The sequence below is a fragment of the Rhodococcus sp. T9N genome, from assembly GCF_024436645.1.
In the GTDB taxonomy this organism is placed as follows: domain Bacteria; phylum Actinomycetota; class Actinomycetes; order Mycobacteriales; family Mycobacteriaceae; genus Rhodococcus_F; species Rhodococcus_F qingshengii.
In genome coordinates, this window is sequence record NZ_JAMSKS010000004.1 from 311,232 (window position 1) to 364,752 (window position 53,521).

Below are 53,521 nucleotides of genomic sequence, written 5' to 3' on the forward strand. Positions count from 1 at the left end.
GGCGGCACTGATCCCCACAACTACGGCCCCCCCCTTTCGGGGGGGGCCACTTCGTTGTCGAGATCAGTCCGGCAAGCGCAGATCAGTCAGGAAGGCGCAGATCCGGCTTGTCCAGCTCTTCGATGTTGACGTCCTTGAAGGTCACGACGCGTACGTATTTCACGAATCGCGCCGGGCGGTACATGTCCCACACCCAGGCGTCGGACATCCGCAGCTCGAAGTAGATCTCCCCGTCTGAATTGTGGGGCAGCAACTCGACCGTGTTGGCCAGGTAGAAACGTCGTTCGGTCTCCACGACGTAGGAGAACTGTCCGACGATGTCCCGGTATTCACGGTAGAGCGACAGCTCCATCTCGGTTTCGTACTTCTCGAGATCCTCGGCACTCATCGGTTTAGCCAGTCCTCCCAGTTCGTCTGAACGTCCATCATCCCGTACGGCCCGCGCGTTGTTCCAACCGGACTCCCGCAGCCACCACGTTGGCATAGGTCATGCGGTGCTCAGGGCACGGCCCCAGCTCGTCGAGTGCGTCCATGTGCAGTGGCGTGCTGTATCCCTTGTGAATCGCGAAGCCGTATCCCGGATGAGTGTCGTCCATCTCGGTCATCACACGATCTCGGGTCACCTTCGCGAGAACGCTCGCCGCGGCGATGCATGCAGCGGCGCCGTCACCGCCGATGACCGGTAGCGACGGAGCCGTCAGACCCGGAACCCGGAATCCGTCGGTGAGAACGTAGCCCGGTTCGAGGTCGAGGCCCGCAACTGCTCGTCGCATCCCCTCGATGTTGGCGACGTGGATGCCGATCTGATCGACTTCCGCAGCGGGAACAGAGATGACACTCCACGCCAAAGCCAAGCGCTTGATCGCCGGGAAAAGCTCCTCGCGCGCACGTTCGGTCAGCTTCTTCGAATCGTCGAGCCGCGCGAGGGCTGCTTGCGGTTTCGGCGCCAGGACACACGCTGCAATGACAAGTGGACCAGCGCACGCTCCGCGCCCGGCCTCGTCGACGCCGGCCACCGGACCGAGTCCGGTTCGCGCCAACGCAGACTCCATCGTCCGCAGACCTGCCGATCTGCGAATGACAACGCGAGGGGGCCAACTACTCACTGTCTCTGCCTACTCGGAACTACGCGAATCCATGTGTGCGGTCCGACAACTCAGTTGCCCTGAATATCAGGCGCATCGATGCCGCCCATTCGCGACGGGGGAAGAACGATGAAACGAGCTTGACCGATGATGTTGTCGATCGGGACGGTTCCCTGGAACTCGTCGTCGACGTGGTAGCGCGAGTCGGCGGAATTGCTGCGGTTGTCACCCATGACCCACACGTGGCCCTCGGGAACGGTGATCGGTCCGAAGCAGCGGCCCGACTTCAATTCGGTGTCACACGTTTGCGTTCCCGGAGTGAACGGGAAATCCATCTTGATGTACGGCTCGTCGAGCGGCTTGCCGTCGACCAGGACTCGGCCCTGCTCGTCGCAGCATTCGACGGTCTGGCCGCCGGTAGCGATCACTCGCTTGACCAAGTCGTTCTCGTCCGGCGGAACGAGGCCGACCCACGAACCGACCTCTTGAATGCCGCGGACGACAACGTTGTCGGACCGATTGGACACATATTTCGTGTTCCACGAATCGGGTCCCTTGAAGACGACGACGTCGCCGGGTTCCGGATCGCCGAAGCGGTATCCGATCTTCTCCACCACGATGCGGTCACCGGTACATCCCGCACAGCCGTGCAGTGTCGGTTCCATCGACTCGGATGGGATGAGAAAAACTCTGAAGACAAATGCCTGAAGGACGATGCTGAGTACCAGCGCTACGCCGATCAGAACAGGGAGTTCTCGCAGAAACGATCGCTGTTTCTTCTGCGGCCGATGTGAGGTCGGTTCCGCGGAACCGCTTGATCCCTCGTGATTCTCGGGTCCGGACGACAATGCCTGCTCCTTCGAAGAATCTGCCACAGAAACCAGATTAGCCCGACACCGCGCGTACGCGGTGCCGGGCTCATCGGAAAGATCAGCGCTTTTCCTTGATCTTCGCCTTCTTGCCACGAAGCTCACGGAGGTAGTACAGCTTGGCGCGACGGACGTCACCGCGGGTCAGAACCTCGATGGAGGCCAGCGTGGGGCTGTGAACCGGGAAGGTGCGCTCGACGCCGACGCCGAAGGAGACCTTACGGACGGTGAAGGTCTCGCGAACGCCGCCGCCCTGGCGACGAATAACGACGCCCTTGAAGACCTGCACGCGCTCCTTGGAGCCTTCGATAACCTTGACGTTCACGTTGAGCGTGTCGCCGGGACGGAACTCGGGGATGTCGTCGCGGAGCGACTTTTTGTCCAGGAAGTCCAGGGTGTTCATATGTCATCCTTGTATTTCGCAGGAGCAGAGGAACCGAGCGGCACGCGTTTCGGTCTCCCGAAACGGCGCTCGTCTGGTTCGTGCCCAGATCAAGTGCTGCTGCCTGGTCCAGGCAACCCGTCCATTGTGCCAGACGCGGATACCAGCGGGGAAATCGGTGGCGGCGGAGCTGCGTGGATGGTGTGGTCCAGTTCCTGCTCGGCCGCGGTCATCGCATGTTCGACGCTCGGCGATCCGGCTATCAGATCCTGGACGTAGATCTTGGCCCGGATGACGGGCCGACGCCATTTCCGTTCGCGTTCGAGCGCGCGGTTCATCCGTTTCGGCTTGCGCGTGTACCGCCAGCGAGCCCACGGTGCACCCGGCCGGCTCAGGCGAACCGCTCCGATTACCAGCAACGGGAAAACGAACAGACCGACGAGCCCCGTCCAGATCTTCCCCTTGAGAATCACGATGGCGGCCAAGGCGAAGTTGATCAACGCGACGAAAACGAAGACCAACTTGATCCACGGATCGCGTTCTTCACGGAATCCGGCGACGTCGAGAAGTTCGAGCGGGCGGAAACCCAGCAGCACCAGACCGGTCACGGCGATCGCGACGAAGACCGCATCCACCGAGGTCCGACCTTGTTCGGACCAGTACACATCCTTCAGATAGAAGATCAGTGCGAACTCGTCGAGCACCAACGCCGCACCCATACCGAAGATCGCCGCCAGGACGGCACCGGTGGTCTGCGAACCATCGACGTAGACCGCGATCAACGCACCACCGGAGATCATCATGGCGATCACACCGAACACGACGTGATGCACATGCTGGCCTCCGGGCGCGATGTTGCCCGGCCACCATTTCACTTGCGCGCGAATCATCCGGACGCTGAGGCGGATGAAAAGGAAGGCGGACAGGAACCCGAGCAGGAAGAACAGCAACGGCAATCGGCCATGGGCGATGATCTCGCGCTCGAGCCACTCCCGCATCACTGTCCTCCCTTCACCGAATTCATGATCCGACCCTGATCGGATTCATACCCCCAACCGACTCGATTGTGACGATACGGACTTCGAAAACCCGGCGGACGGATTTACTTGCCGAAGCCCGCCTTGCGCAGAGCGTCGGCCATCGACCCGGCAGCAGGCGCGCGGTTGTCCGGTCGCTGCTCGCGTCCGCCCTGGCGTCCGCCATTTCCTCGTTGCTGACCCTGCCCTTGACGCTGGCCCTGCGGCTGGCCCTGCCGCTGAGGTTGCCCACCTCGCTGGCCTTCGGACTTGCGGGGCGCTCCCACCTCGTCGTCGAGACGAAGCGTCAGCCCGATGCGTTGGCGTGCCTCGTCCACTTCGAGGACCTTCACCTTGACGACGTCACCTGACTTGACGACCTCGCGTGGGTCCTTGACGAAGTTGTGTGACATCGCCGAGACGTGAACCAGACCGTCCTGATGAACTCCGATGTCGACGAAGGCGCCGAAGGCTGCGACGTTGGTGACCACGCCTTCGAGAGTCATGCCTGGCTTGAGATGCGCGACCTTCTCGATACCTGCGGCAAAGGTTGCGGTCTTGAATTCGGGTCGTGGATCTCGTCCCGGCTTCTCCAACTCGGAGATGATGTCGGTGACGGTCGGTAGACCGAATCGCTCGTCGACGTAGTCGGACGCCTTGACCGATCGAAGTGCCTGCGAGTTTCCGATCACGGTGCGCACGTCCCCGCCTGCACTCGCAACGATCTTGCGAACCACCGGATATGCCTCCGGGTGGACGCTCGACGCGTCGAGAGGGTCGTCGCCGTCGGTGATCCGCAGGAAGCCTGCGCACTGCTCGAATGCCTTGGGTCCCAGGCGGGAGACATCCTTGAGACCCTTGCGGGATTTGAACGGACCGTTCTGGTCCCGATGCGCGACGATGCTCTCTGCAAGGGATCCTGCAATTCCGGACACCCGAGCAAGCAGCGGCACGGACGCGGTGTTGACGTCGACGCCGACCGAGTTGACGGCATCCTCGACGACGGCGTCGAGGGAACGCGAGAGCAGCGATTCGGTGATGTCGTGCTGGTACTGACCGACGCCGATGGACTTGGGATCGATCTTGACCAACTCCGCCAACGGATCCTGCAGGCGACGCGCAATGGACACCGCACCGCGAATCGAGACGTCGAGGTCGGGAAGTTCCTGCGACGCGTAGGCCGAAGCCGAGTACACCGATGCGCCTGCCTCGGAGACGACGATCTTGGTCAGGTTGGGCGCGCCGGTCTTCTTGATCAGTTCGGTAGCGAGCGTGTCGGTCTCGCGTGAGGCCGTGCCGTTGCCGATGGCGATCAGTTCGACGCCGTGTTCGGCGACCAGTCCGGCAAGCGTCGCGAGAGCCGCGTCCCACTTGTTCTGCGGCTGGTGCGGGTAAATCGTCTCGTAGGCAACAACTTTGCCGGTTCCGTCGACGACGGCAACCTTCGTTCCGGTGCGGAATCCGGGGTCGAGTCCCATGGTGGGTCGGGCGCCGGCGGGAGCTGCGAGGAGTAGATCCTTGAGGTTGGTGGCGAAGACGTCGACGGCGTCCTTTTCGGCCGACTGCCGCAGACGCATCCGAGTGTCGATACCGAGCGTGACGGCGAACTTCGTCTTCCACGCCCACTTGACGGTGTCGAGAAGCCACCCGTCGGCGGCCCGACCACGGTCGGCGATCTCGAACCGCGACGCGATGCGGCCTTCGTAGACCGTGCGCTCCCCCGGCGCGAGTTCTTCGGTGTCTGCCGCCATGTTGAGCGACAGCACTTCTTCCTTCTCGCCGCGCAGGACGGCGAGGATGCGGTGAGAGGGCAATTTGGAGAACGGTTCCGAGAACTCGAAGTAGTCAGCAAACTTCGAGCCATCGGTTTCCTTGCCCTTGCGGACCGAGGAGACGACCTGGCCGCGATTCCACATCAGCTCACGCAATTCACCGACCAGATCGGCGTCCTCGGCGAAGCGCTCGACGAGGATCGACCGGGCACCGTCGAGCTGCTCGTCCGAATACTTCGCGGGATCGGTGGTGGGATCTCCGATGAGAGCATCGGCGACGGGCTCGTGGCCGGCCTCGCGGGCGATCTGCGCCTTGGTGCGCCGCTTCGGCTTGAAGGGGAGGTAGATGTCCTCCAGCCGCGCTTTCGTCTCGGCCAGCATGATCTGACCGCGCAGTTGATCGTCGAGTTTGCCCTGAGAGTCGATCTCCGTGAGCACGGCGTCACGACGGTCGTCGAGCTCGCGGAGATACCGCAGCCGCTCGTCCAGGAGTCGCAGCTGGGCGTCGTCGAGCGTGCCGGTGACTTCCTTGCGGTACCGGGCGATGAAGGGCACCGTGGCTCCGCCGTCGAGAAGGTCGACTGCTGCTGCAACCTGGCCTTCGCGGACGTCGAGTTCCTCGGCAATGCGCTGGTTCACGGTCTTGAGAATCACGAGATCCGACCCTACCGCTATCCTGAGACAAGAAGATCGGCAACAGTGCCGTGTCAGGGCTACCGGGGGAAACAAATGAGTACGCGGTACGTCCGGATTGCCGCAATGGTGGCCGCAGTTACTTTTGCGGCTTCGTGCAGCGGTGGGCAGAACCCGGATGATCCGATGCAGACCCCCGCCTTTCCCGACACCAATGTTCCGGTAGCCGAGACCCTCGACGGCCGTCTGGGACAGGCTCAGGTAGCTGCGCTCGGGCGTGGTGCGGACGTCTCCATCGCCATCCTCGACCGCTCCTCGGACAAGTACCTCGACGTCGCCGGTGACCAGCAGATCGAAACAGCCTCGGTGGCAAAACTTTTCATCGCCGAGGATCTACTTCATCAGGATGCGCGCGGTGAGCGACCCATCACGGACGACGATCGCACCCTCATGGCGGCGATGCTCGAATCCTCCGACGACACCGCAGCCAACCTCCTGTGGGACGAGGTCGGCGGCCAAGAGGTGATCACCCGCGTCGCCGAGCGTTACGCACTGACCGCGACGACGCCGCCCTGGGACGGAATGTGGTGGAACACCGAGACCACGACACGTGACCTGGTCACCTTCTACAGCGGTGTCCTCGACGACTCCGATCAACTCGGACCTGAACGGGTCGAGCAGTTCGTCGAGTACCTGCGGCAATCCACTCCCGAAGGAACCGACGGTTACGACCAGAGATTCGGCCTGCCCGAGGCCTTGTTCGGCGAGCCCGTCATAGGAGTCAAACAGGGCTGGATGTGCTGTGTCGAGGACAAGTGGATCCATCTGTCCACCGGCATCGTCGGTGACGACAACCGATACATCATCGCGATCGGTTCGCGAGAAGACGTCCAGTACACGGATGAGGACAGCTTCTATCCCGACACCTCGTTCACCGATGCCGTCGACGACGAAAGTGCATTGCACGCTCGCGACACGGTCACCGGCGTCACGCAGATTCTCTTCCCGAGCGGAAGCATCGACGACTGGGCAGCGGCATCCACGACCGCGGATTCGGCGATGCCCGAAGCTTCCGGGCCCTGATTCGATCCACGCGGTCGTGTTCGTCCTCAAGCCTGCTTGTACTCGAGCACCGAACCGATGACACGGTCCTGTTGTTCGAACGTGAGCATGGGCCACAGCGGCAGTCGAAGGATCGACGCGGAGAACTCGGCACTACGCACGCACGGCTGCGGTGTTCGTCCGTAGCGCACACCGGCCGCACTCGTATCGAGCGGAACGTAGTGGAACGGCGCCACGATTCCGTCACCGGCAAGGTGCCGAATCAAGCCGTCACGGCTCTCTTCGGTCGGCATCTTGAGATAGAACAGGTGCGCAGTGTGCTCGCGATCATCGGGCACCGCCATGGGCACGACACCGTTCGCGGCCGCCCACTCGCCCAGACTCACGCTGTAGGCATCCCAGACGCGATGCCTGGCCGCCTGAATCGCGTCGAACTCGGAGAGTTGTGCGTCGAGGACGGCGGCATTGAGTTCACTGGGCAGATAACTCGACCCGATGTCCTGCCACGAATACTTGTCGACCTGCCCGCGCAGGAAACGCGCACGGTCGGTCCCCTTCTCACGGATGATTTCGGCGCGAGTCATCAACTGATCGTCGGAGAGCAACAGCGCGCCGCCCTCACCGCAGTGAACGTTCTTGGTGTCGTGAAAACTCTGCGTTCCGATAGTTCCGATGGTGCCGAGCGAGCGCCCGCGCCACTTTCCGCCGAGTCCGTGAGCGTTGTCTTCGATCAACGCAACGCCGTGGAGTTCCGCGAGGTCGAGGAGAGGTTCCATGTCCGCGGCGACTCCGCCGTAATGCATGACCAGTACAGCTTTGGTGCGTTCGGTGATCGCCGCCGCGACGCACGCCGGGTCGATGTTGCCGGTACTCGGATCGATGTCGACGAAAACAACAGTGGCCCCGCGCAACGCGACGGCGGTCGCCGCCGAACTGAACGCGAAGCTCGGAACTATTACCTCGTCGCCCGGGCCCAATTCGAGCAGCAGCGCACCCAATTCGAGTGCATGCGTGCACGAGGTGGTCAGCAGAGCATGCGTGGATCCGGTGATCGCCTTGAGCGCTGCAGTCGCGGACTTGGTGAAACGTCCGTCACCGTGAATGTGGTCGGACTCCAGAACCGTTGCCAGATTCGACAATTCGTTCGATGCCCGATAGGGGCGGGAGAAGATGATGCGATCAGTGCTCACGACTACGCCGATCGATCGAGGTTCCGGGCCGCGGGGAGTCGACAGTCAGATACAGCGGCTTTCCGACAAGGACGTGCAGTGCCACACCGAGATATTCGGCAATGAGCCCGAGCGAGAACAGAATCGCACCCGAACAGACCAGCAGCGCCATGATGATCGACGCCCATCCTTCGGGATCATTGTTGTCGCCGGTCATGGCCCCGATGAAGATCACCGCGGCCATGATCACGCCGGCCGACGCCAGGGTGACTCCGAGCAGGCTGACCAGCCGCAGACCGCGTGTTCCGCTACACAACACCATCTTCCAGAACAACGAGAACAAACGGCGGTAGTTGTACCCGGATTCTTCGCGGCCTTCGGCTCGAAGTGTCACCGGCGCCGTGGCCGTGTTACCGACAACCCACGTCAGCGCAACGTCCAGATACACGCCGTTGGCCGCGACGCCGGCCAACTGTCGGCCGATGTCACCGCGGATCAGGCGATAACTTTCGAATCTCGTCGAATCAGGGAACGCGAATACCGTCGCCAAGACGATCTTTGCGCCGCGCGAGGTCAGGTTCCGCAAGAATCCGTGCGGGCGTGTGTTCGTGGGTTTGGAATACACGAGATCGGATCGCTCCGTCAGCGCGGTGTCGAGGAAAGCCCCGATGTGCACCGGGTCGTGCTGGCCGTCCTCGTCCATCGTCACGATCCACTGTCCAGTTGCAGCGGCCATGCCGGCGATGGTCGCCGCGTCCTGGCCGTAGTTGCGGCTGAGCCACACGACACGCACCTGCTCGAAACGGCGCTCCAATTCGAGTAACACGACGTCGGAGCGGTCCGGGCCGTTGTCGTGAACCAGCACGATCTCGTCGACGGAGAACTGCGCACCACCGGGCGTCGCACTCGGTGTGCCCAGGCCGTCCAACTCCTCGACGAGCGCCGTGATCGTCTTTTCGCCCTGATAAACGGGCACTACGACGGAAATCGAGTGCACTCGCTTCCACTCCCTTCAGGGGGCTCGACTGGCGCCGAGAGACAGGCACGATCGGGCCCACACCGTCGCGAACTTTAACACGCAGAGATGTCTTGACTTCGGATGCCGGCGGCGCGTGACGCGCTCGCGTCTCCGTACGCCCCACCTGCCCTGTTAAGGTCTGGAACTCGTGGTGGAAACTCGCACTCTCGCCCGGGCAGACGTGTACAAGTGGGGCGCCGTCACGGCGATCGGTGTCATCGCCGGTTATCTGGCCGTGGTGCTCGCGAATGCTCGTCACTTCTACACCGACGACACCGAGTCCCAATACGCGCCGCTGTGGGTCATGCTCGGCCGCAGTCTGCGAGAAGGACACCTCCCGGTGCTCGTCCCCGAGAACTGGATGGCGGGCAACTACGCGATCGAGGAAGCAGGCCTTCTCAATCCACCGCAACTCCTGATCGACCTGATCGCACCGTCCTTCGACAACCTGGCGTTGTACGCGACGATCGTGAAGTTGATCTTCGCGATCATCCTTGCACTCGGCGTCTATCGGATCTGCCTCGAGTACGGCTCGAAGCCCACGTGGGCTGCCGTCGCCGGCGTCTCGATTCCGTTCACCGGTTTCCTGCTGTTCTTCGACTCGGCCAGTTGGATGACTGCCTTCACCGGCACTGCCTGGATGGTTCAGGCGTGGGCGTCGGCAATCCGCTACGCCCGAGGTAAGAGCGGTCCGATCCCGACCTTCGTGTTCTTGTATCTCGCGATGTCGGTCCAATATGTTTTCCCCGCAGTCGAATCCGGCTTGATGATCGGCGCGGTCGCAATCGGCGAAGTTGTCTATCAGCGGCGTTGGCTGCCGTCACTGCGGCTTCTGGCGGTGTCCGCGTGTGCCGCTCTGGCCGGTCTCGCGACGTATCTGCCGAGCCTGCTCACCGCGGACGTCACCTGGCGCGGTGCATCCGAAGTCAAGAACGATGCATTCCTCGCCGTCCCGTGGTCGGAATCGCTGAACGCGAGCCTGCCGAGCACGATGCCCGCGTTCACCTCGTGGTGGGGATACATCCAGACCATGCCCATGGTCTACATCGCCTGGTTCCTCATACCCGCCCTGGCATTCATCGACTGGGGCAAGGCACGCGCCGCGGCACGCGAATTGACCGCCGTCGGGATCTTCACGGTCGCCGTCCTCATGTGGACTGCCGGGCCGAGCACGATCGGCCCACTGCGGTGGCCCGCGCGCGTACTTCCGATGGTGGCCATCGGACTCCTGCTTCTGGTGTGCATCCTGCTCGGGCGTTACGCCACGACCGACAAGTTGCGCGGGCGCTGCGTTGCAGCGGGAATCCTCGTGGGCCTGCTTCTGATTCGGTCAGCCTCGGCAGCTCCCGGGCTCGCGAAATGGCATGTGATCTCGGCCCTGCTCGTTGCCGCACTCGGCGCCGCGATGGTCTGGCTCGGCCGTACCAAGGGCACTGCTTTCGCATGCCTCGTAGCGATCGTCGCGGTCTCCCCCATCGCGTACGCCCAGGTTCGGGCCGCGCAACCAACCCCGATGAGCTGGAACCTGCCCGAATCCCGCTCGGAGATGAAAGACGCCTTCCCCGACTTCGAAGGCACGACACTGCAACTGGGCGACCGTGCGCTCATCGCCCCCGGGGACAAGACCCTCGACGGAGCGTACGGTTCCCTGGCTTTCGGCAACTACCCCAAAGACCTCGAACTGACCTACACCAGCGGCTACACCCCCAACGGGCACTTCTACTTCGGTGATCTGCTCTGCATGCGCTGGGACATGAGTGTCTGCCCCGACGCCTTCCGACGCGCATTCACCGTCGAACCCACCACCGGCCGCACCATCGTCGACCTGATGAACGTGGACCGCGTCGTACTTCAGAACGCTCTCTACCCCGATGCACGCAAGAACCCGGCTCCCGACGGATGGAAATGGGTCGACTACCCCGGACACGAGAACTACATCTCGGTACTCGAACGCGTCGACGGCCCCGTCTCGACACGCAACGGACGCATCGCCGACGCCCACGGCGTCGAGGCTACGTCGATCGCGGAATCGAACATGTCGAGCACCCTTCGTGTCAGTTCGGAGACCGGCGGCAAGGTTGTGTTCGCACGGCTCGGCTGGCCCGGATATCGGGCGAGCATCGACGGTCAGCCTGTCCCGATCGACGTCGTCGCGAAGTCCTTTGTCACCGTGGACGTTCCAGCCGGTACGAAAGACGCGGAACTTGTCCTGACGTGGCGTCCCCCGGGATGGAAGGTCGGCGGCGCTTCGATGGTCGCCGGAGTCCTCGGACTCAGCGTGCTCGAGTGGATGTATCTGCGGAACCGACGCAAGGACGGGATCAACACCGTGAAAACCGAGTCTTCATGACCGAAGACATCGCATCACCCGAGAACCCCGGCCCACTGCTTCGGGTGGTCAAGCATCAGCCCATCGCATTTGCCATTGTCGGAGTGGCTAATACGGCGATCGGATACGCGCTCTTCGTGGTCTGGTCACTGATCCTCGACAACAAGGATCTGTATCAAGTGGCTGTGATCGGCGCGTACTCCATCAGCGTCCTCATCGCTTTCGTTCTGCATCGGACTCTCGTTTTCCGCGTCCGCGGACATGTGGCACGCGACCTGGGAGCGTTCATCGTCGTCAATTCCGGTGGCCTGGTGCTGAATCTGATACTCGGAACAATCGCGGTGTCGATTCTGCATGCCCCGCCGCTTCCCGCCCAGGCGGTTGTCATGTTGATCGTTGCCGGTGTGAGCTTCTTCGGTCATCGATACTTCTCGTTCCGCCGCAAACCTGCCGAACGGCACTGACCTTCTACGATTCGCGGGGTAGCGCTCGATCCACTGCCGCCTCGACGATCGTCCGAATATCTTCCTCTCCGAACAGGTTCGGCAATGTGAGTCGATCCAGTGCGAGCCAGTTCAGCGACAAATAGAGCAGGCGAACGGTCATCGCATCACCCGGCACGCCCGACGCCAGATGATTGGCTACGTTCAGATCGAAGTCTTCTCGGATGCGGACGGTCAGTACCGCACGCAGGTCCGGTCGACGCGTCGCCTCCAGTCGCAACTCCATGAGCGCGAGGAAACCCGTTCCGAACGAGGTGACGCGCTCGACCACGTCGAGCATGAGCGTCACCAGGCGCTCACGATCGGTGCCGTTGACGGGATCGATCATCCCTTCGAGGTCCTCCGGAATCAGTCGCTCGTAGATCCGGCCACCCGCTTGAGTGAGCAGGTCGTCGCGATTGGAGAAGTAGTTCGACGCTGTCCCGTTCGGCACTGCTGCCTGGGCGTCAACGGCTCGAAACGTCAAGCCTCGAGCACCCTCTCGGGCCAACACCTCGATTGCCGCGTCGATCAGGGCAAGCCGGCGTTCCGGGTTCTTTCGCACTTGACATCACTCCTGACACGACCCTAAGTTAAACCACTACAAACATAGTACTACGAACGGAGCGTTATATGCGAAAGCTTGTGTACTACGTGGGAGCTTCCCTCGACGGATACATCGCGGGGCCTGGTGGCGAATTCGATTTCCTCCCGGTCTCCGAACAGATCACGGCCTGGATATGCGATCGATATCCTGAAACCGTGCCAACGCATGTGCGGCCCGCTCTCGGAATCGAGGACGCGCCCAACAAGACCTTCGACACGGTCGTCATGGGCCGCGGCTCCTACGAGCCCGGGCTGGCCGCCGGAGTGAAAAGCCCCTTCGCGCACCTGCGTCAGTTCGTCGTCTCCACAACCATCCCTGACGCCGAGGATCCCCCCGTCACCATCGTTCGCGCCCATCCGCTTGGGGTAGTCAGATCTCTCAAAGAGGAAGAAGGACAAGATATCTGGCTGTGTGGCGGCGGAACTCTCGCCGGCGAACTACTACCGGAGATCGACGAGTTGATCATCAAGAGGTATCCGGTAGTCGCCGGCGCAGGCATACCGATGATCAGAGGTAACTTCGAGCCGACACCGTTCACACCGACTGCAACCGAATCGCTCGACGACGGCGCAAGCATCACCTGGTTGAAGCGAAATACCTAAGGAAGAAGATCCGGTCGACGCTCGGCCGTGCGCTGCAGCGACTGCTCATGGCGCCACGCTTTGATCTTCGCGTGATCACCGGAGAGAAGCACCGGCGGAACTTCGAGGTCGCGCCACACAGCCGGGCGAGTGTAGCTAGGCCCTTCGAGAAGGCCGTCGGAAAACGAATCCTCTTGGTGTGAAAGCTGATTGCCGAGAACGCCGGGCATCAGTCGCACGACAGCCTCGACCATCACCAGCACGGCTGCTTCGCCGCCGATCAGGACGTAATCGCCGATGCTGACTTCTTCGACTCTGACCCGCTTGGCGGCGTCGTCGAAAACCCGTTGATCGATACCTTCGTATCGGCCGCAGGCAAACACAAGGTGCTTGGCGTTGGACCAGCGGTGCGCGGCCTCCTGGGTGAACGGAACGCCGGCGGGAGTGGGCACCACCAGAATGGTCTCGGCATCATCGGGGCCGGAAGAATCGGAGCGCCCGATCACGTCGTCCAGTGCCGGGCCCCAGACGGTGGGTTTCATGACCATGCCGGGTCCGCCGCCATACGGAGAATCGTCGACGGCTTTGTGCACGTCATGGGTCCACGACCGAAGATCGTGGACGTCGACCGAGATCAAGCCACGTTCGATTGCCTTGCCCAGCAAGGCAGCACGAAGCGGTTCGAGATACTCGGGAAAGATGGTGACGACGTCGAGACGCATAACAAACGATCAGTCGTTGTCTGAGTTCGATTTGTCGCTGTTCGACTTGTCGCCGAAGTCCGGGTCGAGCAGTCCCTCGGGAGGCTCGATCACCACGACACCGTCGGCGATCGACACCGAGGTGACGATGGCGGCGACAAACGGGATCAGCAATTCGCCGGATGCCTCACCGGTACGGCGAATCGAAAGCAATTCGCCTGCGGCGGAATGCAATACCTCGATGACCGAACCGACCTCGGCACCGTCCGTGAGGACGACCTTCAGTCCTTCGAGTTCGTGATCGTAGAACTCGTCCGGATCATCCGAAGGCTCGAGTTCGGAACTGTCGATGACGAACAGTGTGCCGCGCAACGCATCTGCGTCGCCACGGTCACTGACGCCTTCGAGGCGCAGCAGAAGCCGCCCGGAATGATCCCGGGCGGCTTCCACTGTGTACGACTTCAGTGTGGACTCGCGCGGCTTGCGCCCACGCAGCACGGAACCTACGGCAAAACGATCTTCGGGCTCGTCTGTACGAACCTCGACTACCAATTCACCTTTGATGCCATGCGACTTCGCGACACGACCGACTACGAGTTCCACCTGTTTACTGCCGTCTACTGATCGGTGTCGACGACATCAACACGGATACCGCGGCCACCGATGCCGGAGACCAAGGTCCGCAGAGCGGTCGCAGTGCGACCACCCCGACCGATGACCTTGCCGAGATCGTCTGGGTGCACGTGCACCTCGACGGTCCGTCCCCGACGTCCGGTGATCAGCTCGACGCGCACATCGTCGGGATTGGCGACGATGCCACGCACGAGATGCTCTACCGCATCAGCGACGACGGCACTCACTTGTCAGCAGCCTCGGCGTCTGCAGCGGGAGCCTCGGCGTCAGCCGCGGTGTCTTCTGCCTTGGCCTCGTCAGCCTTTGCAGCCTTCTTCTTCTTGGGGGTGATTGCTTCTGCAACCGGCTCGTTCTCGGCCTGCGCGAGCGCAGCCTGGAAGAGCTCGAGCTTGGTGGGCTTGGCTTCCTTGACGCGCAGGGTGCCTTCGGTGCCCGGCAGGCCCTTGAACTTCTGCCAGTCACCGGTGATCTTGAGGAGTGCCTCGACGGGCTCGGTGGGCTGTGCGCCCACGGACAGCCAGTACTGAGCGCGCTCGGAATCGATGTCGATCAGCGAGGGCTCTTCCTTGGGGTGGTACTTGCCGATGGTCTCGATCGCACGGCCGTCACGACGGGTGCGCGAGTCGGCGATGACAACGCGGTACTGAGCGTTGCGGATCTTGCCGAGGCGGGTGAGCTTGATTTTGACAGCCACAGCTGCAGTTCTCCTTCAGCGCGCACAACAGTGCTGCGCATGTCACGTGCAATTCAGCGACCCACACGATTTGTGAGCCCGGTTTTGCCTCTATCCTGTGACCGTCGCAGCGGTACGTAACCGGTTGCGACGAACAATGGTCCATTGTGCCAGATGGGTGGGCTCGTTCGGAAACCACCCTGTGCGCGCTTCGAGAGTGCGGGGACTCCCTAACCACTCACGGGGGTTCCGCGGAGGATCACACGCATCGGCTTCGCGAGCACATCGGGGTTTCCGCGCGGATCTTCAGAGTAAACCACCAGGTCGGCGGGCGCTCCTTCTGCGATCCCCTGCGCACCCAACCAACTCCGCGCGTCCCAGCAGGCTGCGCCCAGCGCCTGATGCGCCGTCAAACCGGCAACTTCGAGTTCGGCGATCTCGTCGGCGATCCGCCCGTGCCTGATCGATCCGCCGGCATCCGTTCCGGCATAGATCGGAATCCCGGCCTCGTGAGCGGCACCGATCGTCCGATGTCGACGAGCGTGCAGATCCCGCATGTGCGCCGCGTAGATCGGATACCGGGTGGCAGAGTCCGCGATCTCGGGGAAAGTTGCGATGTTGATCAGCGTCGGAACCAAGGCGGTGCCGTGAGCGACCATCAACTCGATGGTCGCGTCCGTCAATCCGGTGCCGTGCTCGATGCAGTCGATGCCGGCGTTGATCAGGCCGGGCAGAGCATCCTCGGCAAAGACGTGAGCGGTGACCCTTGCGCCTTCGGCATGGGCGGCAGCGATGGCCTCGACCAGAATCTCGTCGCTCCACAACGGGGCGAGGTCACCGATGGAACGATCGATCCAGTCCCCGACGAGCTTGACCCAACCGTCACCGGCGCGTGCCTGACGCACCACCTCGGCCGGCAACTGAGATTCGTCGTCCAGGTCGACCGGCAGGCCCGCGATGTACCGCTTCGGTGCTGCGATGTGCTGACCTGCGCGAATGATCCGCGGCAGATCGAGGCGCTCGTCGATGAACCTGGTGTCGACCGGCGATCCGGCGTCACGAAGCAACAGCACGCCCGCGTCACGTTCGGTCTTCGCCTGCCCCAGCAAGCCGTCGACGGTTTCGCCGCCGCCACCGCCGTAGCGGATACCGACGTGACAGTGCGCATCCACGAGACCCGGTGTGATCCAACCCGATTCGACGATCGTCTCCGCACCGGACACCGGCTCGAAGGAAATCAGCCCGTCGACGATCCACAATTCGATCGGCTCGGCATCGGGCAGACCGATACCCCGCAGATGAAGCGCAGCCACCGACTACTTCTTGGGCAGCTTGAGCTGGGAGAGATCGATGCCTTCCAGTCCGGGCGGCAACTGATCGAGACCCTTGGGCATGTTCGACAGGTCGGGCATGCCGGCCGGCATTCCGCCGGGCATACCCGGGAATCCGCCCATGCCGGGGAATCCTCCGCGCATCTTGGGCTGCGTCGGGCCCTTGCCGCCCTTCTTGCCCTTCTTGCCCTTCTTGCTGCGAACCTGCTTACGCGCGCCGGGCATGCCCATACGGCCGGCCATGGCAGCCATCATCTTGCGGGCTTCGAAGAAACGATCCACCAACTGGTTGACGTCGGAAACCTTGACGCCCGAACCGTTCGCGATGCGCAGTCGGCGTGAGGCGTTGATGATCTTCGGATCGTCGCGCTCGGCCGGCGTCATACCGCGGATGATGGCCTGAATGCGATCGAGTTGCTTCTCGTCGACGTTGGCCAGCGCGTCCTTCATGCCGCCGGCACCCGGCAACATACCGAGGAGGTTGCCGATCGGGCCCATCTTGCGGACGGCCATCATCTGATCGAGGAAGTCTTCGAGGGTGAGCTGACCGGAACCGATCTTCGCTGCGGTCGCTTCGGCCTGATCGGCGTCGAACACCTGCTCGGCCTGCTCGATGAGGCTCAGGACATCGCCCATGCCGAGGATCCGGCTGGCCATGCGATCGGGATGGAAGACGTCGAAGTCTTCGAGCTTCTCGCCGGTGGACGCGAAGAGGATCGGCTGGCCGGTGACCTCGCGGACGCTCAGCGCGGCACCACCGCGGGCGTCGCCGTCGAGCTTGGTGAGGACGACACCGGTGATGCCGACTCCCTCACGGAAAGCGTCGGCCGTGCTGACCGCGTCCTGACCGATCATGGCGTCGAGGACGAAGATGGTCTCGTCCGGGTTGACGGCGTCACGGATACCGGCGGCCTGCGCCATCAGCTCCGAGTCGATACCGAGGCGACCGGCGGTGTCGACGATCACGACGTCGTAATGCTTGTTGCGTGCTTCTTCGACGCCGGCGCGGGCGACCTCGACGGGGTCGGCTGCGGACACGCCCAGTGCGTTCTCGCCGCCGCCGATGGAGGTACCGGGATGCGGCGCGAAGACTGCGGCGCCTGCACGCTCACCGACGATCTGAAGCTGAGTGACGGCGCCGGGACGCTGAAGGTCACAGGCGACGAGGAGGGGCGTGTGCCCCTGATCCTTGAGCCACTTGGCCAACTTTCCGGCCAGCGTGGTCTTACCGGAACCCTGCAGACCGGCCAACATGATGACCGTCGGCGGAGTCTTGGCGAACTGCAGTCGACGAGTTTCGCCGCCGAGAACCTCGACCAGCTCTTCGTTGACGATCTTGACGACCTGCTGAGCCGGGTTCAGTGCACCCGAGACCTCGGCGCCCTTGGCGCGTTCCTTGATCTTGGCGATGAAGCTGCGCACTACGGGAAGCGCGACGTCGGCCTCGAGCAGGGCAAGGCGGATCTCGCGGGCCGTAGCGTCGATGTCGGCGCCGGACAGACGACCCTTGCCACGCAGATCCTTGAGAGATCCGGTCAATCTGTCGGAAAGGGATTCGAACACCGAGTGCGCTCCTGAAGGTCGTGCGAGTTAGCCGTGGATATTCTCGGGCACCAGCCTAGCCGCTACGCCCGCACCGATCCCAGCCGATGCGGGCGTAACTGCCGAAACCGGTCCGTCAATCCTCTTTCTTCTTGGGTTGTGGCACCGGAACCACCGCCAGCACCGCCTCCTCGACGCGCTCTCGCGCCGCGCGGGTATCGGCCTCACCGAAGTCGAGGCAGAACGCGTCGACCACCGAGGAACCCAAGGTGGCGACCTTCGCCCACCGGATGTCGGCTCCACTGTGTTCGAGTGCTGCGGCCAGTCGGCAGAGCAGGCCGACGCGGTCCTCGGTACGCAATTCGAGGATCGCCTGACCGTCACCGGGCGCGTCGAACCAGATGACCCGCGGCGGCGCCTGCGCATAGAGCACCGGAACCGCGGAATCCTTGTTGGTCTGGATCGGGTCGTCCCACTGCTCTGCCCGTGCCTCCTCGTCCTTCGCGTCGAGAAGTTCGAGCAAATTCAGTTCACCGGCCGAAGCCCGGATCAATTCCTGCCGGAGCAGCACCGCCTGCGGGGGTGTGCCGAACCTCGGCGTCACGACAAACGAGTTGACCGCCGAACCTGCATGCGACCCCACCGATGCGGAATGCACCCGCAAGGACTGCAGCGCCAGAACTCCGGCAGCCCGAGACAGCAGCCCGGGAGCGTCGGGCGCGATGACGGTCACGACGTAGGTGTGCGCATTCTCGGCCGGAACGAGCGAGACGTGAACCCCGCCCTCCTCGGCGATGGCCAATTGCTCGGGAGCGAGTGGATCGGGTTGCGGGAGCTCCTCCCCTGCCATCAGCAAACGACAACGACGCACCAGCTCGCCGATCAACGACGACTTCCAGTCGCCCCAGACACCAGGCCCGGTGGCCAGCGAATCCGCTTCCGCCAACGAATGCAGGAGATCGAGAAGGGTCCCGTCTCCCTCGAGTGCGTCGACCACTCGCTGCACCGTTGCCGGATCGTCGAGGTCGCGACGGGTGGCGGTTTCCGGCAACAGCAAGTGGTAGCGCACCATCGCCGTCAACGTCGCGACGTCGGAAGGCCAAAGTCCCAAGCGATTTCCGATCGCGGTGGCCAATTCGGCACCGACGACGCTGTGGTCTCCCCCTCGCCCCTTCCCGATGTCGTGGATCAACGCACCGAGCATGAGCAGATCCGGCCGAGCGACGCGAGTGGTGAATCCGCTTGCATACGCGGCGGTTTCGACCAGGTGCCGATCCACCGTCCACGTGTGGACGGCGTCGCGCGGCGGAAGATCGCGAATGGTCCCCCACTCCGGCAGGAGTCGACCCCAGAGCCCGGTCCGGTCCATCGCCTCGATCACCGGAACCGCACGCGATCCCGAACCCAGCACGACCAAGAGATCGTTGACTGCATTTTTCGGCCACGGTTCACGCAATTCGGGGGCATTGTCCGCCAGGCGATTGAGCGTCGACGCGGAGATCGGCATGCCGTTGGTGGCCGCCGCTGCCGCGACCCGCATCACCAGACCGGGATCCTTCTTCGGTCTCGCATCGCGCGCCAGAACTACTTCGCCGGCATGCTCGACGACACCCTCGTCCAGTGGCCGCCGCACCGGCGCGCGACGCAGCCGCGACAAACCACGCCGGGGCAAGGAGTTTCCGGCGGTACGGATACCGACGTCGACCGAATAGCTGATGGTGCGCGCCGATTCGCTGAGAAGTCGCGCCAGATCGAAGCGATCACCGATCCGTAGCGCCGCACCGATCTCGTCGGCGTCCTGTGCTCGCAGTTGGTCGCGGGCGCGACCGGCAACGCGGTGAAGTTCGGTGCGCACGTCGAGCAACCGCCTGTGCGCAAGTGCCAGACCGCCGCCGGGCGAGTTGGGTCCCAGCCCCGGCATCCCGTCGGTCAATTGCGCGATGGAAAGGGCGTTGAGCAGTTGGACGTCTCGCAGCCCGCCACGACCGCTCTTGAGATCCGGTTCGGCGCGATGGGCGATCTCGCCGCTGCGCTCCCACCTCGTACGGGTCTGGGTGATCAATTCGTCGAATCGGCTGCGGATGTCCATGCGCCACTGTCGTCGGACACCACTGATCAACAAGTTGCTCAGCTCCACGTCGCCGGCAATGTGGCGTGCTTCGAGCATTCCGAGTGCTGCCGTCATGTCGGTGGCCGCAACCTGAAGCGCCTGCGGAAGCGTCCGCACGCTGTGGTCGAGTTTGATGTGCGCGTCCCACAGCGGGTACCACAGGCTGTCCGCAACCTGGGCCACGACCGCCGGGTCCATGTCGTCGTGCAGCAGAATCAGATCGAGATCGGAATACGGCAACAGTTCGCGTCGGCCGAGACCACCCACGGCGACGATGGCAAACCCACAATCCGGTTTGATGCCCAGTTCGGTCCCCTTGGTGGTCAACCAGAATTCGTGCAGATCGACCAGTGCATGTCGCAGCGCGGGGGCGTCGAGCCTCCTGTTCTTGACGCCTCCGGTGAGTAGGGCCTTGCGTGCGCGGGCCAGGTCCGCAGCTTCGTCGGATCCCCCTGACGAGACCGGCCCTGGCCCCGTCGCTTTCGCGACGGAACCAGGGCCGAAGTTCTCGGACCCTTTCGGGTCAGAGTGCATCGCCACCGCGTTCCCCGGTGCGAACCCGGATGACCGACTCGACTGGCGAGACCCACACCTTGCCGTCACCGATCTTGCCGGTTCGAGCGGCCTCGACGATCACCTCGACCACCTTGTCCACGGCCGCGTCGTCGACGACGACCTCGACCCGGACCTTGGGTACGAAGTCCACGGAATACTCCGCACCTCGGTACACCTCGGTGTGGCCCTTCTGTCGGCCGTAGCCCTGAACTTCGCTGACGGTCATACCCAGCACTCCGGCCTGCTCGAGTCCGGTCTTGACGTCCTCGAGCGTGAACGGCTTGACGATTGCTGTGATCAGCTTCATGTGCTCATCCCTTTCCAAACTCTGAAGTGCCTGAATTCACTTTAATCACGTGCTGATCACGCGAGGTCGTATGCGGTCTCTGCGTGTTCGGTCTCGTCGATGCCGCGTGCCTCGTCCTCGGCCGAGATTCGCCAGCCCAGGGGCTTGAGTGCGAAGCCGATGATCGTCGTCAGAACGCCGGTGAAGACGAGTGCTGCGAGTGCGATCACGATCTGAACCACCAGTTGCTTGTAGTCGCCGCCGTAGAAGAGGCCGGTTGCGGTGCCGAAGAATCCGATACCGATCGTGCCCCACAGGCCGGAGACAAGGTGAACACCGACGACGTCGAGCGAGTCGTCGAAGCCGAAGCGGAACTTCAGGCCGACAGCGAGAGCGGACAGGATGCCGGCTACTGCGCCGAGGAAGATGGAACCGACCGGGTTGAGCGCACCGGCAGCAGGGGTGATGGCGACCAGACCGGCGACCGCACCGGAAGCTGCGCCGAGGCTGGTGGCGTGGCCGTCACGAATACGCTCGGTAGCGAGCCAGGCCAGGACTGCGGCACACGTCGCGGTGGTCGTGTTGACCCAGGCGAGACCGGCGTTACCGTCGGCGGCGAATGCCGAGCCGGCGTTGAAGCCGAACCAACCGAACCAGAGGAGTGCGGCGCCGAGCATCACGAAGGGCAGGTTGTGCGGACGGAAGGCGGTCTTGCCGAAGCCGAGACGCTTGCCGACGATGAGTGCGAGGACGAGACCGGCCATACCCGCGTTGATGTGAACGACTGTGCCACCGGCGAAGTCGATCGGAGCGACGTTGGCGACGGTGACTCCGTCGTCGTTGACCGTGGTGCCGAAGAGCTTTGCCGCGATGCCGTCCTCGGAGCCCGAGAGGAGTCCGCCGCCCCACACCATGTGTGCGAGCGGGAAGTAGACGACGGTGACCCAGATACCCGAGAACAGGAGCCAGGTGCCGAACTTGACCCGCTCGGCCAGGGCACCACTGATGAGGGCGGTGGTGATGATCGCGAATGTCACCTGGAACGCGATGTCGATGACGTTGGGGTAGCCCCAGGCGCCGGCGATGAAGTTGCCGTCAGCATCGGTGATGCTGTTCTTGAGGCCGAAGAACTCGAACGGGTTGGCAAAAATGCCCCCGATGTTCTCAGAGCCGTAGGACATCGACCATCCCCACAGAACGTAGATGACGCCGATGACGGCCATGGCCCCGAAGGACATCATCATCATGTTCAGGACGGACTTGGACCGAGACATCCCGCCGTAGAAGAAAGCGAGGCCGGGTGTCATCAGCAAGACCAGAGATGCAGCCATCAGCATCCATGCGGCGTTACCGGAGTTCGCCAACAAATCGTCGGTACTCACTTACTACCTCCTAGTCGCACGTGCCGGGCAGCACGTCGTTAAGGAGAAGAGTGCTGGGCTGGTGTTTCGTCCATGGCGCTGTCGCGTTTCGCAGACGTGAACCAATTGCCCAACTTTGTTGCAAACAGGTTTCGCCAGGGAGTTCTACCGACCCTGTGCGCCTTTTTGGTAGTTCGCGCTACCGAAAAGGCGCACGGGGGCGTCAGCCCAGGAGGGCGTCGACGAACGCACCCGGCTCGAACGGCGCCAGGTCGTCGGCACCTTCACCGAGGCCGACCAACTTCACCGGCACACCCAGTTCATGCTGAACCTGGAAGACGATTCCGCCCTTGGCGGTTCCGTCCAGCTTGGTCAGTACGACGCCGGTGATGTCCACGACCTCCGCGAACACTCGAGCCTGCGCCAGTCCGTTCTGGCCGACCGTCGCATCGAGAACCAGCAGAACGTCGTCGACCGAGGCCTTCTTCTCGATAACCCGCTTGACCTTGCCGAGCTCGTCCATCAGACCGGTCCTGGTGTGCAGACGGCCGGCGGTGTCGATCAGGACCACGTCGACGCCGTCCGCGATGCCCCGTGAGACCGCGTCGAAGGCAATCGCAGCGGGATCGCCACCCTCCTTGCCACGAACAACTTCAGCGCCGACACGCTCGGCCCACGTCTGGAGCTGATCGGCGGCGGCGGCGCGGAACGTGTCCGCGGCACCGAGCACGACGCGACGACCGTCGGCGACGAGCACGCGAGCCAGCTTGCCGGTGGTGGTTGTCTTGCCGGTCCCGTTGACGCCGACGACGAGCAGAACAGCCGGGTGATCATCGTGCGGCAATGCGCGGATGGAGCGGTCCAGTTCGGGACGCAGTTCGGCGATCAACACCTCGCGCAGAAGGGCGCGGGCGGCAGCCTCGGTCCGGACGCTGCGGGCCGCCATCTGCTCACGAAGCTTCGTGACGACTTTTTCCGTGGTCGCGGAGCCGAGGTCTGCGATGAGGAGGGTGTCCTCGACTTCTTCCCACGAGTCCTCGTCCAGATCGCCGCCACCGAGCAGACCCAGCAAGCTCTTGCCGACTGCTGACTGCGAGCGGGAAAGGCGCCCGCGCAATCGGTCCAGCCGACCCTCGGTCGGGTCGATCTCGTCCAGCACGCGCGGTGCAGGCTCGACTGGCGCGGGAACGACGACAGGTTCGGGAACGACAGGTTCTTCGACAACAGGTTCTGCTACCGCTGGTTCTTCTACGACCGGCTTTTCGATTACCGGCTCTTCGACAACCGGTTCCTCGGCAACAGCGGGTTCTTCGACAACCGGCTCCTCGACAACGGCCGGCTTCTCCGCAACCGGTTCTTCGACGATCGGTTTTTCGACGACAGGTTCTTCGACGACGGGCGGCTTCTCGGCGACCGGCGGTGTCGGAACCACCGGAGGTGGCGCCGTTGCCGTCGACCCCTGACTGAAGTTGAACCCGCCACCGGCCTTGTAGCCGCCTGACTTGTCCTTCTCGGGGGCGCCGAGCTCCGGCTTCGTCTCGGGCGCCTTCAGCGATACCTGCCCCTTGCGGTAGCGCAGGAATCCGGCAACGAGAACGACGAGTAGTACGGCCGCTACAGCCGCGATGATGATCCAAGCCTGGGTAGTCACCGGCCCATTGTTTCAGGCTCCGACCCGGAAAGTGAGCAGGGCTTACGTCGAGGCCATGTCTTGACCGCGAAGTCGCTGCGAAATCACGGTGGTGATGCCGTCGCCGCGCATGCTGACGCCGTACAACGCATCGGCGATTTCCATCGTCGGTTTCTGGTGAGTGATCACGATCAACTGCGACTTCTCCCGCAATTGTTCGAAGAGTCCGATCAGCCGCCGCAGGTTGGTGTCGTCCAACGCCGCCTCGACTTCGTCCATCACGTAGAACGGGGACGGGCGTGCCCGGAAGATCGCGACCAGCATGGCCACCGCGGTCAACGACTTCTCGCCGCCCGACAGCAACGACAACCGTTTGACCTTCTTACCGGGCGGACGCGCCTCGACTTCGATGCCGGTGGTGAGCATGTCCGAGGGATCGGTGAGGACCAGCCGCCCTTCTCCCCCGGGAAACAATTTCTCGAACACTCCCACGAACTCACGCTCGACGTCGGCATAGGCCTCGGTGAACACCTGCAGAATTCGTGCGTCGACGTCTGCGACCACAGCAAGAAGGTCCTTGCGTGCGGTCTTGACGTCCTCGAGCTGAGTGGAGAGGAAGGTGTACCGCTCCTCGAGAGCTGCGAATTCTTCGAGCGCCAGCGGATTGACCTTGCCGAGGGTGGCGAGGTCCTTCTCGGCCCGCTTGGCGCGCCGTTCCTGAGTCGCGCGGTCGTACGGAAGCGGAGCGGGGGCGGTGACCTGCTCCCCACGCTCCTTGGCCTGCTCGTACTCCTCGATTTCGAGAGCGGTCGGCGGCAGTTCGACCTCGGGCCCGTACTCGGCGATCAGATCGTCGAGGCCGATACCGTACTGATCGAGGATCGACTCCTCGAGTTGTTCGATGCGCAGCGCTGCCTGTGCCTTCGCTACCTCGTCGCGGTGGACGGCGTCGGTGAGCGAAGCGAGTTGTCCAGTCAGTGCTCGGACTATCTCGCGGACCTGATCCAGCTTGGCCGTGCACTCGGTGCGGGCCCGAGCCAACTCGTCGCGGTGAGCAAGAGCCGCGGCGACGACGGTCTCGAGTTCGGCCGCCACGCGCTGTCCCGACTCGGCGACGGCAGCTGCAACTTCCGCAGCGTGCGCTCTGGCGCGCAGAGCCCGCTCGGCGCGAATCCGCGCTTCTCGTTCCGCGGCGGCCGCACGCCGAAGCGAATCGGCCTTTCCGCGTACGGATTCCGCACGCTCTTCGGCGGTGCGGACGGCAAGGCGAGCATCCATTTCGACGATGCGCACTTCGGCGAGCGCTGCTGCGGCCATTTCACGATCGGCAGCGGTCGATTCCGCGCCGTGTCCCGGCGCACTGCCGTCGGTTTCGGCGACGCGCAGACGTTCCTCCAGATCCGCGAGCTTTGTCAGCGACTCACCGCGGCCCTCCTCGGCACGCACTCGCTGGGCGGTCAACCGCTCGGATTCCGCGTGGGCGACTCGTGCTGCCTGCCCCAATCTGCCCAACTGCTCGTAGATGGCGGACATGGCGGCGTCCGACTCGTTGAGCGCTGCCAAAGTTTGCTCCGCGGTCTCGCGTCGAGCGGCTTGTTCGGCCAGAGCGCCGGACAGCGCAGCGTCGAGTTCCTCGGATCGGCTCTCCGTTGCCGCCAGTTCCGCTGCTGACGCGTCGATCGCCGCCTGCACCTCGAGCGTGCTCGGTTGCCGATCCGAGCCACCGATCATCCACCCCGAACCGTGCAGATCGCCAGAACGCGTCACTGCGCGAATTCCCTTGTGGTCAGCAACAACTCGAATCGCGTCATCGAGAGTCTCGACCAGGACGACGCCATCGAGGATGGCGGTCAATCCGGCACGCAACTCGTCAGGGCAGTCGATGACGTCGACGGCCGGACGACTACCCGGCGCGATCTCGGCCTCGCGCTTGATCGCCGGTTCACCGCTCACGATCAGTGATGCACGTCCACCGTCCTGATCGGCCAGTGCTGTGACAGCGGAGCGAGCAGAGTCCAGCGACTGCGCCACGACGGCGTCCGCCGCCGGCCCCATCGCGGCAGCGATCGCGGCCTCGTAGCCGGGTTCGACGTGAATCAATCCGACCAGCGAGGTGATGCCGTCGTCGCCGCGGTGTTCGAGCAGCCAGCCGCCACCGTCCTTGCGCTGCAAACCCATCGACAGTGCCTCGATGCGCGCCCGGAGCGAAGCGATGCGTTGCCCGCTCGTTTTTTCTTCCTCACGAAGCTCTTCGACGCGCGCGTCGATCATCTCGAGAGCCTCGATGGCGCGTTCGTGATTGGTATCGAGGCCGACTTCACCGGCGTCGAGGTCCCCGATGCTTTCTTGCACCGTGTCGAACTCGGCCTGTGCGGCATCGCCACGCAGACGAGCCTCGTCGATCGCCTCGGTCAGCCGAGACACTTCCGCGTCGACGGATTCGACGCGGGTACGCAGAGTGTCGACCTGACCGGAGAGTCGAGCAAGACCTTCACGGCGGTCGGCGACGGCACGAACTTCCGCCATGTGCGCCCGTTCCGCTTCTGCTGCAGCATCTTCGGTGGCTGCGAGCTGGTCCCGAGCAGCGTCCGACGCCGCTCGCGCGATTTCGACGCCTTCGAGGAGTTCGGCCTCCTCGGCAGCAAGACGTTCGGCGCGCGCCTCCATCTCGTCCGGGTCCTGGCCGCGGTTGCCGACGGGTTCGGAGTCGAGATGACGCGCACGCTCGCGGGCGATGCGCACGGTGGCGTTGACGCGTTCGGCAAGCGCGGAAAGCTGGAACCAACTCTGCGCAGCCGCTTCCGATCCCGGAGTCAGACGAGCGAGAGCTTGCTCCTGGCGCCCGAGTTCGAGGTTGGCCTCGTCGAGCGCAGCCGCCACCTGGTTGTGCTGTTCACGGGCCGCTTTCTCGTCCTGCGCCTGGTCGTTCAACTGGTTTCGACGGGTCACCAGATCGTCAGCGGCCAGACGCATCTTTGCATCACGCAGGTCAGCCTGGACCGTCTGTGCTCGCCGAGCGACCTCGGCTTGGCGTCCCAGCGGTTTGAGTTGCCGACGCAGTTCCGCGGTGAGGTCACTGAGGCGAGCGAGATTGGCCTGCATGGAATCGAGTTTGCGCACCGCTTTTTCCTTGCGGCGGCGATGTTTGAGGACTCCCGCGGCTTCTTCGATGAAGGCGCGTCGATCTTCGGGACGGGATTCGAGGATCGCGGCGAGCCGTCCCTGCCCGACGATGACATGCATTTCGCGGCCGATGCCGGAGTCGCTGAGCAGTTCCTGGACGTCCATCAGACGGCAGGACGAGCCGTTGATCTCGTACTCCCCCGCACCGTCGCGGAACATCCGGCGCGTGATCGACACCTCGGAGTACTCGATCGGGAGCGCCCCGTCGGCGTTGTCGATGGTCAAGGTCACCTCGGCGCGGCCCAGCGGCGCGCGGCCGGAGGTGCCGGCAAAGATGACATCTTCCATCTTGCCGCCGCGCAGGGCCTTGGCGCCCTGCTCGCCCATCACCCAGGTCAACGCATCGACGACGTTGGATTTACCCGAGCCGTTCGGGCCGACCACACAGGTAATTCCCGGCTCGAACCGAAGAGTCGTTGCCGACGCAAAGGATTTGAATCCCTTGAGTGTCAGACTCTTGAGGTGCATGGGGGGAAACTTTACCGCCAAACCGGTCAGCGTTCGACGAACCCTGTCAGGTCGCCCCTGGCGGTGTCCCAGCTGTCGACCACGAGATCCACCGTGCCCGGGGTAGTGCCGGAGCGCAGCATCTCCACCAATCGCTCGAGCTGCGTGCGTTGGCCTTCCGCCACGACGAGCACTCGACCGTCACGCTGATTGGACGCATATCCGATCAATCCGAGTTCGAGAGCGCGGGCCCTGGTCCACCACCGGAACCCGACGCCTTGAACGTATCCGTGAACCCACGCCGTCAACCGCACGGGCGCTGCTTCAGCCATGACGCTCAGCCCGCCACACGTTCGAGACGGTGAACGTCACCCAGGAATCCGGTGGTGTAGAGCGCGTTGGGATCCCAGCCCGGTCCGGCGCCGAACTTGACCGCAGATGTGAACGGCAGACCCGAGGCGATCTCACACGAAGATCCCGAATCAGGATCGACGCGAACAACTTTGCCGCCTGCATTGAATGCGACGTACAACGCGCCGTCCGGTCCGACGGTCAGATCGTCCGCCATGTTTGCCGGACCGACCCCGGGGAGCGTGATCGTTCGCACCGGCCCGCCCAGATCGTTTGCGTCGAGGATGTGGACGGCGGTGACCATGTCGAAGGTCGTGCTCACGTAGATCGTCGAACCGGAGCGTGCGAGGCCGTCGACGGTGCCGAGGTCTTCACGAACGATCGAACTGCTTCCGTCACTGTTGACGACCGTGAGCCCCGGCCTGGTGAGTGTGCGGGCAGTGAGGAAACGGTTATCGTCCAGCTGCACAAGCCCGTTCGGCATCACCAGACCGTCGGCGATCGTTGTCACCGACCCGTCTGCGACGTCGACCTTGCGGAGGCTGCCGTCGGCGATTCCGAACAGTCCCGAGACAGTCGAGTTGCCCGTGGTGAAGTACACGGATCCCTCACGCGCGACCAGACCGCCAGGTCCGGTGACGTCACCGACCAAAGTTGTCCGTGTTCCGTCCGGCGCCACTTTCAGCAGTGCACCCGGCCCGATCAGAGCCGACTGCGACAACACCATCGATCCGTTGCCGTCGAATTCGAGGTTCTCGAGCAGTCCGGCACCAGTCGTCACGACGCTCGACGTCCATGTGCCGCAACTACCGGCCGAGCCGTCGGCCGGGACCGAGGCCTGTGCCGGAGCACTCAGCGCCACAACGGAACCCAGTGCGATCGCAGCGACAACGCTGCCGGCGCGGAACATCAGGCTTCCGTGTCGAACGACAGAGTGACCTTGGTTCCGGCCTTGAGGGTGCGCCCGACCGTGCATACCTTGTCCACGGAACGCTCGACGAGAGTGATGAGGCGCTGCTGTGCCTCGGCATCCAACTCGCTGAGATCGAGCTCGAGGACCTCGTCGAGCTGCGGGTAGACTTCGTTTTCACGATCGGCGGCTCCGGACACTCGGACCGTCGCGTCGTAGTTGTCACCGAGCCGGCGCGAGATCGGGAAGTCGGAGCTCATCCCCGTGCATGCGGCCAGTGCAATTTTGAGGAGTTCGCCGGGCGTGAAGACTCCTGGCACCGATTCGGAGCCGATGAGAACCTCTGCGCCGCGCGAACTCTTGCCGGTGTAGAGGCGGGTTCCGGTTCGTTCGACCCAAAGCTCCGTGTGAGCCGGGGCGGTTGCAGTGGTGTCGGGAGTCTGTTCAGCCATGACGCAATCTTGCCACTCCGCCGAACCGAAGGAGCGGGAGACCTAGGCGATTCGCCGTGCCCTCGGGGTCGGCTGGCACCGCGGGCAACTGAACGACGATCGATTCATGAACTTCTCACGCTTGATCGGCGCGCCGCATCGCGGGCACGGGAGATTTTCCTGCCCGTACGCCGACAGCGACCGGTCGAAGTAGCCCGATTCCCCGTTGACGTTCACGTACAGCGCGTCGAAGGACGTACCGCCCTGATCGAGCGCTTCACCCATCACCGAGTGTGCCGCGGTCAACAGTTCTCGAAGTTTGGGCCTGGTAAGCGTTTCGGCGATACGGTTGCCGTGAATCTTGGCGCGCCACAATGATTCGTCGGCGTAGATGTTTCCGATTCCGGAGACCACCGTCTGGTCGAGAATCGCGCGCTTGATCTCGGTGTGCTTGCCCCGCAGGACTTTCACGACGGATTCGAGATCGAACGCCGCATCCATGGGATCGCGAGCGATGTGCGCCACCGACTCGGGCAGCATCGTTCCGTCGACCTCGACGAGGGGTGAAATCGACCAGCCACCGAAGGTCCGCTGATCGACGAATCGAAGATCGGCCCCGGAATCGAGGGCCAACCGAATGCGTAGGTGCTTTTCCCAGTCGACTGTCGGGGGTTGGACCAGCATCTGTCCGCTCATCCCGAGATGAACCACCAGTCCGACACCGGCAGGCTCGAGAACCAGCCACAGGTACTTGCCGCGACGCTCTGCCGAAGCGATGGTCTGCCCGGTGAGTTGGCCGATCAAGTCCTCGGAACCGAGAATGTGGCGCCTGATCGCGCGGGGATGGAGTACCTCGACGGCCTCGATCGCCGCACCTACAGCATGGGACTGTAGGCCGCGGCGAACGACTTCGACTTCGGGAAGCTCAGGCAAGAGTGAACTCAGCCGGCAAGATCAGGCGTGTCGTCAGCAGCGACTGCGGTAGCAGCGGCATTCTCCGACATCGTCTTCCATGCCGAACTTGCTGCCTTCTGCTCGGCTTCCTTCTTGGAACGACCGACACCGACACCCAAGGGTTTGCCACTGATGAGAACGGTGGCCGTGAATTCCTTGTCGTGATCGGGTCCGGTGGCGGTGATCTCGTAAACGGGAACTCCGGCACCGTGTTCTGCGGTCAGTTCCTGCAGACTCGTCTTCCAATCCAGACCCGCGCCCAGAAGCGGTGCGCGAGTGAGTAGATCGTCGAACAGATCGAGGACGACGCGTCGCGCAGTCTCGATGCCGTGCTGCAGGTGGATGGCGCCGAGAATCGACTCCATACCGTCGGCGAGAATGGACGGCTTGTCACGGCCGCCCGTCATTTCCTCGCCCTTACCCAGCAGCAGGTGTGCTCCGAGTCCACCTTCACCCAGAGTCCTGGCAACCTCGGCGAGTGCATGCATGTTGACCACGCTGGCACGGATCTTCGCCAGATCACCTTCGGATTTGTCCGGGTGGGACAGGTAGAGATTTTCGGTCACCGTGACGCCGAGAACGGAATCCCCGAGGAACTCGAGGCGCTCGTTCGTGGGCAGTCCGCCGTTCTCGTACGCGTACGAGCGGTGCGTGAGAGCCAGGGTCAGAAGACCGGGCTCTATATCTACGCCGACAGCGGCGAGGAGCTTGTCGTGATTGCCCTCGCCGCCGGCGGCTGAAACTGTATTTTCGCTCGTCATAGTCTTTCTCCGGGGAGAACTAGACAGCAGCGGTTACCTGGCGGCCCTTGTAAGTACCGCATGACGGGCATGCGATGTGGGGAAGGGTCTGCTCGCCACAGCCACGGTTGGGGCAGGTAACGAGGGTGGGCACAGTGGTCTTCCACTGGCTACGACGCGACCGCGTGTTGGATCGCGACATTTTGCGCTTGGGGACAGCCACTTCTACTTCTCCTCGGCTTCGGTGATCACAAGATTTTCGCTGGTGTTTGATTCCACGCCAAATTTGGCCGCGAGACCAGCCCAGCGAGGATCAAGTATGTCATGCCCATGCCCAGATTCCGCAATCGCCAGGCGAATGCCACATTCTGAGCACAATCCCAGGCAATCGTCACTGCACAGAGGCTGGAGCGGAAGCGCCAGCCCGACTGCATCGACGATGACCGGTTCGAGGTCGATTTCGTCGTCTTCGACCGCGTAGACCTCTCCCTCTTCCGTCGTCTCCTCGGTGGTGCTGTCCGGGTAAGCGAACAACTCCGTGAGATAGATGTCCACGGTGTCGGTGAAAGGTTCAAGGCACCGCGAGCACTCACCCTTGGTGGGTGCGTGCACGTTTCCGGTGACGAGAACGCCTTCGGACACTGCTTCGAGACGAAGATCGAGATCTATGTCCGCGCCCGCTTCGATCGCGATCAGATCGAGACCGATACGGTTCGGGGACTGAATTGTTCTCTCGACGGTACGCATCGACCCTGGACGACGACCGAGCTTGACCGTGTCCAGCAAAAATCCCGCATCACTTGACTGATGCGACGAACTACGACGATGCGTTGACAAAGAGAACTCACCTAACTGTTGAAACTGGTATGGGCAACCACTCCACAATACGGCAGCTACAAGGCAAATCCCAATTCGATCCACGAAAAAGTGGGCCGCCCCATATCGGACGACCCACCCTCGACTGACTTGTCTGCTCTATCGGCGCCGCTCGGAACGACGATCGTCGTCCTGGTAATCGGGAACTCCCGAACCCGTTCGAAGCTGTTGACGACCACGCCCGACCGACCGAACGGTCCCGGTAAGGAACTCTTCGAACTCGGCCAACTTGGTGTCCACGTACAGGTCACACTCCGAACGCATCCTGTCGGACTCGGCATGAGCGGCGTCGATCACTCGCGCGGATTCCGCGTGAGCGGACTGGACAACCTCGGTCTGCGACACCAGACGAGCCTGCTCCGCCGTTCCCTCCGCCACCGAATGTTCGTACGAGGCCTGGCCGGACTCGATCATCCGATCGGCCTCGGCACGCGCCCGTCCGGTGACGGCCTCGTACTCACGACGGCCGTCGGTGACGGTCCGTTCCGCTTCTGCTTCGGCGTCCTCTACCAACTGATCGGCGTGCGCACGCGCTTCGGCAACCATGCGATCGGCCTGAGCCTTGGCATCGGACAGAATCCGGTCGGCGTCGTCGCGTGCGTTCTCCACAGTCGAGGTTGCCTCGGCATTGGCGCTGCTGACCGTCTTCTCGGCGTTTGCTCGCGCGTCACCGACCAATTTGTCGCGATGATCGAGGACGTCCTGAGCGTCGTCCAGCTCGCTCGGAATTGCGTCCCGGACGTCGTCGAGTAGCTCGAGTACGTCACCGCGAGGCACAACACACCCTGCGGTCATGGGAACACCGCGCGCCTCTTCGACAATTGCGACCAGTTCGTCCAGTGCCTCGAATACGCGGTACACAAGCAACCCCAATCTCTACCGGCCGAAATCGGCCCACATCGTCACCGGTCCACTCGGACCTGTGCCCGTTCCTGTCCAAGTTTGCCGGAAGAACGGACAACGGGGTGTCGTCGTGGTCGGTGTGTCGGGGATCAGCTGTTTTCGGCTGCTCGCTCGGCGATACGTGCGAGTAGCCGAGAATGCACTTTGGCCGGCAACATGTCGGAGACGTCGCCGCCGAAAGTCGCGACTTCCTTCACCAGAGAACTCGACAGGTAGCTGTACGTCGGATTCGTGGCGACGAACAGTGTGTCGACGCCCGTGAGCTTCTGATTCATCTGAGCCATCTGCAGCTCGTAATCGAAGTCGTTCGCGCCGCGCAGACCCTTGACGATCGCGCTGAGGCCTTCTTGTTTCGCGTAGTCGACCAACAATCCGTGCCACGACGTGACGCGAACGTTGGGCAGGTGACTCGTCGCGTCTTCGAGCATCTCGATCCGCTCGTCGATCGTGAACATGCCACGCTTGCTCTTGTTGATCAGCACGGTGACCACGACCTCGTCGAATTGCGCAGCAACTCTTCCGATTACGTCGAGGTGACCGTTGGTCACAGGGTCGAAGGATCCGGGACAGACGGCGCCAGTCATGAGTCCAGACCGTAGCAGGTGGCCAGCTCGATGCGGGCTTCACCGTAGTTCTTGGCCTTGATCGGCTCGTAGCCCTGAGGCCACACGGTCTCCGGCGAGCGCGACGATCGTTCGAGTACCACGATCGTGCCCTCCCCCACCCATTTGTTGGCCTGCAGATCAGCGAGCATGGACACGACAGCCTCGTCGGTTACCGCATACGGTGGGTCCGCGATCACGATGTCGTATTCACGCGCGCTCGGACCCGAGACCACGGCCGCAACCGGAGCGGCGCGAACCGTCGCCCCAGGCAACGCGACAGTGCCGATGTTCGCCTTGATGACGGCAGCAGCCTTGGCATCCGATTCCACGAGAACAACGTGCTCGGCTCCCCGCGAGAGCGCCTCGAGGCCGAGAGCACCCGAACCCGCAAAGAGGTCGAGAACCGCGCACCCTTCGAGATCGATGCGCGCTTCGAGAGCACTGAACAGCGCCTCACGAACCCGATCCGACGTCGGACGGGTGCCGCTCGGCGGGACTCGCAGGCGTCGACCGCCCGCAAGTCCCGAGATGATGCGTGTCACTCTGCGGCGCTCTCCCCCGTCGAGACGACTACCAGCAGGTCTCCGCCCTCGACCTGTTGGACGGCGCTGATCGCGATCCGAGAGACGACGCCGGCGCGCGGCGAGGTGATCGCCGCTTCCATCTTCATTGCTTCGATCGTGGCCACGGTGTCGCCGGCCTCGATCTTCTGGCCTTCCTTCACCGCGAGCGTCACGACGCCCGCGAACGGTGCCGCCACGTGGCCCGGGTTGTTCTTGTCGGCCTTCTCCGCCACCGGTACGTCACTGGCAATGGAGCGATCGCGGATCGAGACCGGGCGCAATTGACCGTTCAGGATGCACATGACAGTGCGGTAGCCGCGCTCGTCGGGCTCGGAGATCGCTTCGAGACCGATGATCAGCTCAACGCCGGGAGCCAACTCGACGCGGTGTTCGTCGCCGCGCCGCAAACCGTAGAAGAACTGGTTCGCCGAAAGCCGCGACGTGTCACCGTACTTCTCGCGGTGTTCGAGGAATTCCTTTGTCGGGCCGGGGAACAGCAGACGATTCAGCGTCGCCTGACGGTCCTTCGACGAGCCCTCGAGCAGCACCTCGTCCTCAGCGGACAACGTCGCTTCGGGCTTGGCCTGGCCACGTCCTTCGAGTGCCTTGCTGCGGAACGGTTCCGGCCAACCACCGGGAGGCGTACCGAGTTCACCGCGCAGGAAGCCCACCACGGAGTCGGGAATGTCGAACTTCGCCGGATCTGCGGCAAACTCCTCCGAAGGCACGCCGGCGCCGACAAGGTGGAGGGCGAGGTCGCCGACGACCTTCGACGACGGCGTCACCTTCACGAGATGCCCGAGCATGCGGTCCGCGTCGGCGTACTTGGCTTCGACCTCTTCGAACCGGTCGCCGAGACCGAGAGCAACGGCCTGGGTCCGGAGATTGGAGAGCTGGCCGCCCGGAATCTCGTGCGTGTACACACGTCCCGTCGGCGCCGGCAGTCCGGATTCGAACGGCGCGTACACCTTTCGCAGCGCCTCCCAGTACGGTTCGAGGTCGCACACGTTCTGCAGGTTCAGCCCGGTGTCGAACTCGGAGTGCGCAGCGGCGGCAACGATGGCCGAGAGCGCAGGCTGACTGGTGGTTCCGGCCAGTGCCGCCGAAGCACCGTCGACTGCGTCGGCGCCCGCCTGCCACGCGGCGAAATACGTGGCCAACTGTCCACCGGGGGTGTCATGCGTGTGGACGTGAACCGGAAGATCGAAGTTGCTGCGTAGCGCCGTCACGAGCTTGGTGGCCGCCGGAGCGCGCAGCAGGCCCGCCATGTCCTTGATCGCGAGCACGTGAGCGCCCGCATCGACGATCTCTTCTGCCAACTTCAGGTAGTAGTCGAGCGTGTACAGCGTTTCGTTCGGATCCGACAGATCGCCGGTGTAGCTCAACGCCACCTCGGCGAGAGCCGTTCCGGTCTCACGCACCGCGTCGATGGCAGGGCGCATCTGGTCGACGTTGTTGAGCGCGTCGAAGATTCGGAAGATGTCGATGCCGGTGTCGGTGGCTTCCTGAACGAATGCGCGCGTGACCTTTTCGGGATACGGCGTGTAGCCCACCGTGTTTCGACCGCGAAGAAGCATCTGGAGGCAGATGTTGGGAATCGCCTCGCGCAGTGCGGCAAGCCGGTACCACGGATCCTCGTGCAGGAAGCGAAGTCCCACATCATAGGTCGCGCCGCCCCAGGCTTCGATCGAGAGCAGTTCCGGCGTCAACCGCGCAACGTGCCCCGCTACTCCGAGCAGTCCGCTGGTTCGAACTCGCGTGGCCAACAACGACTGGTGCGCGTCACGGAAGGTGGTGTCGGTGACGCCGACTGCCTTCTGCTCACGCAGTGCCTTCGCGAAACCTTCGGGTCCGAGTTCGAGGAGGCGCTGACGGCTACCGGCAGGAGGGGGTGTCGAAAGATCGATCTTGGGCAGCTTGTCCTGCGGGTACACCGCCGAGGGACGCTCCCCGTGCGGCTTGTTGACAGTCACATCCGCGAGGTAGGTCAGGATCTTCGTGCCGCGGTCTGCCGAAGAACGCAGAGTCAGCAGCTGAGGACGTTCCTCGATGAAGGAGGTTGTCACGCGTCCCGCCCGGAAGTCCGGGTCGTCGAGAACCGCCTGCAGGAACGGAATGTTGGTCGAGACACCACGAATGCGGAACTCGGTGACCGCGCGGCGAGCTCTCGCCACAGCGGCTTCGAGGTCGCGACCGCGACAAGTGAGTTTGACCAGCATGGAATCGAAGTACGCTCCGACCTCGGCGCCGAGTGTGGCGCCACCGTCCAAGCGGATACCGGCTCCGCCCGGGGTGCGGTACGCGGTGATACGGCCGGTGTCCGGGCGGAATCCGTTTGCCGGATCCTCGGTCGTGATGCGGCACTGCAGCGCCGCGCCGCGAAGCTTGATCGTCTCCTGTGACAGACCAAGTTCTGCAAGCGTCGAACCGGACGCGATCTTGAGCTGCGACTGGACCAGGTCCACGTCCGTCACTTCTTCGGTGACGGTGTGCTCGACCTGAATTCGCGGGTTCATCTCGATGAAGACGTGGTTGCCGCGCTTGTCGAGAAGGAACTCGACGGTGCCCGCGCACGTGTATCCGATCTCCTTCGCGAAGGCGACGGCGTCGGCACAGATCTTGGCGCGCAACTCTTCGGAGAGATTGGGCGCCGGAGCGAGCTCGATCACCTTCTGGTGGCGACGTTGCAGCGAGCAGTCACGCTCGAAGAGGTGGATGACGTTGCCCTGCTCGTCGGCGAGGATCTGCACTTCGATGTGCCGGGGGTCGATGACGGCCTGCTCGAGGAAGACCGTCGAATCGCCGAAGGCCGATTCCGCTTCGCGCGCTGCGGCTTCGATCGATTCCTTGAGTTGTGAGCGCTCCGCAACACGGCGCATTCCGCGCCCACCGCCGCCTGCGACAGCCTTGACGAAGAGCGGGAAGGTCATGTCCTCGGCGGCTGCGAGCAACTCGTCGATGTCCGCTGACGGCTCCGAAGACGCGAGCACCGGGAGACCGGCGGCCTTTGCCGCTGCGATGGCCCGAGCCTTGTTTCCGGTCAACTCGAGGATCTCGGCGGACGGGCCGACGAACTTGATGCCTGCCTCGGCACACGCCGCCGACAAGTCCGGGTTCTCGGAGAGGAAACCGTAACCGGGGTAGATGGCGTCGGCTCCGGCGCTCTTGGCGGCGGCGACGATCTCCTCGACCGAGAGATACGCGCGAACGGGGTGACCCTTCTCCCCGATCTGGTAGCTCTCGTCTGCCTTGAGACGGTGGATCGAATTCCGATCCTCGTACGGGAACACCGCGACGGTTCCGGCACCTAGTTCGTAGGCGGCGCGGAAGGCACGGATCGCAATTTCGCCGCGGTTCGCGACGAGCACTTTGGAGAACATTCGAGAAAACTACCCCGATTTCATCTTGCGTCTACATGCGGAGTCTCATATTTCGGACTGAATCGAGAAACCAACCCGGCGGTCCTCGTGCTATTCGATTTCAGCTTGTCGTCATACCCTTCACGACTTCTCGAGGTACTCGATCCGGTCGGAGTCCAGGGCGGCGGTCACCATGGAAGCGAGGGCGGGATGACCGTCGAGCGACGGATCGGAGTCGACGATTCCCTGAGCGAACTCCCTAGCGGACTCGAGGATGTCTCCATGGGCCATGAGGGAAAGCAGCCGCAGATTCGAGGTTGTGCCCGACTGCGCCGCACCGAGGATGTCTCCTTCACGTCTGGTCGCGAGGTCGAGTTGAGCCAGTTCGAACCCGTCGTTGGTCGCTGCCACCGCCGAGAGCCGCTCGTACGCCGGTCCCCCGGGATTGCTTCCGGTGACGAGGATGCACAGTCCCTGATGTTTCCCTCGACCGACGCGGCCACGCAACTGATGGAGCTGACTGACGCCGAACCGCTCGGCGTCGACGATCACCATCACCGTCGCGTTCGGAACGTCGACACCGACTTCGACAACGGTCGTACAGACGAGGACGTCGATGTCACCGACGTTGAACGCGCTCATCACCACGTCCTTTTCGTCGGAAGGCAGTCGACCGTGCAGCAACCCGACTCGCAGATCGGCCAGCGGACCACTCGACAGCTCTTCGAAGACGTCAACCGCCGACTTGGTCTCGGGCTGCTTCTCCTCGGTGAACTGATCTTCGCCTGCACCCTGCTCGCCGTCACCGATCCGCGAGCACACGACATACGCCTGACGGCCGTCGGCGACGTCCTCACGGATTCGTTCCCATGCGCGATCGACCCACTGCGGCTTCTGCTTCGCGGGCACGACACTGCTCTTGATCGGGGTTCGCCCACGTGGAAGCTCTCGCAGGGTCGAGACCTCGAGGTCGCCGAGCACGGTCATGGCGATGGTTCGCGGAATCGGCGTTGCCGTCATCACCAGCAGATGCGGACTCAGTCCTTCACGGGCACGTGATCGCAACTGATCACGTTGCTCGACGCCGAAGCGGTGTTGCTCGTCGACGACAACCATGCCGAGGTTGAAGAACTCGACGTTGTCCTGAATGAGCGCATGGGTACCGATGACGATCCCGGCGTCGCCGGTCACGGCTTCGAGCAGAGCTGCGCGCTTCGCAGCGACTGGCAGCGAGCCGGTAAGAAGGGCGATACGGGTGGAATGTTCGGCAGAACCGAGTTCACCACCTGCAGCCAGCGAGCCCATCATCTTGCGCAGTGATCGCGCGTGCTGATTTGCCAGGACCTCGGTGGGTGCGAGCAACGCGCACTGATAACCCGCATCGACGACCTGCAGCATCGCGCGCAGAGCCACGATCGTCTTGCCTGACCCGACCTCGCCCTGAAGAAGGCGGCTCATCGGGTGTGGGCGGGCAAGGTCGGTGGAGATCTCCTCCGCGACTGCTTGCTGTCCCTCCGTCAGAGTGAACGGGAGCATCTCCTCGAACTGGTCCGCGATCCCGCAGGCGACCGGAGCGCAGGCCGGAGCCACACGCTCGGAATTGTCGTGACGACGCATCGCGAGGACCAACTGCAGAGACAGCGCCTCGTCGAAACGCAGACGATCCTGTGCTCGTTCGATGTCTTCCTTGGTATCTGGCAGGTGAACGGTGCGCAGCGCCTCGTCCAAACCGATGAATCCGTGCTCGGCCCGAGTCTCGGCGGGCAACGGCTCCTCGATCGGATCGAGTTGGTCGAGCACTTGCCGCACGCACCGCATGATGGTCCAGCTCTCGACCTCGCGGGTCGCCGGGTACAGCGGGATCAATGCGCGGTCGAAGACGGACAGATCGAGTTCGGCGCCGGGATCCTGATTTGCGCGAGCCAGGCCCGCAAGGTCACCGACTCCCTTGATGGACGCAAGCGGAACTACCGAATCCTCTTCGCCGACACGAGGTTCCGGGAGAATCAGGTAGCTCGGATGAGTGAGAGACCACTTGCCGCGGAAGTACTTCACCGTCCCGGAGAACATCGCCCGAACGCCGGGCTTGATGACGTGCCGCACCTTCTGCGGGTTGAAGAACGTGACGTCCACGGTCTGCGAATCAGTCGCCAGCGATACTCGCAACATCTGCCCCGGACGGTTCTTCATCTTCACGACGGCGGCCGACGCCACACGCGCGATGATGGTGATGTGCTCACCCTCGGGCGGCTCCTTCTCGGCAAGTTCCTTGCCTGCCGACGCGTACCGGTGTGGGTAGTGACGCAGCAGGTCCTCGACGGTGCGGATCTCGAATGCCTCGTCGAGCGCGTCCGCGGTCTTCTTTCCCAGCAGCCGATCGAGTGGGTCGGCGAGCGTCGCCATCAGTTCCTCCAGCACAGTGTCGCGGTAAGCACATGTGTTCGTATATCAGCAGTCACCGACAGACCCGGTTCGATCACTCCACACCCAACTGGAACAGGTCACCCGGCTGATCACCCTGATAGACGAGCACGTCGACGCCCGGGTGGTGCGCGATGACGTGCGCCTCGAGCTGCCCGGCCAGGTCGTCCGGCGCGTCTGCGCCCATGAGTAGGGTCACGAGTTCGCCACCGGATCCGAGCGCAAGGTCGACCAGTCGCGCACTCGACTCCGCGACGTCGGGACCGATGAGCACCACCTCGTGCCCCATCAGACCGATCGCGTCACCCGGATCACATGTCCCGACGTAGGTCAGCGAACGCTCGACCGCGATCCGCAACGATCCCCAGCGCGTGGCGGCCGCCGCCTCGGACATCGTGAAGCCGTCGTCGGCGACGTTGCGCTGAGGGTCGTGAACGGCAAGTGCTGCCAAGCCCTGGACCATCGACGACGTCGACAGCAGCAGAACCTGGTGAAGCGGATCGCGTGCAGCGGCACTGACTGCGACGAGTTCCTGCGCGGTCAAAGCTCCGTTCGGAAGCACCAGAACTTCGCTGCGTTCCATCTGACGAATGCGGCCGAGCAGTTGTGCGCGTGTCACCGGCGCATCGTCGCACCGAAGAACCGTCGCACCCTCACTCTCGAACAACGCCGCCGCGCTGTCACCGGCAACGACGGCCAGTACGCCGCGCGCGCCGGCCCCGGGGAATCGCCTCTCCGCCCGTGCCACCAACTGGTCGCGTTCGTCGACGAGAAAACTGCTGATGCGAATACCGTGCACCTTCCCGGCCTCGAGGCCGGCTTCCACGGCTGCACCGGCATCGCAGCAATGCACGTGCACCGACCAGCCGCCGAAACCGTCGCTGACGATGACCGTCGAATCTCCGAGGACGGACAGCCGCGTGCGCAGCGCCGTCATGCGATCGTCGTCGGAGTCGTCGACGAGGTACATGACCTCGAAATCCTGTTCCGAGTGATCACCACATTCGATCGGGCTCTTGTGAGCCCAATCGTGATCGAATGCGCTGACGTCGACAACTGCGCTCGACCTCGGGTCCGGCGTCCCCAGATCTTCGCGAACCTGCGGCTTCCCGGTCAGCACCTCGACAAAGGCGTCGAGGATCAGAACCAGACCGAATCCCCCGGCATCGACAACCCCGGCGGACGCGAGAACGTCCAGTTGCTCCGGCGTCTTGTTCAGTGCGACCGCAGCGGCGTCGGCAGCGGCGGCAACCACGGATGCAAGATCCTCGCCGCTCGGTGTCCTGGTGTCGACGCACTCCTGCGCTGCTTCTCCCGATGCGCGCAATACCGTGACGATGGTGCCTTCCACCAGATCGGAGACAGCCCGAGAGGCCAGCGTCGTCGCCGTGGTCAGCGAGTTCGCGAAGCTACGGCCGTCGATGTGCTCACCTTGAACGCTCTCGGCGATGCCCCGGATCACCTGGGAGAGGATCACTCCGGAATTACCGCGAGCACCGGACACGGCGCCCCGAGCCAGAGCGTTGGCGACGCGGCCCGCACTGCGGACGTCGTCCTCGATCGTCTCGGCGGAATCGAGTGCAGCCCGCATCGTGAACAGCAGATTGGTGCCGGTATCCGAATCAGGGATGGGAAAGACGTTGAGGCTGTTGATCTCACCGCGACGTTTCTGGAGGCTGTCGACCGCCCGGCGGGCCCAGCGCCGCAGCAGATGTCCGTCCGCGACGGATTCCGCTTCTTCGGCGACGCGTTGCACTTCCCCCACTGACGGTTCCCCTCGACGATGGAAAGACTGACGATGAAAAAGAGATCGGTGATCGGTGCAGTCGAGGGTAGTCCGACGCTTCTGCGCAACCGTCATTACCGGGCGGTTTGGCCATTCGGGCCGGAAGCGGTTACTCTTACACGGTTGCCTCGAACGGGCTACACGAAATAATGCTGCACTTTGTTTGTTGCTGATTGACTGTTTTCACGTTCGGCTGCACAGTGAGCGGTCAAGGATCGGTTCGAAGTCGAGTATATTCGGATTGTAATTCTGGCTGCCCTACCGTGTAGGGTAACCACTTCAATATTCATTTCTAACAAGGAGTTCGCGACTATGGCTGCCGTCTGCGACGTATGCGCCAAGGGGCCCGGCTTCGGTAAGTCGGTCTCGCACTCGCACCGGCGTACCAATCGTCGCTGGAACCCGAACATTCAGTCTGTTCGTACCGAGGTTGCCCCGGGTAACACCCGTAAGGTCAACGTGTGCACCTCCTGCCTGAAGGCAGGCAAGGTCGCTCGGGGCTGATTGCCCGAGCACAAACTATTGCAGGCTCTGCCCCCGTCACTTCGGTGACGGGGGCAGAGCTGTATCTATATGGCTGTATCTATGTGGCTGTATCTATGTGTCCCCGTGTTTCGTATGGCTGTCGGACACCCGTAATGTGCGTTGAGTGACTTCCATCGATGACCTGAGCAAAGTGACCCTCGACGAGGGCGTACTCCGCATCACCATTTCCACCGCCGCCAACGGCACCTCCCTCGACGACGAAGGACTGGTTCAGGGCGCGCAGGCGCTCGAGACAGTCGGAAACGACATCGGGAGCATCCTTCTGGTCGGCGAAGGCGCAAACTTCTGTGCCGGCGGCAACGTCCGTGCGTTCGCCGCAGCCCCTGACCGCGGCGAGTACGTCGCCGAGGTTGCCCGCGTCTTCCACGTGTTCGTTCGCGCGCTCGACGCTGCGACCGCTCCAGTGGTGGCCGGGGTCCACGGATGGGCCGCCGGCGCCGGAATGAGCCTGGTCTGCCTCGCCGACGTCGCAATCGGCGGCACCGGCACCAAGCTTCGCCCCGCGTACCCCTCCATCGGTTTCACCCCGGACGGCGGAATGTCGTGGACGCTTCCACGCATCGTCGGCGTGGCACGCGCTCGCGAGATTCTTCTCAACGATTCGGTGATCGGTGGCGACGAAGCCGTCCGCCTGGGGATCCTCACCCGACTCGTCGGTGACGACGAGGTCCAAGAAGAGGCAGCTCGCCTCGCCCGCGCTCTGGCCAACGGACCGAGTACGTCGTACTCGGGAATCAAAGCACTGCTGCGTTCGTCTCGGACGAACTCGCTCGCCGAGCAACTCGACGCCGAAGCCGCGTCCATCGCCATCGCAGCGAACAGCCCGATCGGACGCGAGGGCGTCGACGCGTTCGTCGACAAGCGTCGGCCCGATTTCACTTCCGCAAAGAAGGCCTAGTCAGCTGGCATGCCGAATGTCGTGTCACGACGTTCGGCATGCCGGGTGAGTGCAGACGCTGATCGATCAGCCCAGATTCCAGTCCACCGGGTCAGCTCCGAGTCCGGTCAAGAGTTCGTTCGCACGACTGAACGGGCGCGAACCGAAGAACCCGCGCGAAGCCGAAAGCGGTGACGGGTGCGCTGATTCGATGATCGGTGTGTCGCCCAGCATCGGCGCGAGAGTGGCCGCGTCACGACCCCACAAGATCGCCACCATCGGTGACGACCGCGCCACCAAAGCGCGGATAGCCTGCTCGGTCACCGGCTCCCAGCCCTTCTTACGATGAGAAGCGGCTAGACCCGGCTGCACGGTGAGTACGCGATTGAGAAGCAGCACACCTTGTTTCGACCACGGCGTCAGATCGCCGTTCGGCGGTATCGGCAACCCGAGATCCTGGTGATACTCCTTGTAGATATTACCGAGACTTCGCGGAACCGGCCGCACGTCCGGGGCAACCGAAAAGCTCAACCCGACAGCATGACCGGGCGTCGGATAGGGGTCTTGACCGACGATGAGCACCTGAACGTCGTCGAACGGATTCGTGAATGCACGCAAGACGTTCTCTCCCGCAGGCAGATACTCCCGTCCCGCAGCGATCTCTTCGCGCAAGAACTTACCCATCGCGGAGATCTGCTCCGAGACCGGTTCGAGTGCCCGCGCCCACCCTGGATCGACGATCTCTGCAAGCGGCGCCATCAGTCGAGCCTGCGCAACGCGTCGCGGTAGTACGCCGCATTGGCTGCGTACATCTTGACGTTTCCGTCGAGGTGGCCGAGCGGAACTTCGTATCCCGCACGGACCTTGGCGGGCACACCGAGTGCCATGCTGCGCGGGGGAACCTGCATCTTGTTGGCGACCACCGCACCCGCAGCGACGATCGACCCCGTCCCGATCACCGTTCCGTTGAGAACAACTGACCCCGACGCGATCAGGCAATGGTCCTCGATGGTCGATCCCTCGATGTGCGCGTTGTGGCCCACGACGCAACCGGAACCGATGACAGTCGCATCGATGGCGGTGCAATGGATGACGGTTCCGTCCTGGATGTTCGATCCGATTCCCACCGAAATGGTTCCGTAGTCACCACGCAATACCGCTTGCGGCCAGATCGAGGTACCCGCTGCGAGAGTCACGGCGCCGATCACCACCGCGTCCGGGTGGACGTATGCGTCCGGATGAATGTCCGGAACTCTGTCTCCAAGTGCGTATACAGCCATGAAGGCAACCTATACCGCGGTGGTACCGGTGGTCGAAAAGCTGTGCCAGCCCCCGCCGCTCTCGCGAAGCGAACCGTCGACGCTCACGCCCGAACCGGCGGCAACCTCACCGATCACGATCCAACCCGACGGAATCTCGACCTCAGGCCCGAAAGTTGCTGCAAATCCGTGATCTTCACCACCGGAGAGGATCCAGTCCAGCGGATCGACATCGAGCGCCTCGGCCGCCGATGCGACATCCGGTGAGGTCGGAACCGCAGCCGAGAAGATGTCGAACCGCACGTGAGAGGCCTCTGCGAGATGTCGAAGGTCCGCGATCAATCCGTCGGACACGTCCGTCATGGAATGTGCTGATTCTGCGGCGTCCCATGCCGATTGATACGGCGGATTCGGAACGCGATGGGAGGCAAGCAAATCTGGAAAGTTTGCGGGCTTGTCGAGCAGTACGGCTTCGTCGAGCAGTAGTGCCAACCCTGCTGCCGAGCAACCGAACAACCCGGCGACCGCGATCTTGTCACCGATCTTTGCTCCCGAACGCAGAACTGCCGCACGGCCACCGAGATCGCCGAGCACGGTCACCGACACCACGATCACCGGTGACTGGACCAGGTCACCGCCGACCACACCGGCACCCAGATCGGTTGCCGCGTCCCAGATTCCCGCGGAGATTGCGTCGACCACGTCGACGGGTGTCGAAGGCGGGCACCCCAGAGACACCGTGAAGGCCGTCGGCCGCGCTCCCATCGAGACCACATCAGCAGCGTTCTGTGCCACTGCCTTCCGGCCGATGTCGCGTGGTGAAGACCAATCCATTCGGAAATGTCGACCTTCGACCAACATGTCGGACGAGACGACCACACGGCCGTCTCCGGAAGTCACGATGGCGGCATCGTCACCCGGCCCCAATTCAGTGGTGACCGGTTGGATTCGGCCGAGAAGTGATCGCGCGATCACGTCGAACTCCCCCACCTGCTCGACAGTGGGCTCCGACCCGAACTCCGATGATGCAGTGAACTCCGATGATGCGATGAGTCTCTCCAATGCCGACGCAATTCGCTCGTAAGCGGCCTGCGGTACCTTCTAGCTGTGGTCGTGAATGCTTCTGCAAGCTCACGCGTGTGTCGGCAATCCTACCGATTCACCGACATGCTCTCAGAAGTGACAAGACCGCTGATCGACTGGACCAGGACCCGAGCGAAGAACTGAGCATGGCAGAAAACACCTCCACCGCAGACAACGCCGACATCGACCCCGACGGCGACGACGATCCGTCAGAGCGCCGCAGTCCGGCGCTGATCGCCACCGCCATCGCACTCCCGGTAGCCCTGATCGTCGGAGTAGTGATCGCGGCCGTCGTCGCGGGAAACAACCCTGAACTCTCGCCGGTTGCATTGGGACCCGTACCGGCACCGGCAGCGGAGTCGCCGGCCTGCGTTTCCCTTCTCGGCGCGCTCCCCGACAAGATCGACGACTTCACGAAAGCCGAATTGGTGGAACCTGCTCCGGCCGGTGCGGCAGCGTGGCAGCGCAGCGAAGGAGAGCCGATCGTCTTGCGCTGCGGACTCGACCGTCCGTCCGAGTTCGACCAGGCTGCAGCACTACAGGTCGTGAACGGTGTCCAGTGGTTCCAGGTCTCGGGAACCGACATCGGTTTGGCGGCGAGCACTTGGTTTGCCGTAGACCGCGGTGAATACATCGGTATCACGATCCCCGACGGGACCGGTCCGACGCCGATTCAGGAAATCTCCGACACCATCACGGCGACCCTCGAACAGAAGCCTCTCGACCCGGCGCCGGTCGCGGTTCCCTGATCAGCGAAGGCCGGTGCCGCGAGCGATGGCGGTGTCGACCAGAGTCGAAATCAAAGTGCGGTAATCGATTCCGGTGGCGTTCCACATCTTCGGGTACATCGAGATGGAAGTGAACCCGGGCATCGTGTTGATCTCGTTGATCACCGGGCCGTCAGCCGTGACGAAGAAATCGACCCGCGAGAGTCCCTGGCAATCGAGTGCCTTGAACGCGCGGACAGCAAGCTCTCGAATCTGGTCGCTCACCGACTCGTCGAGTTTCGCGGGGATGTCGAATTCACAGACGTCGTCGAGGTACTTGGTGTCGAAGTCGTAGAATGCGTCCGAATCGGCGTCGGAATCCGGCATCCGGATCTCGGCGACCACACTCGCCTTGACGTCGCCGTTCGGGAATTCGAGGACGCCGCATTCCACCTCGCGGCCGATGATCGCGCCTTCGACGATCACCTTGGGATCATGCAGGCGTGCATGAGCGATCGCCCCGTCCAGACCGTCCCAATTGCTCACCCGAGTGATGCCGATGGACGAGCCTCCACGAGCGGGCTTGACGAAAACCGGAAGGCCCAATTCCGCCTTCTGCTCTTCGGTCAGCGTTGCGGTTCCCGGTCGAAGCACGACCTGCACTCCGACGGGAAGTCCTTCAGCAGCAAGAAGCTTCTTCGTGAACTCTTTGTCCATGCCGGCGGCGCTGGCCAGAACTCCGGGTCCGACGTACGGAACCCCGGCAAGTTCGAGCAGACCCTGGATCGTGCCGTCTTCGCCGTAAGCCCCATGAAGAACGGGGAACACGACGTCGACCGACGCGAGCACAGCACCGGCGTCGGAGCCGTCGAAGGAGATGACCTCGCCCTCGCGGGTGGGGTCCGCGCTGAGGACCACCGACGTTCCGTCTTTGTCGACCGACGGCAGCGCGCGCCCGCTGATCGCGAGGGAACTGGGGTCGCTCGAACCGAGCACCCAGGAACCGTCGACAGTGATGCCGATCGGTACGACGTCGTACCGATCGGGGTCGAGGTTGCTCAGGACGCTTCCGGCGGAAACACAGGACACTGAATGCTCATTGCTCCGGCCACCGAAGATCACGGCCACGCGGGTACGACTGCTGTTCACGCGTCAAACCGTACCGCCGAATCGACTGCGGCACGCGATCGGGCCGGACCGATTTCGTCGACCCGGCCCGTTTACGCGTCGAGTGCGCGCTCGATGTCGGCCAGGAGATCGGCGGTGTCCTCGATGCCACAAGCGATTCGGACAAACCCCGCACTGACCGGATCGCCCCAGCGCGCACGGCGATCCGCCGTCGTGTGGATCCCGCCGAAGCTGGTAGCAGCCGTGACGAGAGCGCTCGCTTCGACGAACGAGTGGAATGCCTGAGCCGAATCCAACTCGACGCTCACCAATCCACCGAATCGATTCATCTGACCGGATGCCGTTGCATAGGACGGGTCACCGCGAAGGCCGGGGTAACGAACGGACCGGACTGCTTTGTGATCCACCAACATCTCGGCAAGCGCCAGCGCGTTGTCGCACTGACGCCCGAATCGCAGGCCTGCCGTGCCGAGACTCCGGTGCGCAAGCCACGTCTCGAAGGGGCCGAGCACCGTTCCCGAGAGAAGTCGCTCACGCTCGATTTGCCGACTCACCGCCGTATCGGAGGTGGCGACGTAACCCATCAGGAGGTCACTGTGCCCGCTGAGAGCCTTGGTACCGCTGGCCACCACGACGTCGGCACCCAATTCGAGCGGGCGCTGACCCAGCGGTGTCGCGGTCGTGTTGTCGACGATCAGCAGCGCACCCGAACGGTGGCACACGTCGGCGAGCACGCGAAGGTCGACCACGTCCAGCACCGGGTTGGACGGCGTCTCGGCGACGACGACCACGCGGCCCGGTGACGCGTCGAGCAGATCTACGAAGCTCGCGTCGCCCATCTGCAGAGTCGAAACCTCGCGAACGGTGATTCCCAACGGCGCGAGGCGCTCGTTCGCGTACAACCGCACTTGGTAATACCCGTCCGAGGGCACGACGACGGTATCCCCCGCGACGAGGACGCTGCGCAAGGTAGCGGTGATCGCGGACATCCCCGATCCCATGACGAGGGCGTGGTCCGCTCTCTCGAGCGCCGCGAGCGCGGATTCGAGTCCGCGCCAACCCGGGTTCGATGCACGTGCATAGGTATCGGACTCGGAACCTTCGTCCGCCGAAAGTTGGTACGGCGCAGCGAATATCGGGCCCAGTTGCATGGGCTGACCCGCGGCGTGTTCGCGCGCGACGGCGCTCACGCTGCGCGTCGAATCCCCGTAATCCTCGAAGCGACCCACACCGATTTCACTCATTCCGGCTTCGTCCGGCGTCCGAGCAACTGACCGATCGCATCGCTGACGGCCATGCCTTCGTGGCACACCCGGTGGACCGCGTCGGTCAACGGCATCTCCACGTCGTATCCGGCAGCGAGTGCGCGTACCGACGTGCACGACTTCACGCCCTCGGCGACCTGACCGTTGGTTGCCTTCTGTGCCGACTCCATCGACCCGCCTCGTCCGAGCCGCTCTCCGAACGTCCGGTTTCGCGACAACTCGGACGTGCAGGTCGCTACCAGGTCACCGACGCCCGCCAAGCCTGCAAGAGTCGACGCCTTGGCGCCGAGCGCAACGCCGAGACGAATCGTCTCGGCGAGCCCACGGGTGATGATGCTGGCGACCGTGTTGTCGCCGAATCCACTGCCGGCGGCCATGCCGCAGGCCAGCGCGATCACGTTCTTACACGCACCACCGATCTCGCAACCGATGACGTCGGAGTTGGTGTACGGCCTGAAATAGCCGGTAGCACAAGCATCCTGGAGAGCGAGGGCACGCGAGGAATCCGAACAGGCGATCACCGTCGCCGCGGGCTGCCCGCCGGCGATCTCGTGTGCAAGGTTCGGGCCCGAGAGCACCGCGACGCGCCCCGGTTCCACGCCGGTCACCGACACGATGACCTGGCTCATGCGCATGAGCGTCCCGGTCTCGATTCCCTTGGCCAGACTCAGCAGAGTCGCATCGGGTCCGATCGAGCCTTTCCACTGCTCCAGGTTTGCTCGTAGCGACTGCGAGGGAACCGCCAGCACGATGAAGTCAGCACCTGCCATCGCCTCCTCGTGGTGGTGGGTCGCGCGAATCGACGAAGGCAAAGCAATGCCCGGCAGATAGTCGCTGTTCTCGTGCGTGGTGTCGATGCGCTTCGCGACCTCTTCACGCCTGGCCCACATCGTCACGTCGGTTCCGGCCTCGGCCATCACCTTCGCCAACGCCGTTCCCCACGAACCTGCGCCCAATACAGCTGCCTTACTCACACGCTCACCCCGTCTACCCGGCGAAGCGGGTCGCCGCCAGAAAAATCGTCTGCACAGAGTATCGCCTGTGGTGCACTGCGGTGGGCAGCCGCGGACACCGAGCGTGATGACTGGCAAGATCGAGGGATGGACAGCGCGGAACCCCCGTACCCACACGCCGTGGAGACACCGCATGCGCGCACGGAGATCGAACGCCCCATGCATGCGATAGTGGCCGTCAAGTCCTTGAGATCGGCCAAGTCCCGCCTCGCGGGCGAACTCGACTCGGACGCGCGTGCAGACCTCGTGTTGGCCATGCTTCACGACACCCTCGCCACAGTTGCAGCCGTCTCGGCCATCGACAGCGTCACAGTGGTCACCCCAGACCCCACCGTTGCCGCCCTTGCATATTCCGTCGGCGTGACGGTCTACGCCGATCCAGCTCCCGACGGCGCCCGAACCAACGGCGCAACACCGCGCACGGAGGAAACCCTCAACGCGGCGTTGAGTGCAGCGGCCGCCGATATCCGAGCCAAGCGCGGAGTGGTCGACCTCGTTGTGCTGCAAGCCGACTTGCCCGCCATGCAACCGAGCGAACTGACGGAGGCCGTGGCCGCGGCCCGCAGCGGCGGACGTTCAGTCGTCGTCGATCACCACGGCACTGGCACTTCCGCATTGTTTGCGTGCGGCGAAAGCGCGCTGGACCCTCGGTTCGGGCCGGAATCCGCACTTGGACATGCCAATTCAGGTGCTCGTCCACTCAACGGCCAATGGCCGGGACTGCGCACCGACGTCGACACCCATGCCGATCTCGGCACTGTGCGAGCACTGGGAGTAGGCCCCGCGACATCGGCTTCGTTGACCAGACTCAAGGCCACGCCGTCGAACAGTCGATGAATTTTCTTTCATCGATTGTCGGACCGCGCGATTGTGGGGGATGATCGACGAGTGAGCAATGGCGAAGCACTCGAAAACCGTATTTCCGAAGACCAGTCGGACGGAGACCACAGCTCCGGCCGCCACGAGAACGGCGCGGCCACCTCGCCGCGATCTCAGGCCGTCGCGGTCGCCACCAACATCCCGGGCGCTCCCCCTGCAGCTACCAAGGCAGAGCTACCCGAATTGCTCGTCGGACTTCCCGAGGATCGTTACCTCAACCGCGAACTCAGCTGGCTCGATTTCAATGCCCGTGTTCTCGCATTGGCCGCCGACGAGTCACTGCCGTTGCTCGAACGCGCAAAGTTCCTCGCCATCTTCGCTTCCAATCTCGACGAATTTTTCATGGTCCGGGTCGCCGGACTCAAGCGCCGCGACGAGACGGGACTGTCGGTCAGGTCCGCCGACGGCCTCTCCCCACGCGAACAATTGGCGCTCATCGCGCGTCGCACCCAGGAACTCGCCGACAAGCACGCGCACGTGTTTCTCGACTCGGTCCGCCCTGCCCTGGCGGCAGAAGGCATTTCAATCGTTCGATGGGCCGACCTCAGCGCCGACGATCACGGCCGACTCTCTGCGCATTTCCACGAGCAGGTCTTCCCGGTACTGACGCCGTTGGCAGTCGATCACGCTCACCCGTTCCCCTACATCAGCGGACTGAGCCTCAACCTCGCCGTGACGGTGAAGGACTCCGTCACCCGCGGCGAACACTTCGCTCGCGTCAAGGTTCCCGACAACGTCGGCCGGTTCGTGCGAGTCAAGAGCACGACATCTTCGTCCACCATCGATTCTTTCCTCCCGATGGAAGAACTGATTTCGGCTCATCTGGACGTGCTGTTCCCCGGAATGGAAATCGTCGAACATCACGCTTTCCGAATCACACGCAACGCCGATTTCGAGGTCGAAGAAGATCGGGACGAGGATCTGCTGCAGGCACTCGAACGTGAATTGGCGCGTCGTCGTTTCGGTTCACCCGTTCGCCTCGAAGTTGCCGACGACATGACCGAGCACATGCTCGAACTGCTTCTGCGTGAACTCGACGTCGATCCGGCCGACGTGATCGAGGTTTCCGGTCTCCTCGACTTGTCCTGCCTCTGGCAGGTTTACGCCGTCGACCGCCCCGCTCTCAAAGACGCTCCGTTCGTCCCGGCGACGCATCCGGCGTTCGGTGAACGCGAGACTCCGAAGAGCGTGTTCTCGACCCTGCGCGAAGGCGACGTGCTCGTCCACCACCCATATGACTCGTTTTCCACAAGCGTTCAACGCTTCATCGAACAGGCCGCCGCCGACCCGCAGGTGCTCGCGATCAAGCAGACCCTGTACCGCACTTCCGGCGACTCCCCCATCGTCAATGCACTGATCGACGCCGCCGAAGCGGGCAAGCAGGTTGTCGCGCTGGTGGAGATCAAGGCCCGCTTCGACGAGCAGGCCAACATCAAGTGGGCTCGCAAACTCGAGCAGGCCGGCGTTCACGTCGTCTACGGTCTCGTCGGTCTCAAGACTCACTGCAAGACGTGCCTCGTCGTCAGGCGAGAGGGCTCGACCATTCGTCGTTACTGCCACATCGGCACGGGCAACTACAATCCGAAGACCGCGCGCATGTACGAGGACGTCGGATTGCTCACCGCAGCACCGGAGATCGGTGCAGACCTCACCGACCTCTTCAACTCGCTGACCGGATACTCCCGAAAGACGAGCTACCGCAACCTTCTCGTAGCGCCGTACGGGGTTCGCCGCGGGATCATCGAGCGGATCGACAACGAGATCGCTCACAAGCTCGCAGGCCGCGATGCCGGTATCCGCTTGAAGGCCAACGCATTGGTCGACGAGCAGGTCATCGACGCGTTGTACCGCGCATCCAAGGCCGGTATCCCCGTCGAGATCGTGGTCCGCGGAATCTGCGCGCTCAAGCCGGGCGTTCCCGGCCTCAGCGAAAACATCGAAGTACGTTCCATTCTCGGACGCTTCCTCGAACACTCGCGAATGTTCCATTTCCGCTCGGCCGACGAATTCTGGATCGGCAGCGCAGACATGATGCACCGCAACCTCGATCGCCGCGTCGAGGTCATGGTGCAGGTCAAGGACCCGAAACTGTCGAAGCAACTCGGTGACATCTTCGACTCCGCGCTCGATCCCCGAACTCGCTGCTGGGTACTGCATCCGGACGGGAGTTGGGTCGCTGCCCCCGAACGCGGTGAGGACGTACGTGAGCATCAACAGTCGTTGATGCGCAGCCGCACCGCCAGCGGGTCTTGACGGGCTCGGATCACACAATGAACGACAAGCCGGTCAAAGCCAACATCTTTGCCGCAGGCGCGGTTCTGTGGCGGAAGGCTCCTCAGGATCCTTCCGCCATCGAGATCGCCGTCGTACATCGACCGAAGTACGACGACTGGTCATTCCCCAAAGGAAAGCTCGATCCCGGCGAGACCTTCTTGACCGCAGCAGTTCGGGAGGTCCGCGAAGAGACCTCGATCACCGGACGTTTCGGAAGGCACCTCGGTGGCGTGACGTACCCGATCCCGGGACATCGCAAACTCAAACGGGTCGAATACTGGTCGGCCGAAGCAGTGGACGGAGATTTCGGGCCGAATAGCGAAGTGGATGTTCTCTATTGGCTTCCGGTCACCGAGGTCGCCGATCATCTTTCCTACCCGATGGATCGAATGATTCTTCGCCGCTTCGTTTCCCTTCCGCCTGACACGAAAACGGTATTACTCGTCCGCCACGCAAAAGCTGGGAGCCGTAAGCGATACAAGGGCGACGACAATGTGCGTCCACTCGACGCCAAGGGCAAAGAGCAATCCGCCGCCTTGGTCGAACAGCTGAAAATCTTCGGAGCCGATTCGGTTTTCGCGGCTGACCGTACGCGCTGCATCGACACTGTGATGCCATTGGCGGAGGCATTGGGTGAAGAGATTTCGACGGAACCTCTTCTGACCGAAGAAGGTTACGAGGCCGATCCCGACGCCGCCAGGGCGCGTGCGCTGCAGATCGCCGCGCTGGAGGGCACTCCCGTAATCTGCAGCCAAGGAGGCGTCATCCCCGATTTGATGCGCTGGTGGGCTGATACGGCCGGTATAACACTGCCCTCGGCGCGCAACCGTAAGGCGAGCACTTGGGTGCTCTCGTTCCTCGACGGCCGTCTCGTCGCCGCGGATCACCTCGACAGCCCGCTCCCCAAAGTCGCCAACTCCTGAGGGATTTGGACCAACCGACACTCAGCTCGATTCGGTAGTTTTGCAAAGCACTGAAACACAGGAGAATTCACACTTCTCCCAGACAGCAAAAAGAGGTGGCGCCGCCGATCGGATGCGCGGCGGGACCGCGGTGTGGTAAGGCCGAGGGGTTTTAAACCCAACGCCACGACGTTGGGGGGGGGGGCGGGGGCGGCGTGGGCCGGGGCGGGGT

General features: G+C 63.3%; 49 protein-coding genes. 10 read left to right on the forward strand and 39 right to left on the reverse strand.

All coding sequences use genetic code 11. The features are described 5' to 3' along the window. Positions 1-82 precede the first annotated feature (82 nt). The 6 genes from M1L53_RS10165 to M1L53_RS10190 all read right to left on the reverse strand — a co-directional run bounded on the left by M1L53_RS10165 (position 83) and on the right by M1L53_RS10190 (position 5,778). Positions 83-388 carry a DUF2469 domain-containing protein gene (locus M1L53_RS10165; RefSeq protein WP_003942715.1) on the reverse strand — a complete coding sequence of 102 codons (306 nt, stop codon included), beginning with the start codon at positions 386-388 and terminating at the stop codon, positions 83-85. A 37-nt stretch (positions 389-425) separates the two neighbouring features. Then, positions 426-1,106: a ribonuclease HII gene (locus tag M1L53_RS10170; protein WP_024487346.1), complete on the reverse strand. Its 681-nt coding sequence runs from the start codon at positions 1,104-1,106 to the stop codon at positions 426-428. Between the two features lie 50 nt (positions 1,107-1,156). After that, on the reverse strand, positions 1,157-1,960 hold the full coding sequence (gene lepB / locus M1L53_RS10175) for a signal peptidase I (protein ID WP_172403453.1): 804 nt from the start codon (positions 1,958-1,960) through the stop codon (positions 1,157-1,159). Between the two features lie 55 nt (positions 1,961-2,015). Further along, positions 2,016-2,357: a 50S ribosomal protein L19 gene (gene rplS, locus M1L53_RS10180; RefSeq protein ID WP_003942791.1), complete on the reverse strand. Its 342-nt coding sequence runs from the start codon at positions 2,355-2,357 to the stop codon at positions 2,016-2,018. 89 nt (positions 2,358-2,446) lie between these two features. After that, complete coding sequence (locus M1L53_RS10185) at positions 2,447-3,334, reverse strand: hypothetical protein (RefSeq protein ID WP_003942742.1); 888 nt, start codon at positions 3,332-3,334, stop codon at positions 2,447-2,449. A gap of 104 nt (positions 3,335-3,438) precedes the next feature. Beyond that, entirely contained in the window at positions 3,439-5,778 is a 2,340-nt protein-coding gene (locus M1L53_RS10190; RefSeq protein ID WP_007729297.1) for a Tex family protein, read from the reverse strand. Between the two features lie 75 nt (positions 5,779-5,853). On the opposite strand from M1L53_RS10190, the gene M1L53_RS10195 reads away from it, so the two are divergent. Beyond that, entirely contained in the window at positions 5,854-6,840 is a 987-nt protein-coding gene (locus M1L53_RS10195) for a serine hydrolase (RefSeq protein WP_007729299.1), read from the forward strand. Positions 6,841-6,866: 26 nt separating this feature from the next. On the opposite strand, the gene rffA is transcribed toward M1L53_RS10195, so the two are convergent. After that, on the reverse strand, positions 6,867-8,009 hold the full coding sequence (rffA, locus tag M1L53_RS10200; protein ID WP_003942806.1) for a dTDP-4-amino-4,6-dideoxygalactose transaminase: 1,143 nt from the start codon (positions 8,007-8,009) through the stop codon (positions 6,867-6,869). Continuing rightward, positions 7,999-8,985, reverse strand: a complete 987-nt coding sequence (locus M1L53_RS10205; RefSeq protein ID WP_003942691.1) for a glycosyltransferase — start codon at positions 8,983-8,985, stop codon at positions 7,999-8,001. The genes rffA and M1L53_RS10205 overlap by 11 nt, the downstream gene beginning before the upstream one ends. A 172-nt stretch (positions 8,986-9,157) precedes the next feature. On the opposite strand from M1L53_RS10205, the gene M1L53_RS10210 reads away from it, so the two are divergent. Both M1L53_RS10210 and M1L53_RS10215 read left to right on the forward strand, forming a co-directional pair. Then, positions 9,158-11,356: a hypothetical protein gene (locus tag M1L53_RS10210; protein ID WP_054187791.1), complete on the forward strand. Its 2,199-nt coding sequence runs from the start codon at positions 9,158-9,160 to the stop codon at positions 11,354-11,356. Beyond that, positions 11,353-11,799 (forward strand): GtrA family protein, encoded by a 447-nt coding sequence (locus tag M1L53_RS10215; RefSeq protein ID WP_007729301.1) that lies wholly within the window; start codon positions 11,353-11,355, stop codon positions 11,797-11,799. Before M1L53_RS10210 ends, M1L53_RS10215 begins: the two co-directional genes overlap by 4 nt. Positions 11,800-11,803: 4 nt before the next feature. Here the strand turns inward: M1L53_RS10215 and M1L53_RS10220 are convergent, their stop codons facing one another. Beyond that, on the reverse strand, positions 11,804-12,382 hold the full coding sequence (locus tag M1L53_RS10220; protein ID WP_003942695.1) for a TetR/AcrR family transcriptional regulator: 579 nt from the start codon (positions 12,380-12,382) through the stop codon (positions 11,804-11,806). 68 nt (positions 12,383-12,450) lie between these two features. On the opposite strand from M1L53_RS10220, the gene M1L53_RS10225 reads away from it, so the two are divergent. Then, positions 12,451-13,026, forward strand: a complete 576-nt coding sequence (locus tag M1L53_RS10225) for a dihydrofolate reductase family protein (protein ID WP_054187758.1) — start codon at positions 12,451-12,453, stop codon at positions 13,024-13,026. Here M1L53_RS10225 and trmD read toward each other — a convergent pair. The 24 genes from trmD to M1L53_RS10345 all read right to left on the reverse strand — a co-directional run bounded on the left by trmD (position 13,023) and on the right by M1L53_RS10345 (position 41,335). Next, positions 13,023-13,727: a tRNA (guanosine(37)-N1)-methyltransferase TrmD gene (gene trmD / locus M1L53_RS10230; RefSeq protein WP_054187759.1), complete on the reverse strand. Its 705-nt coding sequence runs from the start codon at positions 13,725-13,727 to the stop codon at positions 13,023-13,025. The two genes, M1L53_RS10225 and trmD, sit on opposite strands and share 4 nt — an antisense overlap. Before the next feature lie 9 nt (positions 13,728-13,736). Next, entirely contained in the window at positions 13,737-14,309 is a 573-nt protein-coding gene (gene rimM / locus M1L53_RS10235) for a ribosome maturation factor RimM (protein ID WP_030535432.1), read from the reverse strand. A gap of 14 nt (positions 14,310-14,323) precedes the next feature. After that, positions 14,324-14,566, reverse strand: a complete 243-nt coding sequence (locus M1L53_RS10240; protein WP_003939023.1) for an RNA-binding protein — start codon at positions 14,564-14,566, stop codon at positions 14,324-14,326. After that, positions 14,563-15,033, reverse strand: coding sequence for a 30S ribosomal protein S16 (gene rpsP, locus M1L53_RS10245; protein ID WP_003942818.1), 471 nt, complete (start codon positions 15,031-15,033; stop codon positions 14,563-14,565). The genes M1L53_RS10240 and rpsP overlap by 4 nt, the downstream gene beginning before the upstream one ends. A 209-nt stretch (positions 15,034-15,242) precedes the next feature. Then, positions 15,243-16,325: an amidohydrolase family protein gene (locus M1L53_RS10250; protein WP_054187760.1), complete on the reverse strand. Its 1,083-nt coding sequence runs from the start codon at positions 16,323-16,325 to the stop codon at positions 15,243-15,245. 3 nt (positions 16,326-16,328) lie between these two features. After that, positions 16,329-17,906, reverse strand: coding sequence for a signal recognition particle protein (ffh, locus tag M1L53_RS10255; RefSeq protein ID WP_003942713.1), 1,578 nt, complete (start codon positions 17,904-17,906; stop codon positions 16,329-16,331). A gap of 115 nt (positions 17,907-18,021) precedes the next feature. Then, positions 18,022-20,529 carry a [protein-PII] uridylyltransferase gene (locus M1L53_RS10260; protein ID WP_054187792.1) on the reverse strand — a complete coding sequence of 836 codons (2,508 nt, stop codon included), beginning with the start codon at positions 20,527-20,529 and terminating at the stop codon, positions 18,022-18,024. Continuing rightward, positions 20,519-20,857: a P-II family nitrogen regulator gene (locus M1L53_RS10265; protein WP_003942772.1), complete on the reverse strand. Its 339-nt coding sequence runs from the start codon at positions 20,855-20,857 to the stop codon at positions 20,519-20,521. Before M1L53_RS10265 ends, M1L53_RS10260 begins: the two co-directional genes overlap by 11 nt. Positions 20,858-20,913: 56 nt before the next feature. Further along, positions 20,914-22,173, reverse strand: a complete 1,260-nt coding sequence (locus tag M1L53_RS10270; protein ID WP_051649690.1) for an ammonium transporter — start codon at positions 22,171-22,173, stop codon at positions 20,914-20,916. 247 nt (positions 22,174-22,420) lie between these two features. Beyond that, the gene (ftsY, locus tag M1L53_RS10275) at positions 22,421-23,848 is read right to left on the reverse strand and encodes a signal recognition particle-docking protein FtsY (RefSeq protein WP_261949219.1); all 1,428 of its coding nucleotides are present in this window, start codon (positions 23,846-23,848) and stop codon (positions 22,421-22,423) included. 42 nt (positions 23,849-23,890) lie between these two features. Next, positions 23,891-27,478: a chromosome segregation protein SMC gene (smc, locus tag M1L53_RS10280; protein WP_054187762.1), complete on the reverse strand. Its 3,588-nt coding sequence runs from the start codon at positions 27,476-27,478 to the stop codon at positions 23,891-23,893. Between the two features lie 26 nt (positions 27,479-27,504). After that, entirely contained in the window at positions 27,505-27,789 is a 285-nt protein-coding gene (locus tag M1L53_RS10285) for an acylphosphatase (RefSeq protein ID WP_054187763.1), read from the reverse strand. Between the two features lie 5 nt (positions 27,790-27,794). After that, positions 27,795-28,718, reverse strand: a complete 924-nt coding sequence (locus tag M1L53_RS10290) for an SMP-30/gluconolactonase/LRE family protein (protein ID WP_054187764.1) — start codon at positions 28,716-28,718, stop codon at positions 27,795-27,797. After that, positions 28,718-29,170, reverse strand: a complete 453-nt coding sequence (locus M1L53_RS10295; protein WP_003942740.1) for an OsmC family protein — start codon at positions 29,168-29,170, stop codon at positions 28,718-28,720. Before M1L53_RS10295 ends, M1L53_RS10290 begins: the two co-directional genes overlap by 1 nt. 42 nt (positions 29,171-29,212) lie before the next feature. Next, positions 29,213-30,082, reverse strand: coding sequence for a bifunctional DNA-formamidopyrimidine glycosylase/DNA-(apurinic or apyrimidinic site) lyase (gene mutM, locus M1L53_RS10300; RefSeq protein WP_003942752.1), 870 nt, complete (start codon positions 30,080-30,082; stop codon positions 29,213-29,215). Positions 30,083-30,090: 8 nt separating this feature from the next. Beyond that, on the reverse strand, positions 30,091-30,864 hold the full coding sequence (gene rnc, locus M1L53_RS10305) for a ribonuclease III (RefSeq protein WP_003942759.1): 774 nt from the start codon (positions 30,862-30,864) through the stop codon (positions 30,091-30,093). Positions 30,865-30,883: 19 nt separating this feature from the next. Beyond that, positions 30,884-31,066, reverse strand: a complete 183-nt coding sequence (gene rpmF / locus M1L53_RS10310; RefSeq protein WP_007729318.1) for a 50S ribosomal protein L32 — start codon at positions 31,064-31,066, stop codon at positions 30,884-30,886. A gap of 2 nt (positions 31,067-31,068) precedes the next feature. Then, positions 31,069-31,629 carry a DUF177 domain-containing protein gene (locus M1L53_RS10315; protein ID WP_007729319.1) on the reverse strand — a complete coding sequence of 187 codons (561 nt, stop codon included), beginning with the start codon at positions 31,627-31,629 and terminating at the stop codon, positions 31,069-31,071. 189 nt (positions 31,630-31,818) lie between these two features. Then, on the reverse strand, positions 31,819-32,580 hold the full coding sequence (locus M1L53_RS10320; RefSeq protein WP_003942696.1) for a DivIVA domain-containing protein: 762 nt from the start codon (positions 32,578-32,580) through the stop codon (positions 31,819-31,821). Positions 32,581-32,711: 131 nt separating this feature from the next. Continuing rightward, the gene (coaD, locus tag M1L53_RS10325; protein WP_003942776.1) at positions 32,712-33,206 is read right to left on the reverse strand and encodes a pantetheine-phosphate adenylyltransferase; all 495 of its coding nucleotides are present in this window, start codon (positions 33,204-33,206) and stop codon (positions 32,712-32,714) included. After that, positions 33,203-33,769 (reverse strand): 16S rRNA (guanine(966)-N(2))-methyltransferase RsmD, encoded by a 567-nt coding sequence (gene rsmD, locus M1L53_RS10330; RefSeq protein WP_003942746.1) that lies wholly within the window; start codon positions 33,767-33,769, stop codon positions 33,203-33,205. Before rsmD ends, coaD begins: the two co-directional genes overlap by 4 nt. Beyond that, positions 33,766-37,170 carry a pyruvate carboxylase gene (locus M1L53_RS10335; protein WP_003942675.1) on the reverse strand — a complete coding sequence of 1,135 codons (3,405 nt, stop codon included), beginning with the start codon at positions 37,168-37,170 and terminating at the stop codon, positions 33,766-33,768. The genes rsmD and M1L53_RS10335 overlap by 4 nt, the downstream gene beginning before the upstream one ends. A 120-nt stretch (positions 37,171-37,290) precedes the next feature. Continuing rightward, positions 37,291-39,552 carry an ATP-dependent DNA helicase RecG gene (gene recG / locus M1L53_RS10340; RefSeq protein ID WP_054187793.1) on the reverse strand — a complete coding sequence of 754 codons (2,262 nt, stop codon included), beginning with the start codon at positions 39,550-39,552 and terminating at the stop codon, positions 37,291-37,293. Positions 39,553-39,625: 73 nt separating this feature from the next. Further along, the gene (locus M1L53_RS10345; protein ID WP_054187765.1) at positions 39,626-41,335 is read right to left on the reverse strand and encodes a DAK2 domain-containing protein; all 1,710 of its coding nucleotides are present in this window, start codon (positions 41,333-41,335) and stop codon (positions 39,626-39,628) included. Positions 41,336-41,668: 333 nt separating this feature from the next. Here M1L53_RS10345 and rpmB point away from each other — a divergent pair, with 333 nt between their 5' ends. Both rpmB and M1L53_RS10355 read left to right on the forward strand, forming a co-directional pair. Then, complete coding sequence (rpmB, locus tag M1L53_RS10350; protein ID WP_003942669.1) at positions 41,669-41,860, forward strand: 50S ribosomal protein L28; 192 nt, start codon at positions 41,669-41,671, stop codon at positions 41,858-41,860. Between the two features lie 145 nt (positions 41,861-42,005). Continuing rightward, positions 42,006-42,800, forward strand: coding sequence for an enoyl-CoA hydratase-related protein (locus M1L53_RS10355; protein ID WP_054187766.1), 795 nt, complete (start codon positions 42,006-42,008; stop codon positions 42,798-42,800). A gap of 66 nt (positions 42,801-42,866) precedes the next feature. Here M1L53_RS10355 and M1L53_RS10360 read toward each other — a convergent pair whose 3' ends face one another. The 3 genes from M1L53_RS10360 to M1L53_RS10370 are packed head-to-tail and all read right to left on the reverse strand — an operon-like array spanning position 42,867 to position 45,100. Continuing rightward, positions 42,867-43,538: a uracil-DNA glycosylase gene (locus tag M1L53_RS10360; protein ID WP_054187767.1), complete on the reverse strand. Its 672-nt coding sequence runs from the start codon at positions 43,536-43,538 to the stop codon at positions 42,867-42,869. Next, positions 43,538-44,059 (reverse strand): gamma carbonic anhydrase family protein, encoded by a 522-nt coding sequence (locus M1L53_RS10365; RefSeq protein WP_007729328.1) that lies wholly within the window; start codon positions 44,057-44,059, stop codon positions 43,538-43,540. The genes M1L53_RS10360 and M1L53_RS10365 overlap by 1 nt, the downstream gene beginning before the upstream one ends. A gap of 9 nt (positions 44,060-44,068) precedes the next feature. After that, positions 44,069-45,100, reverse strand: coding sequence for a thiamine-phosphate kinase (locus M1L53_RS10370; protein WP_080726669.1), 1,032 nt, complete (start codon positions 45,098-45,100; stop codon positions 44,069-44,071). Positions 45,101-45,177: 77 nt separating this feature from the next. Between M1L53_RS10370 and M1L53_RS10375 the strand changes: the two genes are divergently transcribed. Further along, the gene (locus tag M1L53_RS10375; RefSeq protein WP_003942765.1) at positions 45,178-45,870 is read left to right on the forward strand and encodes a DUF3515 domain-containing protein; all 693 of its coding nucleotides are present in this window, start codon (positions 45,178-45,180) and stop codon (positions 45,868-45,870) included. Here the strand turns inward: M1L53_RS10375 and M1L53_RS10380 are convergent, their stop codons facing one another. The 3 genes from M1L53_RS10380 to M1L53_RS10390 form a co-directional block, all read right to left on the reverse strand. Further along, positions 45,871-46,977, reverse strand: a complete 1,107-nt coding sequence (locus M1L53_RS10380) for a D-alanine--D-alanine ligase family protein (protein ID WP_039973089.1) — start codon at positions 46,975-46,977, stop codon at positions 45,871-45,873. A 71-nt stretch (positions 46,978-47,048) separates the two neighbouring features. After that, positions 47,049-48,200: a cystathionine gamma-lyase gene (locus M1L53_RS10385; protein WP_042925741.1), complete on the reverse strand. Its 1,152-nt coding sequence runs from the start codon at positions 48,198-48,200 to the stop codon at positions 47,049-47,051. Beyond that, positions 48,197-49,195 carry an NAD(P)H-dependent glycerol-3-phosphate dehydrogenase gene (locus M1L53_RS10390; protein ID WP_030535420.1) on the reverse strand — a complete coding sequence of 333 codons (999 nt, stop codon included), beginning with the start codon at positions 49,193-49,195 and terminating at the stop codon, positions 48,197-48,199. The genes M1L53_RS10385 and M1L53_RS10390 overlap by 4 nt, the downstream gene beginning before the upstream one ends. Before the next feature lie 126 nt (positions 49,196-49,321). On the opposite strand from M1L53_RS10390, the gene cofC reads away from it, so the two are divergent. From cofC to M1L53_RS10405, 3 genes are read left to right on the forward strand one after another with little or no spacing between them, the layout of a single operon-like run. Beyond that, on the forward strand, positions 49,322-50,071 hold the full coding sequence (cofC, locus tag M1L53_RS10395; protein ID WP_080552786.1) for a 2-phospho-L-lactate guanylyltransferase: 750 nt from the start codon (positions 49,322-49,324) through the stop codon (positions 50,069-50,071). Positions 50,072-50,122: 51 nt separating this feature from the next. Beyond that, a complete protein-coding gene (locus M1L53_RS10400; RefSeq protein WP_003942685.1) occupies positions 50,123-52,366 on the forward strand; it encodes an RNA degradosome polyphosphate kinase in 2,244 nt (747 codons plus the stop codon). A gap of 17 nt (positions 52,367-52,383) precedes the next feature. Then, entirely contained in the window at positions 52,384-53,310 is a 927-nt protein-coding gene (locus M1L53_RS10405) for a bifunctional NUDIX hydrolase/histidine phosphatase family protein (RefSeq protein WP_054187768.1), read from the forward strand. Positions 53,311-53,521 lie beyond the last annotated feature (211 nt).

Bases quoted from the DNA above. Each gene is read 5' to 3' on its own strand.
- smc (WP_054187762.1), bottom strand. From the start codon at position 27,478: ATGCACCTCAAGAGTCTGACACTCAAGGGATTCAAATCCTTTGCGTCG.
- coaD (WP_003942776.1), bottom strand. From the start codon at position 33,206: ATGACTGGCGCCGTCTGTCCCGGATCCTTCGACCCTGTGACCAACGGT.
- M1L53_RS10260 (WP_054187792.1), bottom strand. From the start codon at position 20,529: ATGCACTCTGACCCGAAAGGGTCCGAGAACTTCGGCCCTGGTTCCGTC.
- M1L53_RS10270 (WP_051649690.1), bottom strand. From the start codon at position 22,173: ATGCTGATGGCTGCATCTCTGGTCTTGCTGATGACACCCGGCCTCGCT.
- M1L53_RS10185 (WP_003942742.1), bottom strand. From the start codon at position 3,334: ATGCGGGAGTGGCTCGAGCGCGAGATCATCGCCCATGGCCGATTGCCG.
- M1L53_RS10215 (WP_007729301.1), top strand. From the start codon at position 11,353: ATGACCGAAGACATCGCATCACCCGAGAACCCCGGCCCACTGCTTCGG.
- M1L53_RS10295 (WP_003942740.1), bottom strand. From the start codon at position 29,170: ATGGCTGAACAGACTCCCGACACCACTGCAACCGCCCCGGCTCACACG.
- M1L53_RS10385 (WP_042925741.1), bottom strand. From the start codon at position 48,200: ATGAGTGAAATCGGTGTGGGTCGCTTCGAGGATTACGGGGATTCGACG.
- M1L53_RS10335 (WP_003942675.1), bottom strand. From the start codon at position 37,170: ATGTTCTCCAAAGTGCTCGTCGCGAACCGCGGCGAAATTGCGATCCGT.
- M1L53_RS10360 (WP_054187767.1), bottom strand. From the start codon at position 43,538: ATGGCGCCGCTTGCAGAGATCGTCGATCCAGGGTGGGCGCGGGCACTC.
- recG (WP_054187793.1), bottom strand. From the start codon at position 39,552: ATGGCGACGCTCGCCGACCCACTCGATCGGCTGCTGGGAAAGAAGACC.
- M1L53_RS10165 (WP_003942715.1), bottom strand. From the start codon at position 388: ATGAGTGCCGAGGATCTCGAGAAGTACGAAACCGAGATGGAGCTGTCG.
- M1L53_RS10365 (WP_007729328.1), bottom strand. From the start codon at position 44,059: ATGGCTGTATACGCACTTGGAGACAGAGTTCCGGACATTCATCCGGAC.
- M1L53_RS10225 (WP_054187758.1), top strand. From the start codon at position 12,451: ATGCGAAAGCTTGTGTACTACGTGGGAGCTTCCCTCGACGGATACATC.
- M1L53_RS10265 (WP_003942772.1), bottom strand. From the start codon at position 20,857: ATGAAGCTGATCACAGCAATCGTCAAGCCGTTCACGCTCGAGGACGTC.
- M1L53_RS10290 (WP_054187764.1), bottom strand. From the start codon at position 28,718: ATGTTCCGCGCCGGCAGCGTTGTCGCTGCGATCGCACTGGGTTCCGTT.
- rpmB (WP_003942669.1), top strand. From the start codon at position 41,669: ATGGCTGCCGTCTGCGACGTATGCGCCAAGGGGCCCGGCTTCGGTAAG.
- trmD (WP_054187759.1), bottom strand. From the start codon at position 13,727: ATGCGTCTCGACGTCGTCACCATCTTTCCCGAGTATCTCGAACCGCTT.
- rplS (WP_003942791.1), bottom strand. From the start codon at position 2,357: ATGAACACCCTGGACTTCCTGGACAAAAAGTCGCTCCGCGACGACATC.
- M1L53_RS10195 (WP_007729299.1), top strand. From the start codon at position 5,854: ATGAGTACGCGGTACGTCCGGATTGCCGCAATGGTGGCCGCAGTTACT.
- M1L53_RS10405 (WP_054187768.1), top strand. From the start codon at position 52,384: ATGAACGACAAGCCGGTCAAAGCCAACATCTTTGCCGCAGGCGCGGTT.
- M1L53_RS10285 (WP_054187763.1), bottom strand. From the start codon at position 27,789: ATGGCTGAAGCAGCGCCCGTGCGGTTGACGGCGTGGGTTCACGGATAC.
- rnc (WP_003942759.1), bottom strand. From the start codon at position 30,864: ATGACGAGCGAAAATACAGTTTCAGCCGCCGGCGGCGAGGGCAATCAC.
- cofC (WP_080552786.1), top strand. From the start codon at position 49,322: ATGGACAGCGCGGAACCCCCGTACCCACACGCCGTGGAGACACCGCAT.